The 43,197-nt window shown below is 63.7% G+C and carries 46 protein-coding genes (1 of these 46 cut by a window edge); 20 read left to right on the top strand and 26 right to left on the bottom strand.

The annotated features are described in order from the left end of the window. From dnaJ to AB6802_RS04005, 5 genes are all read left to right on the top strand, one after another. Positions 1 to 607, top strand: partial view of a molecular chaperone DnaJ gene (gene dnaJ, locus AB6802_RS03985; protein ID WP_371008707.1) — the 3' portion only. The gene continues 524 nt to the left of window position 1, outside the view; 607 of the gene's 1,131 nt are visible here — the last part of the coding sequence; its start codon lies off the left edge, out of view; the stop codon is at positions 605 to 607. Between the two features lie 142 nt (positions 608 to 749). Beyond that, complete coding sequence (gene pmtA, locus AB6802_RS03990) at positions 750 to 1,355, top strand: phospholipid N-methyltransferase PmtA (RefSeq protein ID WP_371008709.1); 606 nt, start codon at positions 750 to 752, stop codon at positions 1,353 to 1,355. Positions 1,356 to 1,542: 187 nt separating this feature from the next. Further along, positions 1,543 to 2,139 carry an NADPH-dependent FMN reductase gene (locus tag AB6802_RS03995; protein WP_371008710.1) on the top strand — a complete coding sequence of 199 codons (597 nt, stop codon included), beginning with the start codon at positions 1,543 to 1,545 and terminating at the stop codon, positions 2,137 to 2,139. Between the two features lie 14 nt (positions 2,140 to 2,153). Further along, positions 2,154 to 2,852 (top strand): orotidine-5'-phosphate decarboxylase, encoded by a 699-nt coding sequence (gene pyrF / locus AB6802_RS04000; RefSeq protein ID WP_371008782.1) that lies wholly within the window; start codon positions 2,154 to 2,156, stop codon positions 2,850 to 2,852. Positions 2,853 to 2,888: 36 nt separating this feature from the next. Further along, positions 2,889 to 3,176 carry a DUF1330 domain-containing protein gene (locus AB6802_RS04005; RefSeq protein ID WP_371008711.1) on the top strand — a complete coding sequence of 96 codons (288 nt, stop codon included), beginning with the start codon at positions 2,889 to 2,891 and terminating at the stop codon, positions 3,174 to 3,176. A 58-nt stretch (positions 3,177 to 3,234) separates the two neighbouring features. Here AB6802_RS04005 and AB6802_RS04010 read toward each other — a convergent pair whose 3' ends face one another. From AB6802_RS04010 to AB6802_RS04035, 6 genes are all read right to left on the bottom strand, one after another. Then, on the bottom strand, positions 3,235 to 4,293 hold the full coding sequence (locus AB6802_RS04010) for a D-alanine:D-lactate ligase-like protein (RefSeq protein ID WP_371008712.1): 1,059 nt from the start codon (positions 4,291 to 4,293) through the stop codon (positions 3,235 to 3,237). A gap of 92 nt (positions 4,294 to 4,385) precedes the next feature. After that, positions 4,386 to 5,258, bottom strand: coding sequence for an SMP-30/gluconolactonase/LRE family protein (locus AB6802_RS04015; RefSeq protein ID WP_371008713.1), 873 nt, complete (start codon positions 5,256 to 5,258; stop codon positions 4,386 to 4,388). Then, the gene (locus tag AB6802_RS04020) at positions 5,258 to 5,896 is read right to left on the bottom strand and encodes a 2-dehydro-3-deoxy-6-phosphogalactonate aldolase (RefSeq protein ID WP_371008714.1); all 639 of its coding nucleotides are present in this window, start codon (positions 5,894 to 5,896) and stop codon (positions 5,258 to 5,260) included. The genes AB6802_RS04015 and AB6802_RS04020 overlap by 1 nt, the downstream gene beginning before the upstream one ends. Then, a complete protein-coding gene (locus AB6802_RS04025) occupies positions 5,893 to 6,828 on the bottom strand; it encodes a 2-dehydro-3-deoxygalactonokinase (protein WP_371008715.1) in 936 nt (311 codons plus the stop codon). Before AB6802_RS04025 ends, AB6802_RS04020 begins: the two co-directional genes overlap by 4 nt. Then, entirely contained in the window at positions 6,825 to 7,592 is a 768-nt protein-coding gene (locus AB6802_RS04030) for an SDR family NAD(P)-dependent oxidoreductase (protein ID WP_371008717.1), read from the bottom strand. The genes AB6802_RS04025 and AB6802_RS04030 overlap by 4 nt, the downstream gene beginning before the upstream one ends. A gap of 254 nt (positions 7,593 to 7,846) precedes the next feature. Beyond that, positions 7,847 to 9,196, bottom strand: coding sequence for a putative bifunctional diguanylate cyclase/phosphodiesterase (locus AB6802_RS04035; RefSeq protein WP_371008783.1), 1,350 nt, complete (start codon positions 9,194 to 9,196; stop codon positions 7,847 to 7,849). A gap of 257 nt (positions 9,197 to 9,453) precedes the next feature. On the opposite strand from AB6802_RS04035, the gene AB6802_RS04040 reads away from it, so the two are divergent. Beyond that, a complete protein-coding gene (locus tag AB6802_RS04040) occupies positions 9,454 to 10,062 on the top strand; it encodes a class I SAM-dependent methyltransferase (protein WP_371008785.1) in 609 nt (202 codons plus the stop codon). A gap of 22 nt (positions 10,063 to 10,084) precedes the next feature. Here AB6802_RS04040 and AB6802_RS04045 read toward each other — a convergent pair whose 3' ends face one another. Beyond that, complete coding sequence (locus AB6802_RS04045) at positions 10,085 to 10,492, bottom strand: GtrA family protein (protein ID WP_371008718.1); 408 nt, start codon at positions 10,490 to 10,492, stop codon at positions 10,085 to 10,087. Next, complete coding sequence (locus AB6802_RS04050) at positions 10,489 to 11,733, bottom strand: glycosyltransferase family 2 protein (protein WP_371008719.1); 1,245 nt, start codon at positions 11,731 to 11,733, stop codon at positions 10,489 to 10,491. The genes AB6802_RS04045 and AB6802_RS04050 overlap by 4 nt, the downstream gene beginning before the upstream one ends. A gap of 229 nt (positions 11,734 to 11,962) precedes the next feature. Here AB6802_RS04050 and gshB point away from each other — a divergent pair, with 229 nt between their 5' ends. The 3 genes from gshB (at position 11,963) to AB6802_RS04065 (ending at position 15,648) form a co-directional block, all read left to right on the top strand. Beyond that, complete coding sequence (gene gshB, locus AB6802_RS04055; RefSeq protein WP_371008720.1) at positions 11,963 to 12,904, top strand: glutathione synthase; 942 nt, start codon at positions 11,963 to 11,965, stop codon at positions 12,902 to 12,904. A 178-nt stretch (positions 12,905 to 13,082) separates the two neighbouring features. Continuing rightward, the gene (locus tag AB6802_RS04060) at positions 13,083 to 13,919 is read left to right on the top strand and encodes a hypothetical protein (RefSeq protein ID WP_371008721.1); all 837 of its coding nucleotides are present in this window, start codon (positions 13,083 to 13,085) and stop codon (positions 13,917 to 13,919) included. Positions 13,920 to 14,118: 199 nt separating this feature from the next. Next, positions 14,119 to 15,648, top strand: a complete 1,530-nt coding sequence (locus AB6802_RS04065; RefSeq protein WP_371008722.1) for a YifB family Mg chelatase-like AAA ATPase — start codon at positions 14,119 to 14,121, stop codon at positions 15,646 to 15,648. A 54-nt stretch (positions 15,649 to 15,702) separates the two neighbouring features. Here the strand turns inward: AB6802_RS04065 and AB6802_RS04070 are convergent, their stop codons facing one another. From AB6802_RS04070 to AB6802_RS04115, 10 genes are all read right to left on the bottom strand, one after another. Then, positions 15,703 to 16,290, bottom strand: a complete 588-nt coding sequence (locus AB6802_RS04070) for a TetR/AcrR family transcriptional regulator (RefSeq protein ID WP_371008723.1) — start codon at positions 16,288 to 16,290, stop codon at positions 15,703 to 15,705. A gap of 31 nt (positions 16,291 to 16,321) precedes the next feature. Then, positions 16,322 to 16,927 carry a DUF308 domain-containing protein gene (locus AB6802_RS04075; protein ID WP_371008724.1) on the bottom strand — a complete coding sequence of 202 codons (606 nt, stop codon included), beginning with the start codon at positions 16,925 to 16,927 and terminating at the stop codon, positions 16,322 to 16,324. A 434-nt stretch (positions 16,928 to 17,361) separates the two neighbouring features. Next, positions 17,362 to 19,527: a malate synthase G gene (locus tag AB6802_RS04080; RefSeq protein WP_371008725.1), complete on the bottom strand. Its 2,166-nt coding sequence runs from the start codon at positions 19,525 to 19,527 to the stop codon at positions 17,362 to 17,364. Between the two features lie 245 nt (positions 19,528 to 19,772). After that, the gene (locus AB6802_RS04085) at positions 19,773 to 21,794 is read right to left on the bottom strand and encodes a hydantoinase/oxoprolinase N-terminal domain-containing protein (protein WP_371008726.1); all 2,022 of its coding nucleotides are present in this window, start codon (positions 21,792 to 21,794) and stop codon (positions 19,773 to 19,775) included. 300 nt (positions 21,795 to 22,094) lie between these two features. Beyond that, the gene (locus AB6802_RS04090; protein ID WP_371008727.1) at positions 22,095 to 22,721 is read right to left on the bottom strand and encodes a CDGSH iron-sulfur domain-containing protein; all 627 of its coding nucleotides are present in this window, start codon (positions 22,719 to 22,721) and stop codon (positions 22,095 to 22,097) included. Between the two features lie 429 nt (positions 22,722 to 23,150). Next, on the bottom strand, positions 23,151 to 23,525 hold the full coding sequence (locus AB6802_RS04095; RefSeq protein ID WP_371008728.1) for a hypothetical protein: 375 nt from the start codon (positions 23,523 to 23,525) through the stop codon (positions 23,151 to 23,153). Between the two features lie 425 nt (positions 23,526 to 23,950). After that, positions 23,951 to 24,298: a hypothetical protein gene (locus tag AB6802_RS04100; protein WP_371008729.1), complete on the bottom strand. Its 348-nt coding sequence runs from the start codon at positions 24,296 to 24,298 to the stop codon at positions 23,951 to 23,953. A 195-nt stretch (positions 24,299 to 24,493) separates the two neighbouring features. Beyond that, positions 24,494 to 24,997, bottom strand: coding sequence for a hypothetical protein (locus tag AB6802_RS04105; protein WP_371008731.1), 504 nt, complete (start codon positions 24,995 to 24,997; stop codon positions 24,494 to 24,496). A gap of 11 nt (positions 24,998 to 25,008) precedes the next feature. Continuing rightward, positions 25,009 to 25,371 carry a hypothetical protein gene (locus AB6802_RS04110; protein ID WP_371008732.1) on the bottom strand — a complete coding sequence of 121 codons (363 nt, stop codon included), beginning with the start codon at positions 25,369 to 25,371 and terminating at the stop codon, positions 25,009 to 25,011. After that, positions 25,343 to 25,525 (bottom strand): hypothetical protein, encoded by a 183-nt coding sequence (locus AB6802_RS04115; protein ID WP_371008733.1) that lies wholly within the window; start codon positions 25,523 to 25,525, stop codon positions 25,343 to 25,345. Before AB6802_RS04115 ends, AB6802_RS04110 begins: the two co-directional genes overlap by 29 nt. A gap of 221 nt (positions 25,526 to 25,746) precedes the next feature. Here AB6802_RS04115 and AB6802_RS04120 point away from each other — a divergent pair, with 221 nt between their 5' ends. From AB6802_RS04120 to AB6802_RS04130, 3 genes are all read left to right on the top strand, one after another. Beyond that, a complete protein-coding gene (locus AB6802_RS04120; protein WP_371008734.1) occupies positions 25,747 to 26,271 on the top strand; it encodes a hypothetical protein in 525 nt (174 codons plus the stop codon). 129 nt (positions 26,272 to 26,400) lie between these two features. Then, a complete protein-coding gene (locus tag AB6802_RS04125) occupies positions 26,401 to 27,012 on the top strand; it encodes a hypothetical protein (protein WP_371008735.1) in 612 nt (203 codons plus the stop codon). A 90-nt stretch (positions 27,013 to 27,102) separates the two neighbouring features. Further along, positions 27,103 to 28,149 carry a hypothetical protein gene (locus tag AB6802_RS04130; protein ID WP_371008736.1) on the top strand — a complete coding sequence of 349 codons (1,047 nt, stop codon included), beginning with the start codon at positions 27,103 to 27,105 and terminating at the stop codon, positions 28,147 to 28,149. Between the two features lie 109 nt (positions 28,150 to 28,258). On the opposite strand, the gene lepA is transcribed toward AB6802_RS04130, so the two are convergent. Then, positions 28,259 to 30,064, bottom strand: coding sequence for a translation elongation factor 4 (lepA, locus tag AB6802_RS04135; protein ID WP_371008737.1), 1,806 nt, complete (start codon positions 30,062 to 30,064; stop codon positions 28,259 to 28,261). A gap of 399 nt (positions 30,065 to 30,463) precedes the next feature. Between lepA and AB6802_RS04140 the strand changes: the two genes are divergently transcribed. From AB6802_RS04140 to msrA, 4 genes are all read left to right on the top strand, one after another. Further along, a complete protein-coding gene (locus AB6802_RS04140; RefSeq protein WP_371008738.1) occupies positions 30,464 to 31,645 on the top strand; it encodes a TadE/TadG family type IV pilus assembly protein in 1,182 nt (393 codons plus the stop codon). Positions 31,646 to 32,000: 355 nt separating this feature from the next. Continuing rightward, positions 32,001 to 32,708 carry a DUF1223 domain-containing protein gene (locus AB6802_RS04145; RefSeq protein WP_371008739.1) on the top strand — a complete coding sequence of 236 codons (708 nt, stop codon included), beginning with the start codon at positions 32,001 to 32,003 and terminating at the stop codon, positions 32,706 to 32,708. Positions 32,709 to 32,794: 86 nt separating this feature from the next. After that, a complete protein-coding gene (locus AB6802_RS04150; protein ID WP_371008740.1) occupies positions 32,795 to 33,079 on the top strand; it encodes a hypothetical protein in 285 nt (94 codons plus the stop codon). A gap of 224 nt (positions 33,080 to 33,303) precedes the next feature. Beyond that, positions 33,304 to 34,035 (top strand): peptide-methionine (S)-S-oxide reductase MsrA, encoded by a 732-nt coding sequence (gene msrA, locus AB6802_RS04155; RefSeq protein ID WP_371008741.1) that lies wholly within the window; start codon positions 33,304 to 33,306, stop codon positions 34,033 to 34,035. 166 nt (positions 34,036 to 34,201) lie between these two features. Here msrA and AB6802_RS04160 read toward each other — a convergent pair whose 3' ends face one another. The 3 genes from AB6802_RS04160 to AB6802_RS04170 form a co-directional block, all read right to left on the bottom strand. Continuing rightward, on the bottom strand, positions 34,202 to 35,206 hold the full coding sequence (locus AB6802_RS04160) for a cytochrome d ubiquinol oxidase subunit II (RefSeq protein ID WP_371008742.1): 1,005 nt from the start codon (positions 35,204 to 35,206) through the stop codon (positions 34,202 to 34,204). 4 nt (positions 35,207 to 35,210) lie between these two features. Further along, positions 35,211 to 36,572, bottom strand: a complete 1,362-nt coding sequence (locus tag AB6802_RS04165; protein WP_371008743.1) for a cytochrome ubiquinol oxidase subunit I — start codon at positions 36,570 to 36,572, stop codon at positions 35,211 to 35,213. A 178-nt stretch (positions 36,573 to 36,750) separates the two neighbouring features. Then, entirely contained in the window at positions 36,751 to 36,900 is a 150-nt protein-coding gene (locus tag AB6802_RS04170; protein ID WP_371008744.1) for a hypothetical protein, read from the bottom strand. 201 nt (positions 36,901 to 37,101) lie between these two features. Between AB6802_RS04170 and AB6802_RS04175 the strand changes: the two genes are divergently transcribed. Both AB6802_RS04175 and AB6802_RS04180 read left to right on the top strand, forming a co-directional pair. After that, a complete protein-coding gene (locus tag AB6802_RS04175) occupies positions 37,102 to 38,028 on the top strand; it encodes an ABC transporter ATP-binding protein (protein WP_371008745.1) in 927 nt (308 codons plus the stop codon). After that, positions 38,025 to 38,804 (top strand): ABC transporter permease, encoded by a 780-nt coding sequence (locus tag AB6802_RS04180; RefSeq protein WP_371008746.1) that lies wholly within the window; start codon positions 38,025 to 38,027, stop codon positions 38,802 to 38,804. Before AB6802_RS04175 ends, AB6802_RS04180 begins: the two co-directional genes overlap by 4 nt. Positions 38,805 to 38,828: 24 nt before the next feature. On the opposite strand, the gene AB6802_RS04185 is transcribed toward AB6802_RS04180, so the two are convergent. The 4 genes from AB6802_RS04185 to AB6802_RS04200 form a co-directional block, all read right to left on the bottom strand. Beyond that, positions 38,829 to 39,533 (bottom strand): GIN domain-containing protein, encoded by a 705-nt coding sequence (locus tag AB6802_RS04185; RefSeq protein WP_371008747.1) that lies wholly within the window; start codon positions 39,531 to 39,533, stop codon positions 38,829 to 38,831. 35 nt (positions 39,534 to 39,568) lie between these two features. Then, complete coding sequence (locus AB6802_RS04190) at positions 39,569 to 40,135, bottom strand: DUF1700 domain-containing protein (RefSeq protein ID WP_371008748.1); 567 nt, start codon at positions 40,133 to 40,135, stop codon at positions 39,569 to 39,571. After that, entirely contained in the window at positions 40,132 to 40,458 is a 327-nt protein-coding gene (locus AB6802_RS04195) for a PadR family transcriptional regulator (protein WP_371008749.1), read from the bottom strand. Before AB6802_RS04195 ends, AB6802_RS04190 begins: the two co-directional genes overlap by 4 nt. 179 nt (positions 40,459 to 40,637) lie before the next feature. Then, a complete protein-coding gene (locus AB6802_RS04200) occupies positions 40,638 to 41,675 on the bottom strand; it encodes a phosphatidylglycerol lysyltransferase domain-containing protein (protein WP_371008750.1) in 1,038 nt (345 codons plus the stop codon). A 225-nt stretch (positions 41,676 to 41,900) separates the two neighbouring features. Between AB6802_RS04200 and AB6802_RS04205 the strand changes: the two genes are divergently transcribed. Together AB6802_RS04205 and AB6802_RS04210 are read left to right on the top strand one after the other, a co-directional pair. Next, on the top strand, positions 41,901 to 42,386 hold the full coding sequence (locus tag AB6802_RS04205; RefSeq protein WP_371008751.1) for a MarR family winged helix-turn-helix transcriptional regulator: 486 nt from the start codon (positions 41,901 to 41,903) through the stop codon (positions 42,384 to 42,386). Continuing rightward, positions 42,383 to 43,063 (top strand): GNAT family N-acetyltransferase, encoded by a 681-nt coding sequence (locus AB6802_RS04210; RefSeq protein ID WP_371008752.1) that lies wholly within the window; start codon positions 42,383 to 42,385, stop codon positions 43,061 to 43,063. Before AB6802_RS04205 ends, AB6802_RS04210 begins: the two co-directional genes overlap by 4 nt. The last annotated feature ends 134 nt before the right edge of the window (positions 43,064 to 43,197 follow it).

A 43,197-nucleotide genomic window follows, 5' to 3' on the forward strand; every position in this document is an offset into this window, starting at 1 on the left:
GCAAGGCTTCTTCTCGATCGAACGCACCTGCCCGCAATGCCAGGGCCGCGGCCAGACGATCAAGGACCCCTGCCCGAAATGCGCTGGGCAGGGCCGCGTCACCGAGGAGCGCTCGCTGTCGGTCAACATCCCGGCCGGTATCGAGGATGGCACCCGCATCCGGCTTGCCAATGAGGGTGAGGCCGGCCTGCGCGGCGGTCCGTCCGGCGATCTCTACATCTTCCTGGCTGTCAAGCCGCACGAATTCTTCCAGCGCGACGGCGCCGATCTTTACTGCAAGGTGCCGATCTCGATGACAACCGCCGCCCTGGGCGGGTCGTTCGAGGTCACCACGCTTGATGGCTCGCAGACCAAGGTGAAGGTGACCGAAGGCACGCAGAACGGCCGCCAGTTCCGGCTGAAAGGCAAGGGCATGCCGGTGCTGCGCCAGCCCAATATCGGCGACCTCTACATCCAGACCGCAGTCGAGACACCGCAGAACCTGACGCGGCGCCAGCGCGAGCTGCTGGAAGAATTCGAGCAGCTGTCATCCAAGGACAATTCACCCCAGTCGAGCGGCTTTTTCGCCCGGATGAAGGACTTTTTCGAGTCGTTCGGCGAGCGCTGATCGCTGTATTTCTATCTTGCGACCGGTGTCGGAACGGGCGCTTCCCGAGCGTCATCAACATCTTATGCCAGGTCGACGCCTTGCCTTGTCCCAGGTAGCTGCTAAGTAGCAGGTCGGGGCGCAGCATTGAGGAGAGCTCGCGATGGCACGTGGTCCCGGATTGCGCAAAGCGCTGGCGGAAAAGTTCGACGACGAGCTGAAGTTCTTCAAAGGCTGGATCGACAAGCCAAAGACGGTCGGTTCGATCGTTCCGACCAGTTCCATCACCGCCCGCAAGATGGCTTCCATCGTCAACCCACGGTCGGGCCTGCCGGTGCTTGAAGTCGGGCCCGGCACCGGCGTCATCACCCGCGCTATTCTCGCCTTGGGCGTGAAGCCGGAAAATCTTTACGCGGTCGAGTATTCAACGGATTTCGTGCGCCATTTGCGCGGCCTCTATCCCGGCGTCAATGTCATCGAGGGCGACGCCTTCAATCTCAACGCCACGCTCGGCGAGAAGCGCGACATGGTGTTCGATTCGGTTGTCTCCGGCGTGCCGCTGCTCAATTTCCCGGTCGCCCAGCGCATCGCTTATATCGAAAGCCTGCTCGACCGCATCCCCGCGGGGCGGCCGATCGTGCAATTGACCTATGGGCCGCTGTCGCCGATCCCGGCCGGCCGCGGCGACTATACGGTCGAGCATTTCGATTTCATCTTCCGCAACATCCCGCCGACGCAATTGTGGATCTACCGGCGCGCAGCGCATTAGATTGAGAGGGGAGTAAGGCAGTAGGGGAGTAGGGGAGTTGGAATGGAAAAGCTCCATGCCCCTGAATACCCCTACTGCCTTATTCCCTTATTCCCTTATTCCCTTATTCCCTTATTCCCTTACTCCCTTATCCAGCCGTTGATTTGAACGCCCCTTGGCTGTACCTGTCCCGGAACAAGGGTGGCCGATGGCAGTGATCCCGAAAATCCTCATCTTCGCCGGCTCGGTGCGCAGCGGCGCCTTCAGCGGCAAGACGGCCGACGTGGCGCAGAAGGAACTCGCCATGCAGGGCGCCGAGGTGACGCGCATCTCGCTCGGTGACTATCCGCTGCCGATCATGGACGAAGACCTGGAAAAGGAAAAAGGCGTTCCGGAGAACGCCGTCAAGCTCGGTCGGATGATCGCCGCGCATGACGGAATCATGATCGCGACGCCCGAATACAATGGCTCGATCCCGCCGCTGCTCAAGAACACGATCGACTGGGCAAGCCGCGTGCGCCTGGATGGCGGACGATCGTTCAGGCCGCTCAACGGCAAGGTCGCCGGCCTCTGCTCATCTTCCAACGGACCCTTCGCCGGCATACGCTGCATCAACCATCTGCGCGCCGTGCTGGTGCGCTGCCAGATGGAGGTGGTGACGCCGGAATGCTCGGTGCCCGAAGGCGGCAATGCCTTTGACGACGGTGGAAATTTCAGGGACGAACGACTGATCAGATCGATGGAGCATCTATGCCGCACGCTAATCGAAACCTCGCGTTTGAAGTCGACCAGGATCGGCGCATGAATCAGCCGCCGGAGATGCGCGCCAAGTCGATGCGCGACAGGTTGATCGTCGGCCTCGACGTGCCGACGCTGAAGGACGCCGAGCAGGCGGTGCGCGAGCTCGAAAGCGTCGTCTCTTTCTACAAGATCGGCTACCAGCTGGCTTTCGCCGGCGGTCTCGACTTCGCCCGCGAGCTTGCCAGCGGCGGGACCAAGATTTTCCTCGACATGAAGCTGCTCGACATCGACCACACGGTGGCCAAGGGTGTCGAGAACATCGTGCGCATGGGCATGACCATGCTGACCATCCACGCCTATCCCAAGGCGATGCGGGCCGCGGTGGAGTCTGCCAAAGGCAGCGATCTCTGCCTGCTTGCGGTCAGTGTGCTGACGTCGATGGACGAGCAGGACATGATCGACGCCGGCTATGAATATGATCCGCACACGCTGGTGCTGAGGCGCGCCGAACAGGCGCTGCACGCCGGTATGGGCGGCGTTGTCTGTTCAGCCGAGGAGGCGGAAGCGGTACGCCGCATCGTCGGACCTGACATGGCGGTGGTCACGCCGGGAATACGGCCTACCGGCAGCGATCATGGCGACCAGAAGCGCGTGGTGACCCCCGGCCAGGCGATCCGTAACGGCTCCAGCCACCTCGTCGTCGGCCGCCCCGTCGTGGCGGCGCCGGACCGGCGTGCCGCCGCCGAGGCGATCCTGGCCGAAATGCAATCCGCCTGAGGACCTCGTTCGGGCGACACAAGCAGGAGAAAAAGAATGCCGAAGGGATATTGGATCGCCCGGGTCGATGTGCGCGATCCGGAAGGCTACAAGGAGTATGTCGCGGCCTCGAAGCCGGCTTTCGAGCGCTTCGGCGCGAAGTTTTTGGCGCGCGGCGGTCCGCATGAGGCCGCCGAGGGACCGGGCCGAGCCCGCAATGTCATCATCGAATTCGAATCGCTCGCCGCGGCGCATGACTGCTACCATTCGCCGGAATACCAGCGCGCCGTTGCCATCCGCCAGAAAGTGGCCGACGGCGAGATCGTGCTGGTCGAGGGCGCCTGAACGCGTTGGAGCGCTTCACCGTTTCACGGAAAACGGGAAGGCGCGTGGCGAGCCCGCTCTAACCAAAGAACCGACTGGCCGCCGTCTCGGCCATAGCATCGGCGAGTTCCATGCCCCATTGCTTTCGGCAGTAATCGCGAAAATCGAAACAGGGCAGGCCGGGGCAGACTTCGAACTCGATGAGGTGGACGGTATCGTCGGGCTCGACCCTGAAATCGACGGAAAAGACGTCCCTCAGGCCAAGGCCGGTTATCAGTTTTTGCGCGATGGCGCGGATCTTGCGGTCGGCGTTCGGCTGCCTGGCCGCGACCGGCTCAAGTTCCGGCTCGACATAGGTGCCCGCATCCTTCGCCGCCTGGCCGGTGTCGCCATAGAGCGCCATCGAGTCGGCCATGGTCTGGAAATCGCCGCCGGAATCGACAAAGAAGATGCCCAAAGCCTCGATGCCGGCTTCCGGCTTGAGCCCGAGGAAACTGGCACGCACGTTGCGGCCGGCGACATAGGGCTGGACGACGACATCGTCGCGATAATGGGCAAAGACGCGCCGGCTAAGCTCCCGCGCGTGGCCGAGATCGCTGATGCGCGAATCCGACCAGATGCCGATCTTGGCGCCGAGCCGGTTGGGCTTGACGAACCAGCCGGCCGAAGACGCCGGCGGCTCGACCAGCCATTCGCCATTGCGCGCCAGGCCGGCCTGCGGCGCCGGCAGGCCGAGCGCGCCAAGTACGGCGCCCGAGCGGAGCTTGTCCTGGCAGAGCGCAAACAGCGCATCGTCGGCGCCGATGGTGCGCAGCCCGTTCAGCCGCGCCAGCGCGGGTGCCGCGCCGCCACGGAAATAGGCAACACCATCGGTCAGCGTCCAGACCAGCGTCGTTTCGGGATCGGCTTTCGCCAGCACCGGCACGGCATCGTCGAGTTCGACAGGTTTGAAAGTGAAGCCGCGCTTTTCGCCGGCTGCGCCAAGCCGGCTGAACTCGGGCGCGAGATCGGTCGATTGCGCCAGGTAGGACGAGATTTCCAAAGCGCGATCCGTCGGATGGCCGTCGGCGATCAGCCGTTCAAAACAGGCGTTTTCCGGCTCGTAGACAAGGACCAGCGTCGGCGTGTTATGCGGCATCGAAGGCTCCAGACGACATCAGGGAGCAGCATCGCATAGCGGGCGCCATCGGCTTGCGGGAAACCGACCGGCCCGGGCGGTTGCGCGACAGCTCAGGCGATCAGCACGCGCGGCTCGAAGCGGCCCCGGACCGGGATGTCGAGCAGGAAGGTCATGCCGGCCTGGGGATCGAGCTTGCGCTGCTTGTCGTCCTTGCCTTTCCAGGCCGATGTCACCGCCAACCGATCGGCCTTTTCGCCGACAAAAGCCGGGCAGGAAGCCTGCGTCACCGGCATCGCTATCTCGCGCAGCAGCGTGCCGTCGGGCGCATAGGCTTTGATCGCCCTGCCGCCCCAGACGGCGTTCCACAGCACGCCGTCGCGATCGACGACGGAGCCGTCGACATAGCCCTTCGATGAACGGTGATCGACGAACACTTTCGGCTCACCGGTCGGCAGCCCCGTCGCCGGGTCGCAGGCCGTCCGCATCAGAAGGCCGGTCGCGGTGTCGGTGTAGTAGGCGATCGTGCCATCCTGCGAGAAACAGATCGAGTTGGAAACGGTGATGTCGGAAAACAGCCGGCGCAATTCCCCCTTGAAGAACCAGTAGATCGAGCCGGCGCCCTTCTCCTCGCCCTTGCCCATCGTGCCGGTCCAGAAGGCGCCGCACGGATGAACGCGGGAATCGTTGGAGCGCGTGAGCGGATTGTCGGCCTCGATCGGCGTGTGCAGCGTCAGCTTGCCGGTTGCGACGTCGCGGACCTGCAAGCCCTTCTCGGTGGCGATGAGCTGGCGCTTGTCGTCGATGACGGCAATGGCGCTGGCCATGACGCCGAGGTCATGCACCTTCAGCGCGCCGGCAAGCGGCTTTTCCAGGAGCTTGCCGTTGACGATGTCGAACCAGAACAGCGTGTCGATGCCGGGGTCGTAGCTCGGCCCCTCGCCGAGTTCGCAGATGTGGTCGGAAAAAACCGAAACGCCGTCCATCACTGTCCTCCGAAGGCTTCATCCCAGGCGCCGACGGCGGCGCGGGCGCGCTGGCTGACGTCCTCTACCGAAGCGCCCGGCTTGTAGAGGCTCGATCCCAGGCCGAAGACGCTGACGCCGACCGCCTTATAGCCGGCAAAGTCCTTGTCGGAGACGCCACCCACCGCGCCGATCAGCGTCGTTGCCGGCAGCACGGCGCGAATGGCCGCGATGCCGCTCGATCCGAGAACGCTTGCCGGGAAGAATTTCAACGCCGACGCGCCAAGCCGGATCGCCTGGAACGCCTCGGTGGGCGTGAACACGCCGGGCATGGTGACCATGCCGTGATGCATCGCGCGGTCCATGACGTCGGCGTCGATGTTGGGGCTGACCAGCAGGCGTCCACCGGCCTTGTGCAAAGCGTCGACATCGGCCGCCGTCAGCACCGTACCGGCGCCGACCAGCGCGGTCTTGGGGAGCGCCTCGACGATGCCGGCGATCGAGGAAAACGGTTCCGGTGAATTGAGCGGCACCTCGATCGCCTCGATGCCGGCATCGTAAAGCGCATGACCAATCGCCACCGCTTCGGTGGGCTTCAGTCCGCGCAGGATGGCGACGAGGCCGCGCTTCAATTTCGGGAAACGTGCAGTCTGCGTCATGCCGCGGCTCCAATCATGCCGTTCTCGCGCGCTGCCTCGACGAGACCGGCGCGCACCGCTTCATCGGCGTCGACGGTGCGGAAAGCAAGGCCGGCGAGGCCGAGCGCTTCGCCATAAAGGGTCGCCAACGCGCCCGAAGCGATCAGCACCAGAGGCTCATCACTTACGCCATAGCGGCGCTTCGCCGAAGCGATTTCGCCGCCGATCAGGAGCCCTGACAGGCATGCTGCTGCATCCTCGGCCTTCAGGTCCTGCAAGAGACCGGCGGCGCGGATGGCAAACAGTTTCGAGCTGATATCGCCGCCCTCGCCCAGCGCTTGGCTGCACCATTGCCGGAAGAACGGGCTGTCGGCCGTGACGGTCGCCGGATGTTCGCCGAGCGAATGTTTCAGGATCGAATGGGCGGAAAGCACCGAGAACAGCTCGCCGGTCGGCCAGGTGCCGAAACCTTCGACCGCGCCGTTCTCGACCGCGACCCATTTCGAATGCGTGCCCGGCATGCAGACGAGATGACGTCCCTTAGCCGGCAAACCGGCGCCAGCGAGCTGCGTTTCCTCGCCACGCATGACATCCGGCGCGTCGGCAAGGCGCTGGGCAAGGCCCGGCACGATGCGGATGTCGCGGCTCGAGTTCGCGATGCGGGCGGCGCCGCGCAAAATGGCGCCGATCGGCGCCGGCACGGTGACGTAAGACGCTTCGATCCAGCCCTGGCGGGAGCCGGCCATGCCGCAGATGATCACCGGCAGCGCGTCCGGCGCGCCCATGGCGGCCAAATGGCCCTCCAGCACGTTCGAAAACCCTTTTTCGCGCGCGGTGATCAGGCCGTCGTCGCCGCGGCGTTCGGCCAGCAACTTGCCGGCGCCGTCTAGCAGCCATGCCCTGAGCCGCGTCGTGCCCCAGTCGAGCGCCGCAACCGCAGGGGCGCCGCTCACAGGAAACCTCCGTCGACGATCAGCATCTGGGCGGTGAGCATGCGCGAGGCGTCCGATGCCAGGAACAGCACCGTGCCCACCATATCGTCGGCTTGCATGACCTCCTTGATGCACTGTTTGGCGACATGGGCGGCGAGGCCCTGGTCGGTCACCCAGAGCTCGCGCTGGCGGTCGGTGATGACCCAACCGGGCGCTACCGCGTTGACGCGGATACGGTCGGCGCCGAGTTTGCCGGCAAGGCCTTTCGTGAGGCCAAGGATACCGGCCTTGGCGGCGGTATAGGCCGGCATACCAGGGTGGTTGATCAGATAGGAGGTGGAGGTGAAGTTGATGATCGAGCCGCCGCCGGCGCGCTTCATGCCGGGCGCCACGGCCTGCGCGGTGAAGAAATGCGGTCGCAAATTGATCGCCAGACTGTTGTCCCAATACTCGACCGTGACGTCTTCCACGGCATGGCGGTCGTCGAGCGCGGCATTGTTGATCAGCACGGTCACATCGCTATGCGCTTGCGCCGCCTTGGCGACAGCAGCACGCAGTGCCTCGATGTCGCGAAGATCAGCCTTGAGGTAGAGCGGACGCCGGCCAAGCTCTTTTTCAAGGCGGTCGGCAAGGGCGGTGCTCGGCTGCTCGGCGATGTCGATGAAAGCGACCTTGGCGCCCTGGCGCAGAAAGCCTTCCGTCAACGCGGCGCCGATGCCGGAACCGCCACCGGTGATAAGCACCGAGGCGCCGTCGAGGTCGGCAAAACGCGCCGATGGCATCATCTTCTCTTTCTCCCTGCCTTAAGAGCATTTCACCGTTTCACAGAAACGGCGAACCGCTCTATCTCCTTGTTTTCACGCAATTCCGGACGGAAAACCGATCACACTTTTCCTGGAATTGCTCTAGTCGGCGCGCATCCTATCCAGACAAAACGCGAGGGCAAGGGGAGAAACGCGGGATTTCCGACATTATGTCCGACAAATGATCGGTGCCGCCAAAGCGGCGCCGGCAGGTCGGCCGACCCTCGACAGCGCGGTCAGATCGCCTTGGCGTGCAGCGCGCCGCGATAGGAATCGCGCAGGTAGCCGAGCGTGGCGTCGGCATCGACCGGCTTGCCGAACAGATAGCCCTGCCCGCCGGCGCAGCCGAACTGGACCAGGCGGTCGGCCTGGGCCTCATCCTCGATGCCTTCGGCGACGACATCCATGCCGAGTCCCTCGCACATGGCCAGGATGGCGCGGATGATGTGTTCCGACGGCCGGTCGTCAAGGATAGAGGAGACGAAGGCCCGATCGATCTTGAGCTTATCGAAATGGAATTCGCGAAGACGGCCGAGCGAAGACTGTCCAGTGCCGAAATCGTCGAGCGAAACGCGGATGCCGACGCGGCGCAGATCCTCGACGATCTTCTCGGCCGAGGCCGGATCGTTCATCAGGCCGGTCTCGGTGATCTCGATCTCCAGCCGGCGCGGATCGAAACCGGTGCGGTCGAGAATCGCCAATATATGCAGGCCGGTGTTCTGGTCGACGAGCTGCGAAGGCGACAGGTTGAAGGACAGGAACAGCTCCTTCGGCCAGCTGCGCGCCGCTTCGGTGGCCTTGCGCAGCACCAGCTGCGACAACGGGCCGATGATGCCGCGTTCCTCGGCGATCGGGATGAAGACGGATGGCGGCACGACGCCGAGATCGCGGTCGGTCCAGCGCGCCAGCGTCTCGAAGCCGATGGTGCGACGGCTGTTCAAATCGACGATGGGCTGGAAATGCGGCTCGACCTCGCCGGCCGAGACGGCGCGGCGCAGCGCCTGCTCGATGCGGGTGACGCGCTTGGCGGCTTCCTCCATCTCGCGGGTGTAGACGACAACGCGGCCGCGGCCCGAACGCTTGGCGTGGTAGAGCGCGGTTTCGGCCTTGTTGATGAGGATCTCGGTGGTTTCGTCGCCGGAATAAAACAGCGAGCAGCCAACCGAGGCGGAAAGCCTGGCGGTACGCTCGCCGACATCGTAAGGCGCCGACAGGATCTCGATCAGCATGCGTGATTTCTCGGCCGCCTGATCTTCGGAGAACACCATCGGGTACAGGAAGGCGAATTCGTCGGCGCCGATGCGGCAGACGGTGGAGTGGCCGTCCATCGAGGCGCGCAGCCGCATCGCCACCTGGATCAGGATGTCGTCGCCCGCCTTGTGGCCGAAGAGGTCGTTGATCGGCTTGAAGCCGTCGAGGTCGAGGATGCCGACCGTGAAGGGCGCGGGATCGTCGGCGCGATCGCTGATCAGGCGATCGACCTTGTCGTAGAAGCGACGATGGTTGCCAAGTCCGGTCAACGAATCGGTGAAGGCCAGATCCGTATTTTCCTTGCCTGGCTGCCCAGTGCCAAACGTCGTTTGCATCATGTCCCTGTCTGATGTCGGTATTTGCGGTCAGACTGGCAGCAAAGCGTTTAGGAAACGTATCGGAAAATCGATTTTTCCATGATCGGAACGGCTATGCGCCCGGTAGAAGCGGCTTCATCTTCACGCAAGATGGCAGATCGCTATTGATACTCGATTATACGCAACTTCTAATGTGCGAAACGCTTTGTTTGCCAATCACAAATATGTTCCAGACCGGAAAATGAATAACCAGTTCGGGGCCGGGTATGAGTGTGATGGCGATCGAGAAAAAGATACTGAACGCGGCGCACGACCGGGCCGTGTTTCAACGCCGCATCCGGGTTCTCTCCGAACATATCGGCGCCGTGCTGGGCGCCGAGGGCACCGTTCTCGACCTCGGCTGCGGAGATGGTTCCCTCGCGAAGGCGGTGATGGACAGGAAACCAGGGCTGAATTTTCGCGGGATCGATGTTTTTCTCCGTCCGCGCACAGCCATCCCCGTGGAGATTTTCGACGGCACGACGATACCGGCGGCTTCCGGATCGTTCGACTGGGTGACCATCGTCGACGTTCTCCACCATACCGACAATCCCGGCCATCTTGTCGCCGAGGCCGCCAGGGTCGCCCGCAAGGGCGTCGTCATCAAGGACCATCTGCGCGACGGGCCCTTGGCCTACAGCACGCTCAGGTTCATGGACTGGGTGGGAAACAGGGGCCACGACGTAAGGCTGCCCTACAACTATCTGTCCAAGCGGGAATGGAATGCGATTTTCGATCAGGTGGGGCTCAAGGCCCAGGCCTGGCGCGAGAACCTGGCGCTTTATCCGTTCCCGGCGAACCTTTTGTTCGACAGGGGCCTGCACTTCGTCGCGGCGCTTCGATGAGCGGCTGGCAGCGATCGAAGCTTCACACGGCTTTCTGATCGTCGCGAAACACCCAGACCGATGAAAGCACATAGCTCGCCGCGCCCGCGGCGAGCGTGATGACGGCTGACATGACCAGCGGCGGCGCGGAAAATACCGACACGGCGACATGGGCGGACAGACCCGCAAACAGCGCGCAGACCAGTTGGGTGGCGAGATAGCGCGGAAAGGCGCGGCCATGGCCGTGCCGTCCTTCGAAGGTCCAGCTGCGCTGTGCCGAATAGGCCATGACGAACGCCAGCAGATAGGCGATGACGCTGCCGGCAAACGGTGGCACCCCGGCCGAAACCAGGGCCCACGACAACACAAAAAACATCAGCGCCGCGCCAATGCCGACCACGGCGAACCGGACAAATCGCGCCGTGGCCAATTTTCGCGCAAGCCCGTTCATTTTTCGGCAGATAGGACCGACTCGGCCGGCCGCCCGGCCTGGGCTGCTTTCAGCCGCTTTACCGGGATCTCGAGAACACCCAGCAAGAAGGCCGAGAAGAACGATTGCAGTGAAATAACGATCAGGCTGAGTCCCAGCACGACAATGCGCGGAATTTCGGGATCCTGCAAAGGACCGAAGCCACGGCTCGCCCAACACCACAGCGCGTAGCCGAAAAACAGCGCGCCGCCGGCGAAGCAGATGCCGGCATTGCCGGCCAGACGGTCGGTGCTGAGCGTGCTGGTCAGCCAGTCCGATCGTTTGTTGCGCGGCAGGATGCCGGTTATCTCGGCGTAATAACGCGAAATGGCGCCGAACGTGATGAGCTGGACGCCAACGACGACCATGAAGCAGGCGGCGACGAATGTGTTGATGTCGAGCGACAAATTGTCGATCACCTGCAGCGGTCCCAGCAACAGCAGCGTCACCAGCGACGCGCCAAGGCTGAGCAAGACCGTGCCGGGGATGAAGAACATCCAGCGCGGGTTGTGCACCAGCAGGAATTTCAGATGACGCCAGCCGTCCCGCCAGGTCCGCAGATGCGGCGCACGGCTGCGGCCATCGGGCTTCAGCGTGGTCGGGACTTCCTCGATGCGGAGGTCGGCAAGGGCGCTGCGAACCACCATCTCGCTGGCGAATTCCATGCCGCTCGTCTGCAGGTCGAGCGCCCTGATGCGCTCGGCGTTGAAGCCGCGCAGGCCGCAGTGGAAGTCGCCCGTCTTGATGCGAAAGAACAGGCGGCCGATGAAGCTCAGCACCGGATTGCCGAGATAGCGGTGGAGGGCAGGCATGGCGCCAGGCTCGATGCCCCCCTGGAAACGGTTGCCCATGACCAGATCCGCGCCGTCGCGCAGGCGCGAGACGAAGGCCTCGAGCGCGCCGAAATCATAACTGTCGTCCGCATCGCCCATGATGATGTAGCGGCCGCCGGCGGCATTGATGCCACCGAGAAGTGCCGCGCCGTAACCTTTCTGCGGCACCGGCACGACGCGGGCGCCGTTTTCGGCCGCGATCTGCTGCGAGCCGTCCGTGCTGCCATTGTCGGCGATCAGCACCTCACCGGCGATACGCGCCCTGTCGAGGAACGCCTTGGCCTTGCGGATACAGGTCGCCAGCGTCTCGGCCTCATTGAGGCACGGCATGAGGATGGTGAGTTCGAGTTCCTCGGCCGCGGCGGTGCGGATGGCGGTGACGGCGTTCATGGTCATTGTTCCATCGATGACTTCCGTCCGGCGTCGTCCGGCGGGCGGCACTCGACGGTCACCGTTGCATGGCAAGGCTTAAGAAAACGATGACGCGCAGCATCATCTTGTCTCCAACTCATGGTTTAGGAGCTTGCGGTGGCCTGACAGCAATCTTCAAAATGTGGCGATTGGCAGGAGCCGCCGAGTTCCGTATATCGACGGCACACAGGATCGCCGGAGACCGCAAATGCCGCTCAGAATAGCCGTCCAGATGGATCACGTCTCCACCGTGTCGATCGCCGGCGACACCTCGTTTGCGCTGTCGCTGGAGGCGCAGCGGCGCGGCCACAAGCTTTTCCACTACACGCCCGACCGGTTGTCGATGCTGGGTGGCAAGGTGTTCGCGCGCGTCGAGGCGATGCAGGTGCGCGACGAGAAGGGCAACCATTTCTCGCTCGGCGAGACGGTGCGCACCGATCTCTCGGAAATGGACGTGATCCTGCTTCGTCAGGACCCGCCCTTCGACATGAATTACATCACCACCACGCATATATTGGAGCGCATCCACCCGAAGACGCTGGTGGTCAACGACCCGGCCTGGGTGCGCAACAGCCCTGAGAAGATCTTCGTCACCGAGTTTCCCGACCTGATGCCGGAGACGCTGATCACCAAGGACCCGCAGGAGGTCGCTGCGTTCCGCAAGGCGTTCGGCGATATCATCGTCAAGCCGCTCTACGGCAATGGCGGCGCCGGCATCTTCCATCTCAAGGAGGATGACCGCAACCTCGCCTCGCTGCTCGAAATGTTCGGCCAGCTGTCGCGCGAGCCCTATATCGTGCAGCGCTACCTGAAGGACGTGCGCAAGGGCGACAAGCGCATCATCCTGATCGACGGCGAGCCGGTCGGCGCCATCAACCGCGTGCCGGCCGACCACGATTCCCGCTCCAACATGCATGTCGGCGGCCGCGCCGAGAAAACAGAGCTTACCGAGCGCGAGCGCGAAATCTGCGCCCGCATCGGCCCGGCCCTGAAAGAGCGCGGCTTCATCCTGGTCGGCATCGATGTGATCGGCGACTACATGACCGAGATCAACGTCACCTCGCCGACCGGCGTGCGCGAGGTGCAGCGCTTCGGCGGCGCGGATATCGCGGCCCTGTTCTGGGACGCGGTGGAAGGGAAGCGGCGCTAGCGGGTATGGACGCACTCCCTGATGCGCAATATGGATAGGGCCTGCCGTGGCGCCCGCAGGTTCGCCGCGTTGCCGAGGCAGGCGATGACGACGTTCGTTCAATGACGCTGCACGGGCGGGTTGGCCTTTCGATTTTGCCGCCGCGCCCGTAAAAGTGTCGATATCGGGGAACCTGATTATGACCGACAACAAGCCGGCCGCAGACGTTACCAAGGATTGGCAAGCAACGCAGGGTCAGAAGTCCTCCGCAGCGCGGCTGCGCCTTTTCGCCGTGCTGTGTTGGATCGTGGCCATTGGCGGCGAGATCGCCGGGATCGTTCTGCTCTACCAGCACAAGTTCGACCATGGCAACCTGCCGCTGCTGATCGGCATTCTGGTGGGAATCGCGATTTTCGCAATCGCCGGTAACTTGCTGTGGAAAGCAGCCAACCGGCACGACCCGGCAAGCGCATCCGACACGGCAAGGTTCTTCTTCCAAAACCAGCTCGGCGCGATCATCACGCTGATCGCCTTCCTCCCGTTGGTCCTCCTTATCCTCACCGACAAGAACATGGACCCGCGGACCAAGAAGGTTGCCGGCGGCGTCGGTGCTGTGCTGGCGGTGCTGGCGACGGTGATGGGGGTCAGCTTCAAGCCCCCGTCGGTCGAGCAGTACACCCAGGACATGAATGCGTGCGCGACCCAGATCAGGGCCGGGCAGCCAACCACGGCCTGTTCGCCCGAGGTCGCCGCCCAGGCGCAGGAGATCGCCACGGACACTGCCGCGGTGACAGCGGCGACGAAGGACGCGAGCCACCCCGCCGGTCAGGATATCGTGTACTGGATCGCCCCGGAAAACGGAGCCGCGAAGTCCTCGGAGCCGCATGTTTTCCACCTCTGCGCAGCCGTGAGTCCGCTGAAGGACAAGACCGTCAACAGCGGCTCCGTGACGGAGGCCTACGCACAAAACGCCATTCGCATCACGAAGCAGATCGATATGGAACAGAAACAGTGCGGGTTCTCTGGCACGCAATGAGCCCACCCGCGTTGCATCGCGCCTGGGCCCTTCAACGATCCGGCCTGGGTGCGCAACGGCCTGGACATTCGCCTCGGGCCGTATCATTTGTTCCTGTAATGTTCTTGCCTAAGCCGTAAATCTGTGGTTGTCTGAGCCGAGCCCACTCGCGGATTGATCGTAGAACCACGCGCGGGCCGGCATCGGGGGCTTGTTAAACATGGTGGCGCGGGTTCGCACGGTGGCATTCCAGGGCATCGAGGCCGTGCCCGTCGATGTCCAGGTGATGATCGCGCCGGGCAAGGTCGGCATGCAGATCGTCGGCCTGCCGGACAAGGCGGTCGCGGAAAGCCGTGAACGCGTGCAGGCAGCGCTGCATGCGTCGGGCCTGTCGATGCCGTCGAAGAAGGTCACGGTCAACCTGGCGCCGGCGGACCTGCCGAAGGAAGGCAGCCATTACGACCTGCCGATCGCGCTCGGCCTGATGGCAGCCCTTGGCGCCATTCCGGGCGATATGCTGGCCGGCTATGTCGTGCTCGGTGAACTGTCGCTCGATGGCATGACCGCGGCGGTTGCCGGAGCTCTGCCGGCGGCGATCGGCGCCAATGCCGAAGGCAAGGGGCTGATCTGCCCCTTTGCCTGCGGGCCGGAAGCGGCCTGGGCGGGTAAGGACTTCGATATTCTGGCGCCGCGCAGCCTGATTGCCATCGCCAACCATTTCCGCGGCACGCAGGTGCTGTCGCGGCCGGAGGCCGGCATCCAGGTCGCGGCGCGCGACCTGCCGGACCTCGCCGACATCAAGGGCCAGGAGAGCGCGAAGCGGGCGCTGGAAGTGGCGGCGGCCGGCGGCCACAACCTGCTGATGGTCGGCCCGCCAGGTGCCGGTAAATCGATGCTGGCGCAGCGCCTGCCTTCAATCCTGCCGCCGCTGGCGCCGAAGGAGCTGCTCGAAGTGTCGATGATCGCTTCCGTCGCCGGCGAGCTCGGCGAGGGCAAGCTGACCGACCGGCGGCCGTTCCGCGCGCCGCACCATTCGGCCTCGATGGCGGCGATGGTCGGCGGCGGCATACGCGCACGACCAGGCGAAGTCTCGCTCGCCCATAATGGCGTTCTCTTCCTCGACGAATTCCCGGAATTCGCGCCGCAGACGCTGGACGCGCTGCGCCAGCCGCTGGAAACCGGCGACTGCATGATTGCGCGCGCCAACCACCGTGTCACCTATCCGGCGCGCATCCAGCTGGTGGCGGCGATGAACCCGTGCCGCTGCGGCATGTCGGGAGAGCCGGGCTATCGCTGCCTGCGCGGCGACCGCTGCCGCACCGATTACCAGGCGCGCATCTCCGGCCCATTGCTCGACCGCATCGACCTTCGCATCGAAGTGCCGGCGGTTTCGGCAAGCGACCTGATCCGGCCGGACAAGGCCGAAATCAGTGCGGCTGTGGCGCAGCGCGTGGCGCGGGCGCGGGCCATGCAGCGCGAACGGCTGGAGAAGCTCGGCGCCGCGGCTACCACCAACGCGCATTGCCCGCCGTCGATCATCGAGGCGATCGCCAGGCCGGATTCGGCCGGGCTGACGCTGCTCAAGGACGCCAGCGAGAAACTCGGTTTTTCGGCGCGGGCCTATCACCGCGTGCTGAAAGTGGCGCGCACGCTGGCCGACCTCGACGCCAGCGAGACGGTCGGCCGTATCCATCTGGCCGAAGCGATCTCCTACCGGATGAGCGCGGAGCGGATGGCGCAGGCGGCGTAGCTGCGAAAAGACGCCGCAAGCGCGCCGATGCTGACCGCCCTTTCCTCGCTCCCGTCAATCGGTTGCGGGGATCAGCTTCCGCAGCGTCGGCGTCAGGATCATGCCGAAGGTCAAGACATCGCCGTAAGCCCGCGCGGAAAGCATCGCGCCGTGCACGGTCGCCATGAAGGCTTCGGCCTCGATGCGCGGCGAAGCGGAGACCGTCAGTGTGCCTTGCTCGGCGCCGCGCTCGATGACGCCTGTCAGCCATCCCGAGAGAAACTGAAAATAGGCCTTCACTCCCACGGCGACTTCCGGCGGCAGGGCGGGAAGCTCGCTGGCAAGCAGCGCGCAGACGCAGAACGGCCTGCTCGCATCCTCGATGCATTGGGCCCAGAAGCCGGCGTAGATCCGAAGCAGCTCAGCCGGTTCGGATACATTGCGCTCAAGCTCTGCGAACCCTGTGACAGCGTCCTCGAGGTAGCGCTTGACCAGCGTCCGGACGAGGTCGGCCTTGCTGGGGAAATGGTGATGGATACTGGCTTTGCGGATGCCGATCACTTCAGCGATATCAGCATAGCTGAAGCCGTTGTAGCCGCCGGCGACGATGAAGGTTCGCGCGGCGGCCAGGATGTCATCGGCAGTGGTCGAAGGCTTGCTCATAACTTGCTTCCAGCAGAGAGCTGTCGCTATCTTAGCTTACGGCACGAGTCGACTTGCGACGAGCGTCGCCGACCGACAGCCATATGGCCGACACGAGGAAGTAGAAAGCGCCAAACGCGGCATAGGGCGCGATGTTGGCGATGCCAATGATCTCAGTGCCGCCGGCCATCTTCACGAAGAAGAGACCTGCCAGCGCCGATTGGGCGCCGCTCAGGATCATCGCCCATTGCGCACCGTTGGTCTTCCAGCGCCGCGCCGCGGTCACGAGCTGAAGCGCGCCGGAGACAACGGCCCAGACGCCATAGGCCGAGAGCACTGCGTTCATGCTGTGGCCAAGCGCGATGGCAATTGCAATCGCGGTAATGATGCTGACAACGAAATTCAGCAACTGCGACGTGTTACGGCCGAGCCCGCCGGTGCGCCGGGCGTCGACGTAATTCGCAAGCGCGTCCCATGCGGGGTAGGCAACCAGCATGATTGCGGCGACCGGTGGGCTGCTTTTCGCGACGGTGAAAGCCGCCGCAACCCAGGCTGCCGATACGGCGAACCGGAGATAATAGTAGGTTTTGAGCCAAGCACCTGAAGATAGGGCGTTTGATGACGGGGCGCGGCTCTGATCGTTCATTTGTTCAAGCATGATGGGGTCTCTCGTTCAACTGCCTACCAACTAGTAGGTAGCCTGCAGGTCGTCAAGACGTCCACGGCCGATTGGCGATCACCCTCTCGTTTATGTGATCGATGCTCGCTTGTGCTTGCGCATTGACCAATCGTGCCGCCGGACAAGGCGGTCGACGGCGCCGCCGGCCTGCTCGGGAAAATGTCTGCCCGGCAGAGGCTAGCGCCGCCCCTCATCTGGCTGCCGCCATCTTCTCCCCGTGAACGGGGAGAAGGACTTGTCGTCCCCGATTTCGCCAATTGGCGGCGTAGCAGAGGAAGCGCCGGCGTTGCGGCAGCCACTTTCTCCCCGTTAAACGGGGAGAAATGCCTGCAGGGCAATGAGGGGGCAGCGTCGGCCTATGAATGATCATCCCAGCCTAACGCGGCAGACTTCGATGCACTGCCCTTACTTGTTCAGTCCTGCGCCTTCAGCTCCAGGCGCCGCTTATGCAGCACCGGTTCGGTATAGCCGTTGGGCTGGCTGGTGCCTTTGAACACCAGGTCGCAGGCGGCCTGGAAGGCGATCGATTGGTCGAAGTCCAGCGCCATCGGGCGGTAGAGCGGATCGCCGACATTCTGGCGATCGACGATTGCCGCCATGCGCTGCAGCGAATCGCGGACCTGGATCTCCGAGCAGACCTGGTGGCGCAGCCAGTTGGCGATGTGCTGCGAGGAGATGCGCAGCGTGGCGCGATCCTCCATCAGGCCGACATCGTTGATATCGGGCACTTTGGAGCAGCCGACGCCCTGGTCGATCCAGCGCACGACGTAACCCAATATGCCTTGCGCATTGTTGTCGAGCTCGCGCTGGATCTCGTCCGGCGTCCAGTTCGGCCGCACGGCTACCGGCACCGACAATATGTCGTCGAGCTTGGCCTTCGGCCGGCTCTTCAACGCTGCCTGCACGGCGTGCACGTCGACCTTGTGATAATGCGTGGCATGCAGCGTCGCCGCCGTCGGCGACGGCACCCAGGCGGTGTTGGCGCCGGCCTTCGGATGGGCGATCTTCTGTTCCAGCATCGCCGCCATCAGATCCGGCATCGCCCACATGCCCTTGCCGATCTGCGCATGGCCGGCCAGCCCGCATTCCAAGCCGGTGTCGACATTCCACGCCTCATAGGCGGAAATCCAGGCGGCCTGTTTCATGTCACCCTTGCGGATCATCGGGCCGGCTTCCATCGAGGTGTGGATCTCGTCGCCTGTACGGTCGAGGAAGCCGGTGTTGATGAACACCACGCGCTCGCGTGCCGCGCGGATCGCCTCCTTGAGGTTGACGGTGGTGCGCCGCTCCTCGTCCATGATGCCCATCTTGATGGTGTTTTTCGGCATGCCAAGCAAGGTCTCGACGCGGTCGAAGATCTCGACGGCGAAGGCGACTTCTTCCGGCCCATGCATCTTGGGCTTCACCACATACATCGAACCCGCGCGGGAATTGGCGCGCCGGCCGTTTTCGCCGACGTCGTGCAGCGCGATCAGCGCGGTGAGCGCTGCATCCATGATGCCTTCCGGCACTTCATGACCGTCGCGGTCGGTGATCGCCGGATTGGTCATCAGGTGTCCGACATTGCGCACCAGCATCAGCGAGCGTCCCGGCAGCAAAAGCTGGCCGCCATTCGTTGCTGTGTAGCGGCGGTCGGGGTGGAGCGTGCGGGTGAAGGTCTTGCCGCCCTTGGTGATCTCTTCGGCGAGGTCGCCCTTCATCAGGCCGAGCCAGTTGCGGTAGACGACGACCTTGTCCTCGGCATCCACCGCGGCGACCGAATCCTCGCAGTCCTGGATGGTGGTCAAGGCCGATTCCAGGATGACGTCGGCGATGCCGGCCGGATCGGTCTTGCCGATTTGGTTGGCGCGGTCGATCACGATCTCGATATGCAGGCCGTTCTTGACCAAAAGCACAGCTTCGGGATTGGCGGCATCGCCGCGATAGCCGGCAAACTGCTTTGGATCGGCCAGCGTGGTCGTGCTGGCGCCCTCGCCGAGCTTCAGCGCGCCGTTCGCCACCGACAGCCCGTTGACGCCGGCCCATTTGCCCAGGGTCAGCGGCGCCGACTGGTCGAGGAAATCCTTCGCCCAGGCGATGACCTTGGCGCCGCGCGCCGGGTTGAAGCCCTTGCCCTTTTCGGCGCCGCCGGTCTCGGGAATGGCATCGGTGCCGTAGAGCGCGTCATAGAGCGAACCCCAGCGCGCATTGGCGGCGTTGAGCGCGTAGCGCGCATTCATCACCGGCACGACCAGCTGCGGACCGGCGACGACCGCGATCTCCGGATCGACATCAACGGTGCTGACCGAGAAGGCAGGACCTTCCGGCACGAGATAGCCGATCTCCTTCAGGAAATTCTTGTAGGTTTCCATGTCGATCGGAGCGCCGTTGGCGCGGTACCAGGCATCGAGTTTTTCCTGCATGGCGTCGCGCTTGGCGAGCAGGTCGCGGTTCTTCGGCGCCAGATCATGGACGATCGCCGAAAAGCCGGTCCAGAATTGTTCCGCGTCGATGCCGGTGCCGGCCACGGCTTCGTTGGCGACGAAGTCATGCAGCTCGCGGGCGATTTGCAACCCGGCGATCTCGATGCGGTTGGTCATCAGCGCGTCTCCAGATGGTAGGCTTTGCCGGGCCTTTGGCATGTTTGGGGTCGCGGGGTCAATTCGGCTTAGGGTGTAGGATGTCTTCTCCCCGTTCTACGGGGAGAAGATGGCGGCAGCCAGATGAGGGGCGGCGCGGCATTCCGTAAAGTAGGCGGTGCCGCGAAATCGCGCTGGCTGGCGCTGCCCCTCATTCGCCCTTCGGGCACCTTCTCCCCGTAGAACGGGGAGAAGGAAGGGGCGCCTCACACCGCAATCCTTGGCCTTCCCGACGCCACCGCGACCACATGCGCCTCGATGAACATGCGCTGGCTTTCGACCGTCGAAACCTTGAACTCGGTCGAGACATCGATCTCGGCATTGTCGGTGCCGGCATCCCTGGCGCGCTCCGCCACGATCGTCCGCACATCGGCTTCCGCCGCCGCGATCGCTTTCGCCTCGTCGGTGAAGTCGCGCACCGTTTGTCCCGACGCCAGCCGGAACAGCCCTTCCTTGGGCTGGCTGACGCGGGCCTCGGCCGAAACGCGGACCTGGCCGACGACGGCGCCGAGCGCGTTGGCGACGTCGGTGTCTTCCGGCACCACGCAGCCATTGCCGATCAGCGGCGGCAGGCCGGCATAGTGCAGCGGCGCGGAAGCGCCGAGGCCGATGACCGGCCGGTCGAGCGCCACGGTGAAGCGGGCGATGCCGGGGTGCGCGTCGACGGCGCGCTGCACCAGCGCGTGCGCCACGGTCGCCGCACCATCGAGCCCGTCCTCGGCGAAGGCGGTTTCGAGGATGTATTCGGCCGACCAGCGGGTCAGCGTCACCAGCACGCGCTCGGAAATCGCTTCCGGCGAAGCAGCGATGTTTTGGCCGCGGCCATCGCGGCGGCGCGAAAACAGCTCGGCGCCGAGGCGCGCGGTGGCGGCGTCCCAATTGGCCTGTTTTCCGACGACATGGGCGGCATCGGACGGCGTGAAACCCGAGATGTGCACGAGACCCCGCGATACCAGCCGGTTCAGCGTGGCGTTCTGGGCGTTGGAGCTGAGCAGCCTGTCGAGCGCCAGCGGCACCGCACCGATCGCCTCGTAGAGTTTTGCTTCCGGCGGGGTCAGCCCGGCGGCGAGCCTGTCGGGCACGCCGGTGCGCATGGCGAAGCGTCCGTCCATGCGGCCGGGGTTCGGCGCGCGCAATTGCCGGTCGAGCTCGGCGGTCACCGCCTCGCCATGCATCAGGCCGGCCAGCGCCAGCGGCACCAGGCGGCGCGGTCCGAGCAGGATCTGCGGGTTGAGCACGCCCTCTTCCAGCGCCACTTCGGAATCGCCGCCGAGACCGAAGGTGCGCATGGCGACGGCTTCCACCATGGTGCGAAAACCGCCGACGGTGGCGCCTTCCGGGTCGAGGCGCGGGCGGCCCCCATCCAGCACGGCGACGTCGGTGGTGGTGCCGCCGATGTCCGACACCATGGCGTCGTCGAGGCCGGTCATGTGGCGAGCGCCGACGAGGCTGGCGGCCGGGCCGGACAGGATGGTCTCGATCGGCCGCTGGCGGGCAAAGGCCGCTGAGACCAGAGCGCCGTCGCCGCGCACCACCATCAAGGGGGCGGCGATGCCGCGCGCTTCGAGAAAGCCCTCGGTTGCCGCGACCAGCCGGTCGATCATCGAGATCAGCCGGGCGTTGAGCAACGTGGTGAGCGCGCGGCGCGGGCCGCCGAGCTTGGCGGAAAGCTCATGGCTGGCGGTGACCGGCAGGCCGGTCTTGTCGCGGATGAGGTCGCGAGCGGTGAGCTCGTGCGCCGGATTGCGCGTGGCGAAATAGGCGCAGACGGCAAAGCCCGACACCGAGCCGCCGAGTTCCGGCAAGGCCGCTTCGAGGCCGGAAAGATCGAGCTTGGCCGCATTGCCGTGGACGTCATGGCCGCCGGGGCAGAACACGACCGGGTCGGTGCCGAGCGCCGTCTTCAACCCGTCGCGGGCAAGGTCGGCCTCGGAAAAGCCGATCATGACCAGCGCGACGCGCCCGCCCTGGCCCTCGACCAGCGCGTTGGTGGCAAGCGTGGTCGACATCGAGACGAGTTTTATCGCCTTCGGGTCGGTGCCGGATTTTTCCAGCACCGCATCGACCGCGCCGGAAATGCCGACGGCGAGATCGTGGCGCGTGGTCAGCGCCTTGGCCTTGGCCAGCACCTTGCCTTTGAGGCCGCCCGCCTCGGACCACAGCACGGCGTCGGTATAGGTGCCGCCGGTGTCGATACCGAGGAAGAGGGGCGTGGGCTTGGCGGTCATGGAAAGGTCCGGGCGTTTTGGTGCCTGCCCCTTAGCCGATACAAGTGGATGGATAAAGGCGGGAGGAGTGGGCCAAGGGTGAAGAGGGGTGCGTAGACGATGAGACGCCGGCGCGAGGCCCCCCTCTCTGTCCTGCCGGACATCTCCCCCTCAAGGGGGGAGATCGGATGTATCGCGGGCCTTCGCCAATCTTCAACGTTGCAGAATAGGTGCCGGCGCTGAAGTCGCCAATCTCCCCCCTTGAGGGGGAGATGCCCGGCAGGGCTGAGAGGGGGGCCTCGCGCCAACTTCTCTGATTGGCTACCCCACAAACCCCACCCTTTTATGGCTGCCATCACAGAACGGCTTGTTCGCCGAATGCCCGCAGCGGCACAAAAACACCTTCGTTGTGCGCGCAATGGTATGCCCCGTGCCGGTAACGATCTCGGCATTGCCTTCGACCTTGAGCGGGCCGTTGACCGTGGGGGTTACCGCCAGCGGGCCATTCCTCGCGTCCAGCGTCTGCGCTTCCTTCAGCGGCGGCTCGCCGGTGGCGGCGAAGCCGGCCTTGATGTGGCTGTTGTCGCAGAACGGCTTGTTCTGCGACAGGCCGCAGCGGCAGAGCGTGGCGCGCAACAACGTCTCGTCGCCGAGCACGATCTCGGCATGCACGGCCAGCGGCCCGTTCTCGCGCAGCCGCACGGTGTTGACCACCGGCGGCTTCTCCTGCGGCCCGCCATCCTTGCGATTGTAGCCGATGGCGCCGGACGGACAGTTTTCGGCCAGCGCCACGACCTGTTCGACACTCGCAGCCTCGGGGTGAATCCATTCGCCTGGTGCGTTGGGCACGAAGACATGCGGGTTGCCGAGCACGCAATTGCGCGAATGGATGCAGCGCTTGCCGTTGAAAGAAATGTCGATCTTGTCGCCTTCGACCGTGCCTGCCATGGGCTCTCCTCCAAGCAATTTCAGGAAAAGTGTGAAACGGTTTTCCGCCTAAAATTGCGTCAACACAAAAAGACAGGGCATTTCGCCGTTTCGGTGAAACGGTGAAATGCTCTAGTGGGTGAGGCAAGGCTAGGGCGCGGGCGGGAAGCGCGTCAAGCTGGCCGGATGCGCAGCCTTTCCCTTCTCCCCTTGTGGGAGTCGCTGGAGATTGGCGAAAGCCAGGGTGACAGCCAATCTCCCCCTCGTGGGGGAGATGCCCGGCAGGGCAGAGGGGGGGCGCGAAGGATCACGGCCTGGAATCTTCAGACGGAGCACAAACGTCGAAGGAAGCGCGCCGATCCACTGAGGTGCCGGCGGGACAGCGCCCCCCTCTGGCCTGCCGGCCATCTCCCCCACAAGGGGGGAGATCAGCGGCGTCAGCGCCTCGCGTCACTCCTGCAGGTCGATCTCTTCCGTCTCGCCGCCGCTGCAGGTGTAGCAGCAGTCTTCGCAGGTCTGCTTGTTGTTGGGGCCGACCCCCCAATAGGTGCTCTCGTCGCCGTCGACCCAGGCGCCGTAGCAGATCTTCTCGCCGTCGTTGCAGGAGATCGGCAGCTGCTTTGTCTCGCCGTCGTCGAGGTAGAAATCCTTGCCGCCGCCCGGCCAGACATAGTCGCGGTCCTGGCTGTAAAGCTCGAGGCGCATGGCGTTGGGGTGGTCGTTCTTGATCTGGAAGGTGACGTCGCCGGCATGGGCGACATGGCTGCTGAGAAGAACGGCAAGCGACAGCACGGCGGCAACGCGGCGCGCGACGGTGAACGACATGACAACCCCCAAGGTAGAATCGGCCCCCACGGCCGATGCGGGATGATGGCATGGCGGGAAGGGACGCAGAAGGGGTGGCCGCCGATCGCGGTGACTGAATTTGGGTGAATTGGCGGGGCGATGGCGACAGCCGATCTCCCCCCTTGTGGGGGAGATGTCCGGCAGGACAGAGGGGGGCGCCTCGCCATGACCCTCCATTCGTCGGGCTTGACCCTTGATCTTTCCCGTAGGGCGCAACGGTGCAAAATTCTGTAACCGCTGCAATGCTTTAACGCTACGGCATGGATCCTAGGGTCTGCGCGCGTCGCTTCGCTCCTTGCTTCGCCCTAGGATGACGAATTGCGAGCGTCGCGTTCCTTCGCGCCCCCTCTGCCCTGCCGGGCATCTCCCCCACAAGGGGGGAGATTGGCAGTTTCAACGCCGCTCTACTCCACCAGGTCGATCGTCTCGGTCGAGTGCTCGGTGCAGATGAAGCAGCAATTGTCGCAAGGCTGATCGTTGTCGGGGCCGACGCCGGCGGAGATATGGTCGTTGCCGTCGACCCAGGCGCCCCAGCAGATGCGCTCGCCGGGCGTGCACGAGATCGGCACCGATTTCTGCGCCTTCGGCCGGATGAAGAACACCTTGTCGCCGCCCGGCCAGACTTTTTGCCTGTCGCGGCTGAACAGCTCTACCGCCACGCCTTGCGCGCGCAAATTCTTGACGAAGAACGCCATATCGGCGGCGGCGGCCGGCGTGGCGATGAGGAGGGCGGCGAGGGTGAGGCGAATCATGGCGGGGTTCCGGGCGGGAGTAGAGCACGGGCGGCGCCCAGAAACACCCTCACCCGGATTGCCAGCCGAATTGCGAAGAGCAATTCGGGGCAATCCGACCTCTCCCCAAGGGGAGAGGAGATCGCCGGCGGCCAAGCTGCCTCTTCTCCCCTGGGGGAGAAGGTGGCCGCGAAGCGGCCGGATGAGGGGGCTTCGCTACCTTCTCACCGCCACATGCGGCGCGAACTTCCGCACCGCGTCCACCATGTCCTGGCCGCGCGCGTCGAGCGAGGAGATTTCCATATGCACGGTGTTCCGACCGAAAGGCATGATGCCGAAGGCGTTGGCGGCGGAATATTTGATTTCATCGGGCGGCTCCCCGGTGAGCTCGAAATTGAGCATCGCGCCCTTGCCCGAGACGAGCCACACGCTCTTCACCTTGCTCCACGGCACCAGCACATCGCCGGCGCGGCGGTCCCGAAAACCCTGGCTGTCGAGCACCACCTGGACCGAAGTGTCGAAAGCGCCGCGCGCGATGAAAGCGCCGAGGGCAAGACAGACCAGGCTGAGCAGCGCGATCCACAGCACATGCCCGCCATCCGTGCCCGCGGCGACGCCCTGCAGCGCGCCGAAGCCGAAAATGCCGCCGATCAGGAACGGCCCGAGCGCCGGGAAGAGTTTTCCCGAAGCGCTGTTGCGGATTTCGAGCGGGGCGGACATGGCCTCCGCACTCAATGCTCCGATTTCAACAAGGTCCAGATCCAGCCGACGAAGGTCAGCACCAGGAACGGATAGCCGAGCGCCGGCAGTGGCGCGGAGGTGGGCAAAAGCGGTGAACCCCACAAGATCATGAAGACCGAGACGGCAAAGAGCACGGCGGCGACGAAAGCCGTGAGCCGCATCCACAGCGCGAAGGTGGCTTGCGCGCTGACCATGACCAGCCCCGCCGCCCAAAGCGTGATGCCGCCGACATAGGAGGGCACGCTGGCCTCCAGCCCCGCCGCGTTGCCGGCCAGAAGCAGGCTTTCGCCGGCGAGGAAGGTGAGGAAGCCCGCGGCGACGCAGTCATCGCCCAGCCGCCGCTGGTATTTCATGGTTGAGCAGCGCGGCGGCGACCACGAGTGCGGCGCCGTCGATCGTCCAGAGCGTTTCGCGCAGCGGAGCGCTGGCGACGAAGGTGCCGGCCAGGCCGAAGGTGCCGCCGATGGCGAGGCCGACAGAGGCGATGGTGTCCAGAGTGGAGCGCATGTGAGAGGCCCCCTAGTCGGGCGGAGGATACTCCAGGGCAAGACGCCCTCAAAGGGTAATGCGCTGGCAGCGCGAAATGGAACGCGGAGAGGTGTTGAAGGGCGCCAATGGCGGTTACGGACCGAACCTCGCCTCGGCATCGGAAAGCGTCGAGCCCTTCTTAGCACCTGACTGGAACGGCAACCGTTTCGAAAGCCAGCATTTCGAGGTAGACATCTGGAATGAAACCAGCCGCGCGATTGGCAGATGTTGAGGCAGTTGACCGCTTTCTGGCGGACAAGAAATATCTGAGCGGCGATCCTCCAGAATTTGGCCCGTCAAACTTTCAACGTCGCGGCCAATATGAGCGCAGAGCAGTGTGGCCCATTGCCGATGAACTTGGTGTGGTTACATCCGGTCAATTAAGGATCGTGACGCGCACGGGCACTGAGTACCGTGTGACGATAAACGTCATATTCAGGGGCCAAAATGTCAGTCGATTGGACTTCGTACCGATGACGGAATGTGAGGTCAACCCGCATTGGGCATCCCCGCTCCCAGCGCGGGTTTGCGGTCCGCACTTTCACAGTTGGCCAGACAATCGAGAGCATGTTTTGCGCAGTGATACATGGGAACTCGAATGTCGCGAGCCACTGCCGGCGCAGGTGCGGAAGTTCAGCCAGGCGTTTCCATGGCTGGCGGAGCGCATAAACTTGGTATTAACTCCTCAACAGCGAACATTTGATGTTCCTTTGAGCTTCGCGTGAAAGGCCGCCATGTCGTGTGATGACGTTCGCGCAGCGCTATCCGAGTTTGACACATGCGAAGAGACGCCGGACGGCGCACGCGTGACGACCCACTGTCTGTATCCTTCATTTGAGCCAGTGCGGATATTCGTGGCCAAGGTCGGCGAGGGCTTCAAGGTGCATGACGGTGGTGGCGCGTTTATGTCAGCGTGGTCGCATGGGCGCGACGATGCGCTGATAAATCGGGCACTGCAAAGCGAATGCAGTCGGTTCCATCTGTCGATGGACAATGAACGGCTGGTCGCCGACGTATCATCGAGGGACTGGCTTCTCAGCGCCATCTTGGGCGTCGCAAATGCTTCGTCGTTGGCGGCGAATGCAGCCGTGGCACGCATTGTGGCCGTGGCGGAAGCCGCGCTTGTGGACCGGATCCAAAAGGCGCTGGTCGAAACGGTTGGCGCGGATGGTTTTGAGACCGGTGTTGACGTAACGGGCAAGAGCGGCGGGCGCCGTCATTTTGATTTTGCGGTAAAGGGCAAAGGCGACGCTCAGCCCATTCTAATCAATGGAGTTTCGCCGCATCACGGGTCGATTTCCGCGAAGTATGTGGCGTTCGCGGACGCCGAAGGCGACCAAGATCACAAGCTGGCGGTATTTGACCGTCATCTGGAAACCGATGACGTGGCATTGTTGCAGCAGGTCGCAAGTATCCTGCCGATCGCCGCGCTTCCGCAAAATACGAAAAGGGTCATGACCCGATAACGCCAAAACGTGGCGATCAAGAGCTTGACGACGCGGAGACTGCCTACCGCGCGACGACAAAGATCAAGCTATTTCCGGTCAGGAGTGACTGTGCAATTCGAATTTACCGATCCCCAGACCGAATTCGAAAGGGCCATTGGCGGATCGTTTTCGATTAACGCCCTTGGGACAATTCGAGCGGGAGATGGGATCAAGTTCCGCGAATTCGTGGATCGATCTGCACCTCCGCCCCGAACGACTGTTTACATCGATTCGAGCGGCGGCAATGTCGAAGAAGCGATGATCATCGGGCGAATAATCCGAGATTGTTGGTTCTCGACCTCGATCGGCAAGTGCCTCCTCAACACCAATGAAATCTCTGATATTTCACATCTTTTGGTGCCTCGCGTGAGGCTGTCAGGTAGATGTATGAGTGCTGCAACCCTGGTTTTCCTCGGCGGTCGGCTAAGGTACTTTCCGCAAGGGTCTGAGTTTGGAGTTCATCAATTCTCGTTCAAAAACCCCTCACCAGGCGACGTTGGTCAGTCACAAGTGCTCTCGGCAAAAATTGCCCGTTTTTTAGTTGATATGGGAGTATCCCCTGACTTCCTTGAGTTCTCTTCTTCGGTTCGCAATGATTCGATACTCATCGCAGACGAAGACAATCTAAAGACGCTTGGCGTAGTGACTGGCGGTGAAACCGATACTATTTGGACAGTTCAGGCACAGGCCGATATGATCTATGTGCGCGGAGAAAGAGATTCGCTCCATGGTCACCACAAGGTTATGCTTGGCCACACCAAGGGAGCGGGTTTCTTTTTCTGGGCTGTGATCGAAGCTCAAGGCAGAGAGGACGAGCTGACTTCACTAGGCCTTGTTGAGATCGTATTGAACGGTGAGGAAAAAAGGATCGATATTTCAACTAGATGCGAGCGGATAGTGAGTGGCATCTATGTGAACGTTTTTGCTAAGGTCACACAAGAGGAGGCCAGGGCAATTGCATATTCGACTAGTTTCGGGGTCCACATTCGATTTTGGTTGGACTCCCCGATGTTTCTTGGCATAGCCCCGGTGCCGACAGCAGGCGGCACCGAGCAGTTGCAAACGATCTATAACGTATTCTTCAAAGACGAAGAGACGCTTCCAAAATCGTTATGAGATTTTGCCGCAACCGCCGGGGAGTGGCCCGCTGCCTCCAGCAGCTCCCACCCCGATTGCGCTCGCCTCGACCCACCGAGTCGAGACGTCCGGCCGAAGGCTAGACCGCTCAATCCCCCATCTTCAGCGCCTGGATAAACGCTTCCTGCGGGATATCCACCTTGCCGAACTGGCGCATCCGCTTCTTGCCCTCTTTCTGCTTGTCGAGCAGCTTGCGCTTGCGGGTCACGTCGCCGCCGTAGCATTTGGCGGTGACGTCTTTCCTCAGCGCCGAGATGGTTTCGCGGGCGATGACCTTGCCGCCGATCGCGGCCTGGATCGGGATCTTGAAGAGGTGGTGCGGGATCAGCTCCTTCAGCTTCTCGCACATCTGGCGGCCGCGCTTTTCCGCCGCTGTCCGGTGGACCAGCATGGATAGAGCGTCGACCGGCTCCTCATTGACCAGGATCGACATCTTGACCAGGTCGCCCTCGCGATAGTCGGTCAGGTGATAGTCGAACGAGGCGTAGCCTTTTGAGATCGACTTCAGGCGGTCGTAGAAATCGAAGACGACTTCGTTGAGCGGCAAATCGTAGGTCAGCATGGCGCGCTTGCCGACATAGGAGAGGTCGGCCTGGATGCCGCGCCGGTCCTGGCAGAGCTTCAGGATGCCGCCGAGATACTCGTCGGGGGTCAGGATGGTGGCGCGGATCCACGGCTCCTCGATGGCCGCGATCTTGACCACGTCGGGCATGTCGGCCGGGTTGTGCAGTTCCTTGACCGTGCCGTCATTCAACAGCAGCCGGTAGACGACGGAAGGCGCGGTGGCGATCAGGTCGAGGTTGAACTCGCGCTCCAGCCGCTCCTGGATGATTTCCAGATGCAACAGGCCGAGGAAGCCGCAGCGATAGCCGAAGCCGAGCGCGGCGGAGGTTTCCATTTCATAGGAGAAGGACGCGTCGTTGAGGCGCAATTTGCCGACGGCGGCGCGCAGGTCCTCGAAATCGGCGGCGTCGACCGGAAACAGGCCGCAGAACACCACCGGCTGCGCCGGCTTGAAGCCGGGCAGCGCATGCGCGGTCTGGCGCTTGTCCTCGGTGATGGTGTCGCCGACGCGGGTGTCGGCCACTTCCTTGATCGAGCCGGTGAAGAAGCCGAACTCGCCGGGGCCGAGCTCGTCGACATTGATGCGGGCCGGCGTGAACACGCCGGTCCGCTCGACGAGATACTTCGCGCCGGTGCCCATCATGCGGATGGTCTGGCCCTTCTTCAGGACGCCGTCGATGATACGCACCAGGACGATGACGCCGAGATAGGCGTCGTACCAAGAGTCAACCAGCATCGCCTTCAGCGGCGCCTTGATGTCGCCCTCGCGCGGCGGGGGCAGGTCGTTGACGATCGCCTCCAGCACGTCGGGAATGCCAAGGCCGGTCTTGGCCGAGATCAGCACGGCGTTGGAGGCGTCGATGCCGATCACCTCCTCGACCTGCTCGCGGATGCGCTCGGGCTCGGCGGCCGGCAGGTCGACCTTGTTCAGCACCACGACGATCTCGTGGTTGTTGTCGATGGCCTGGTAGACATTGGCCAATGTCTGCGCCTCGACGCCTTGGCTCGCGTCGACCACCAGCAGCGAGCCCTCGCAGGCGGCCAGCGACCGCGACACTTCATAGGCGAAGTCGACATGTCCGGGCGTGTCGATCAGGTTGAGGATATAGTCCTCGCCATTGTTGGCGCGGTATTTCAGCCGCACCGTCTGCGCCTTGATGGTGATGCCGCGCTCGCGCTCGATATCCATCGAGTCCAGCACCTGCTCCTTCATATCGCGCGCCTCCAGCCCGCCGGTGGACTGGATCAGCCGGTCGGCAAGCGTGGATTTGCCATGGTCGATATGGGCGACGATGGAGAAATTGCGGATGTGGTCGAGCGGGGTGGTCATGCGGCGCGCTTTAGCAGGGGCGGGGTTGAGGGGCAAGCGGCGGGGCTTTTTCCCTTCGCCCCGTTCACGGGGGTGAGGAGTGGTCCGCGAAGCGGACGGGAAGCCAATTGCTTGGCTTTCCGAACGACGAACGCCCGAAGCGCTAGCGTAGGGCCGCGGTGCCCGGAGGGCGGATGAGGGGTGAGTCCATCGTCGACGAGTGCGCGCCTCCGATAGCGAAGATCGGCGCCGAGCTGACTCACCCCTCATCCGTCTCGGCGCTGCGCGCCGATCCACCTTCTCCCCGTAAACGGGGCGAAGGGAACATTCAAAACTGCTTAAACTTTCATCCACCCCTTTAGGGCATCCTTCGCCACCGGATGGTAACCCGGCGCACTGCCGTGAGAACGAAGGCCTGAAATGAGCACTGCTGGAAAGTCGAGCCCGGTTGGGGTGGCCAGGCTAGCGAAACTTTTCGTTGCGAGCCGCAACGGCTCGATGATGCCGATGATGGTGCTGTTGACGATCCCGCTCCTGGTCGCCGTCGGGTTTTCCATCGACTACACCTCGGCGGTGACGACCCGCTCCGACATGCAGAACGCGCTCGACGCCGCGATCCTGTCGATCACCACAATGCCCACCACGACAAGCCTTGGCGACCGCCAGACGGCGCTGCAGCAGGCCTATGATGCGAACATCGACCCAGGCAAGGGCGGAACGGCGACGCTGACCAGCGTCAACGTCGCCGCCGACGGCACGGCGACCTTCACCGCCACCGCCACCTATTCGATGCCGACCAATTTCATGCAGATCGCCAGGATCGACACGGTGCCGATCGGTGTCGGCTCATCGGTGCGCAAGACGCCGGCGCTGGTGCAAGCCAATTTCAAGGTCACGAAGGTGTCAGGCTACTGGGACAAGACCATGACGCTCTACGGCACCCAGTTCGGCCAGACGAATCCGCAAAGCCTGATGAAGATCACTTACACCTACAGCAACTACCAATATACCTATACCGACAGGGGAAAGAGCTACACGGTGGGCGAGCCGAAGGGCTACGGAACCGCCACCGCATACACGGTGAACGGAACCACACAGACCATGGTCCAGAAGCAGGTTTGCACGACAGCCGGCTCGACCAGTGCTTTCACCAATCCGCCGGCCGGGTCGATCCCCGGCACCACCAAGGACGGCAATAACAACAACAAAACGATCTACTTCAACACGACCTGCGCCACCGCCACATACCCGGCCAATGGTTCCGGCGCCGACATCGATGTCAGCCAGATGGACAAGCTCTATCTGCAGATGGATGTGCCCTCGGCATCGTCGCGCGGACAACCGACCACGCTCAAGTCCAACGACGCCAAAACATCCGACCGGCTTTATGTCGGAACGACCGCGGCCAACATGCCCGAAGTGGCGGCCGGGCAGATCGTCGATATCTTTAGCGTGGTGCCTTGCGGCCAGCCCGGCTACCAGGCCTGGGAAGACGGCGGCAACGACGTGCCCGCCGATGTCTCCAACGCCGACTTCTTCTACACCGTCACCGGCAAGTGCGACTACAACCGGCGACCTTCGGAGACGGTGCTGACGCAGTAGCGGGACTCCCTTCTCCCCCTGTGGGAGAAGCGCGGCGCCGCCGCTGCCGATCTCCCCCCTCGTGGGGGAGATGGCCGGCAGGCCAGAGAGGGGCGATGTCCCGCCGACCTTACGGAAGTGAGCCCTTAAAATACCCTGGAAGCGTTTCTGCCCGCTCAGATTTTTGAGGACCCTTGAGGAGCTGGGGCTCTACGGCGCCCCCCTCTGTCCCTGCCGGACATCTCCCCCACGAGGGGGGAGATTGGACGTCACGACCGCCTTCGCCAATCTCCAACATCACAAACCGGTGAAGCTGTAACGAACCCCTCCGCGACGGCGAAATGGGAGCATGACCCGCCAACGGAGACTGCTTCCCATGACCGGAACCACGACAATGCTCGGCAAGGCTCTGCTTGCCGGCGCCACGTTTCTCGCGCTGGCCGCCGGCGCAGGCGCGGCATCCGCCCAGCCGCTCACCGTGGTCGAGCTGTTCACCAGCCAGGGCTGCTCGTCCTGCCCGCCGGCCAACGCCAACCTGATCAAGGTCAAGGACCAGCCCGGCGTGCTGGCGCTGTCGTTCAACGTCACCTACTGGGACTATCTCGGCTGGAAGGACACGTTCGGGCGCAAGGAGTTCACCCAGCGCCAGGTGACCTATGAGCCGCCGCTCGGCCATGACGGGCCGTTCACGCCGCAGGTGGTGGTCAACGGCCATGCCGACGCCGTCGGCGCGGCGCCCGGCGAGATCCAGTCGCTGATCGCCAAGAGCGGCGCCGCGCAAGGGCCGGATGTCGCGCTTGCCAGCGGCAAGGTCAGCATCGGCGCCGGCAAGGCGCCGGGCGGGAAGGCCGATGTCTGGCTGGTGCGCTATAACAAAGGCGTTGTCGAAGTGCCGGTGGCGCGCGGCGAAAACACCGGGCGCACGCTGCCGCACGCCAATGTCGTCCATTCGCTCACCAGGCTCGGCAGCTGGAACGGCCAAGCCACGACGCTGCCGCTGCCGGCGGCCGGCGGCGGCTTCAGCACCGCGGTGCTGGTGCAAAGCCCGGGCGGCGGGCCGATCCTGGCCGCCGCCGCCAACTGATCTTCTTATCGCTTCGCGCGGGGCCGCATCGAGCGGCAACGCATCACCAGGCCCGCATGCGCGCGCCAAACCCCAAGGAGACTATCATGACCAAGTACCTGACCCTGCCGGCGCTCGCCTTCGCGCTTTCGGCCACCGTCCTCGTCGCCGGCGCCCGCGCCGACGACACGACCAATGCGATGAAGCCCGCCAATGCGATGGCTACCGACGCCATGAAACCGGCCACGGATGCGATGAAGCCGGCGGATGCCATGAAGCCCGCCGATGCGATGAAACCCGACGCGATGAGCACCCAGGCAATGAAGCCGGCAGCCGATGCCATGAAGCCGGCAACGGATGCGATGAAGCCGGCGGACGGCACCGCGCAGTAAGGCGGAGCCAGACACTGCCCCTCACCCGGCCTCCGCTTCGCTCGGCCGACCTCTCCCCGGCGGGGAGAGGAGACTGTCGAAGCCGGCGCCAATCTCTTCTCCCCTCGGGGAGAAGGTGGCCGCGAAGCGGCCGGATGAGGGGGAGCGCCGCCGCCGCACGGCAAAGTGAGAACCGCTTGGCGGCTTCGTTCGTATATAATGGAACAACAACAGGAGATCGGAACATGACCGGTATCGAAAAGACACGGCCGTTCTTTACCCGCGGCGCGCTGGCCGTGCTCGGCCTGGCGGCGGTGACGGCGGCCGCCTTGTGGCAGACCCCGGCCCGCTCGGCCGAGGACGCGGTGGTGATCCCGCCGCCGGCAATGGATGAAAAAGCGGCGAGCGGCACGGAAAAGGCCATCTTCGCCGGCGGCTGCTTCTGGGGCGTGCAGGGCGTGTTCCAGCACGTCAAGGGCGTCAGCAAGGCGGTCTCGGGTTATACCGGCGGCAGCGCCGAAAACGCCGTCTATGAAGTGGTCGGCACCGGGCGCACCGGCCATGCCGAATCCGTCGAGATCACCTACGATCCGTCCAAGGTGACCTACGGCCAGCTGCTGCAGGTCTATTTCTCGGTCGCCCACAATCCGACGCAGCTCAACTACCAGGGGCCGGACTCCGGCACGCAATACCGCTCGACGGTGTTTGCCGAGAACGACACGCAGAAAAAGATCGCCGAGAGCTACATCGCCCAGCTCGACAAGGCCAAGGTGTTTGCCAAGCCGATCGTCACCACGCTCGAAACCGGCAAGACCTTTTATCCGGCCGAGGACTATCATCAGGATTTCCTGACGCTGAACCCGACCTATCCCTATATCGTCTACAACGACCTGCCGAAGGTCGAGAATCTGAAGGCGCTGTTCCCGCAGCTTTTCAGCGAAAAGCCGGTATTGGTGCTGGCCTCCAGCAAGAGCTGAGCTAATTTCCTTCTCCCCGTTCACGGGGAGAAGGTGCCCGAAGGGCGGATGAGGGGCGTCGCCGGCATTTGCGATTGGAGCGCCGGGCAGCTTTGCCTGACAGGTTTGCGCCGCCCCTCATTGCCCTGCCGGGCATTTCTCCCCGTAAACGGGGAGAAAGACGATCTCAATCGTATGTCAGATCCGTCGCTTTGCCGCCAAACACGCGGTAGGCATAAAACGAATAGAAGATGATGATCGGCAGCACGACGACGACGCCGACCAATATCACCGCCAGGCTTTCCGTCGCCGAGGCGGCCTGCCAGATCGTCAATTTATCCGGCACGACATAAGGATAGAACGACCAGGCAAGCCCGGCAAAGCCGAGCGTGAAGATGGCGGCGAGCGTCAGGAACGGCCGGATGGCGTGGCGGTCGTCGGGCTTCGGCAGATGGAAGGTCTGCCGCCACAGCCACAGGAACAACAGCGCCGACAGGATCGGCAGCGGCGAGAGATAGAGCATCTGCGGCCAGACGAACCATTTGGCAAAGATGCGCGGGCTGGCGAAGGGCGTGGCCAGCGACACGGCGCCCATGCCGAGCGCCGTCAGCACCAGCGCTGTGCGCAGCCAGAGCACGGCCTTCTTCTGCAGCTCGCCCTCGGTCTTGTAGATCAGCCAGGCGGCGCCCATCGCGGCATAGGCGGCCGACAGACAAAGCGCGACCAGCGCACCGAAGGCCATGCCGCCGAGGCCGACATCGAGGCCGAGCACATAGACGCCGAGCATATAGCCTTGGGCCAGCGAGGCGATGGTGGAGCCGAGGAAGAAGATGCGGTTCCAGCGGTGTTTCCTGCCGGCCGGCACCTTGGCGCGGAAGTCGAAGGCGACGCCGCGCAGGATGAGCCCGACCAAAAGCACGAAAACCGGCAGATAAAGCGCGGTGAGGATGACGCCGTGCGCCATCGGAAAGGCGACCAGCAACAGCCCGACCGCCAGCACCAGCCAGGTTTCGTTGGCGTCCCAGAACGGACCGATCGCCGCGATCATGGTGTCCTGCTCGGCATCCCCGGCGGCCGAGAACAGGATGCCGATGCCGAGATCGAAACCGTCAAGCACGACATAGATCAGGATGGCGAGGCCCATCAGGCCGGCGAAGATCAGGGGAAGTGAGGTTGGCCAGTCGAAGCTCATCGTCTCACTCCCCAGCGGCCGGTTGCGACAGCGCCGCGTTCATGACGCCGGGCAGCGGCGAGGCATCGCCATCCTTGGCCGCTTTCAGCGCCAGATGCACCAGAACACCGAGATAGGCGATCAAAAGCAGCACATAGAGGATAAGATAGACGGCGAATGTCAGCGCGACATGGCTGCCGGCGACCGGCCCGACGGCGTCGGCCGTTTTCAGGACGCCGGTGACCAGCCAGGGCTGGCGGCCGATCTCGGTGGTGTACCAGCCGGCTAAAGTCGCCAGCCAGCCCGACAGCGCCATCGGCACCATGATCAGCGCCAGCGGTTTCGGCAGGCTGTGGCGACGCTTGAGAAACCAGGCGGCCGACCACGAAACGATCAGCATCAGGATGCCGGTGCCGACCATGACGCGGAAGCCCCAGAACACCGGAAAGACCGGCGGATGGAGGCCGGGATAGTCGTTCAAGCCCGGCACGACGCCGCTGGTCGAGTGACGCAGCACCAGGCTGGCGCCGTCGGGAATGGCGACCTCGAACCGGTTTTCCTTGGCCGCCTCGTCGGGCAGCGCGAACAGAACCAGCGGCACGTTGGGGCCGGTGTTCCAGTTTGCTTCCATGGCCGCGATCTTCTGCGGCTGGTGCTCCAGCGTGTTCAGGCCATGCTGGTCGCCGGCAAAGATCTGGATCGGGATCAGGATGGCGGCGGTGAAGACGCCGGTGCGCAACGCCTTCCACATCGATTCCGAGCGGTCGCCGTTGAGGTAGCGCAGCGCCGACAGGCCGGCGATCAGGAACGAGACCGTCAGCCCCGAGGCCAGAAGCATGTGCACCAGACGGTAAGGCATGGACGGGTTGAAGACGATCGCCCACCAGTCGACCGCATGGGCCTTGCCGTCGATCATCTGGAAACCGGCCGGCGTCTGCATCCACGAGTTCAGCGCGATGATCCAGAAGGCCGAGACCGTCGTGCCGCCCGCCACCAGCACGGTCGCCAAAGTGTGGATGCGGTTGGAGACGCGGCGAAAGCCGAACAGCATGATGCCGAGGAAGGCCGCCTCGAGGAAGAAGGCGGTGAGCACCTCATAGGCAAGCAGCGGGCCGGCGATGTTGCCGACGGTTTCCATATAGCCCGGCCAGTTGGTGCCGAACTGGAAGCTCATGGTGACGCCCGACACCACGCCCATGGCGAAGGAGAGCGCGAAAATCTTCACCCAGGTGAAATAGGCGCGCATCCAGGCGGAATCGCCGGTGGCGTTGTAGCGGAGCTTGAAGAACAGCAGCACCCAGCCGAGTGCAATGGTGATTGCCGGAAACAATATGTGGAACGAAATATTCGCGCCGAACTGGATACGCGACAGGATGAGCGGGTCCATGATCGACTCCGGCTGCTGTTATTCTTTGACGGTATACCTCAGGCATGCATCGGTCAAAGCGGCGCAGCGCCACGCGAGGCGCGTTGTCACATTGGACAGCTTGTCACTCTGGCCCGCCAGCGTGACAAGCACCAAGAAACGAAGCCGGCAAACAATATCAGCGACAGCGATCTTCCGGTCAGGCGCTATTGCCGGCAGCCGGCAGGTCGGCAGACGCATCCGCGAATTTGCCCATCAGCCTGACCGGTTCCTCGAACTCATGCTTGTCCCAGCCTTCGAAGACGGAGCGGCCCAGCCTTTCACGCGCCTGATCGACGAGATCGGTCATCGCTTGCCCTTCGGGCCGATCACCGCACACGCCGGCGGAACGCATTTTTTGCCTGCCTGCGGGTGAGCGAAACACCGGCCGCCCGACCTGGCCGGCCTCACTCCCTGTCGAGAGCTGTCAGGAGGCGCATCGATTTCCGGTTTGCATGGGGCGACATCCGACCTATATCAGGTCACCTTTTCCAGCCGGCCATATTTCAGCATGTCATCCATCATCTCGATCTCCGGTGTCACGAAAACCTATGCCACCGGTTTCAAGGCGCTGAAGGAAATCAATCTCGACATCGAGCGCGGCGAGATCTTCGCGCTGCTCGGGCCGAACGGCGCCGGCAAGACGACGCTGATCTCGATCGTCTGCGGCATCGTCAACCGCTCCTCGGGCAGCGTCACCGTCGATGGCCACGACATCGGCAAGGATTACCGCGCCGCCCGCGCCTTGATCGGGCTGGTGCCGCAGGAGCTGACCATCGACGCCTTCGAAAGCGTCTGGCGCACCGTCAACTACAGCCGCGGGCTGTTCGGCAAGCCGGCCAATCCCGATTTTGTCGAAAAGGTGCTGCGCGATCTGTCGCTGTGGGACAAGAAGGAATCCAAGGCGATTACGCTGTCCGGCGGCATGAAGCGCCGGCTGATGATCGCCAAGGCGCTGGCGCACGAGCCGCGCGTGCTGTTCCTCGACGAGCCGACCGCCGGCGTCGACGTCGAATTGCGCCAGGACATGTGGGCGATGGTGCGGCGGCTGCGCGAGGACGGCGTCACCATCATCCTCACCACCCATTATATCGAAGAGGCCGAGGCGATGGCCGACCGCGTCGGCGTCATCAACAAGGGTGAGATCATCCTGGTCGAGGGCAAGGCCGAGCTGATGCGCAAGCTTGGCCGCAAGCAGATGAAGCTGGAACTGCGCGCGCCGCTCAGCACGATTCCCGACGGGCTGTCGCGCTATGCGCTGGAGCTTTCGCCAGACGGCAACCAGCTCACCTACACCTATGACAACCAGAGCGATCGGCCGGGGGTCGCCTCGCTGATCCGCGACCTCGAGGCAGCCGGCATCCAGTTCCGCGACCTCGACACCAAGAACAGCTCGCTCGAAGAGATCTTCGTCAGTCTTCTGAGGCAAGAGCCATGAACCTGCGCGCTGCCCCTAATTTTCGTGCGGTATGGGCGATCTACCGGGTGGAGATGGCGCGTGCCTTCCGCACGGTGCTGCAAAGCATCATCTCGCCGGTCATCTCGACATCGCTCTATTTCGTGGTTTTCGGCTCGGCCATCGGCTCGCGCATCAACGAGATCGACGGCATCCCCTACGGCGCCTTCATCGTGCCCGGGCTGATCATGCTGTCGCTGTTGACGCAGTCGATCTCGAATGCGTCCTTCGCCATCTATTTCCCGAAATTCGTCGGTTCGATCTACGAGCTGTTGTCGGCGCCTGTCTCTTATCTCGAAATCATCATCGCCTATGTCGGGGGCGCCGCGACCAAGTCGATCATGCTCGGCCTGATCATCCTGGGCACGGCAGCGCTGTTCGTGCCGCTGAGGATCGAGCATCCGTTGTGGATGGTCGCCTTCCTGGTGCTGACGGCGGTGACCTTCAGCCTGTTCGGCTTCATCATCGGCATCTGGGCAAAGACCTTCGAGCAATTGCAGCTGGTGCCGCTGTTGATCGTCACGCCGTTGACCTTCCTCGGCGGCAGCTTCTACTCGATCCATATGCTGCCCGGCATCTGGAAGACGATCACGCTGTTCAACCCCGTCGTCTACCTGATCAGCGGGTTCCGCTGGAGCTTTTACGGCAAGGCCGACGTTTCGGTCGGCGTCAGCCTCGCCATGACGCTGGTGTTCCTGGCCATCTGCATTGCAATCGTCGCCTGGATTTTCAAGACCGGCTACCGGCTGAGGAACTGATCGCGCAAGCCTGGCGCTGCGAGCCTAGTGCTGCGAGATACTACCGCTGCCGCGCACTTCGGATCGCCGCATCGTCGGATGTCCGTAGATATCGACGTCGCCACTGCCGGAAATCAGCACATCGGCATCCGCCTGCGCCGTGATCTCGGCATCGCCGCTGCCGCGGATATCGACCTTCGCGGATTGGGCGGTCAGATCCTTGAGGCGTCCGCTGCCTGAGCCGGAGATCCTGAGATCGACGGTCTTGGCGGTACCCGTTGCGGTAACCCCGCCACTGCCGCGAATATCCAGCCGCAGGTCGGGCTGATTGATCTGGTTCAGGTCAAGGTCGCCGCTACCCAGTATTTTCCAGTCCGTTATGGCCGGCGCCGACAGGACGACATCGAGCTTGGAGTCGAACCAACCCGGATCGCAGTCCAGGCTGAGCTTGCTGCCTGTCATCTGGACATGGTCGACCAGGACCGAATCGCCGCTGACCACGGCCTCAGCCTTGTCTCCCGGCTGGTAGCGCACCGAAGCCGGCACGGCGACGGTGAAACTGTCGGCGGCGGTGAAGGGCAGCGTGACCTCCTTTGTCGTGGCGGTGGGCTTTCCACAGGTGGATTCCGCGCCGATCCATGAGCCGCCGGCGTAGACCCAGTTCGGTCCGGACAGGCCGATGCCCAAAGCCAGAAAGACGGCGGCGGCCGCCAGTCCAGCCGTTGCTGCGAATGCCAGTTTTCCACTCATGATCTGGTTCTCCGTCAACGTGATGATGATTGGGCTCAGACGCGGTTGCGGTCCGACTGCGTCAATCGCGAATGCATCCGGGCGTAGCGACCGAGGACCCGGATGCCGGCGCCTTGGCCCAGCAATAGAAAGGCGCCGCCGCCGATGAAAAAGCTGACCAGCCCGGCGCCGATGAAGATACGGCCGAGCGTCGCCGTGAGCGTGCCACCTTGATCGAACAACAGGGTGGTGATGATGATTTTGATGCCCAGCGCGCCGACGGCGACAAGCGTGATGCCAAGGCCAATGCCAAGGATGACTGCGGTCAAGAGCAGCGGCAGCAGGAAGACGAGATCGACGAAGGCAAGGCCGGCAAGCGCCAGCGTCGCGGACAACATGTTGGAGACGCTGCCATGGGATTCGAAGCGGCGCAGGCCGGCTTCGGCGCGCAGCTCGCGGGCAAGCCTGGCCGGGTCGCCCAAGGCGGTGGCGACCTCCGCTTCGCCGCGGCCCGATGCGTCGGCGAAATGGGCGGCGTAGTCGCCGACAATGTCGTCGATCTCGTGCGCCGGCAGGCCGGCCAGGCCCTGCCGCAGCGTCTGCAGGAAGGCGTCCTTGTTCATGGCAGATCCTCGAGAAGTTTGTCGATTGCACCCACAAGGGAGCGCCAGTCGCGGCGATGCGCTTCGAAAGCCCTCTCGCCCAGCGGCGTGAGCCGGTAATATTTGCGGGGCGGTCCGTTGCTCGATTCCACGATGCGCGTGGCGACCAGGCCGTCATTCTGCATGCGGCGCATCAAGGGATAGATCGTGCCTTCCCCCATGCCGACCGCGGCGACCAGCTGGCTGGCGATCTCGTAGCCATAGCTTTCGCCGCGCGACAGCACGGCCAGGACACACAGATCGAGCGCGCCCTTTCGCAATTGCACCTGGATCGAGTCGGTCATGCCAGCTTCCGGTTCACCGGATAGCGTGGCTCCCGGTTTATAAAACAGATATAGCAAGCTACCTGTTTATGCAAGGTACCAGTTGATGCAGTTTACCGAGAAGAGTCGGCGGGCGCTGCCAGCCTGGTCATTCGATCAGCGGAAAGCGGATTTGCGACGCGCCGCAGGCACCTGCTGGTTCAGATCGCTTTCATCAGCCGCAGCAGCCCGAGCATCTCCACAAAAGTCCCTTTGCGGAAGGCGATGTAGGTCGGCTCCTCGACGCCGTGGAAGCGGCGTTTGAAGGCGGCCTGGCCCTGCAGGTTGAAGCGCGAGCGGTTGACCCAGGGCGAGTTGTAAGCGCGCTGGAAGGCGCCGCGCCAGAAACCCGATTCGGCAAAGCCGCTGGGTTCGATGTCGAGCAGCGGCGACAGGCCGAGCGTGACCAGGGGAATGCCTTCCTCGCGGAAGCGGTCGACGGCGAATTTGGTCAGGCCGATTTCGGCATGCGGCGTCGCATCGACCTGCTTGCGCTTGAAGGAGGTGGTGTAGCCGACGACCTTGCCGTCGCGAAACATCGGGTCGAAATCGAGGATGGCCAGCAGCCGTGCCTCAGGGCTGTGCAGGAGGAAACGGCGCATGTCGGCGCCGAGCTGGTCGGCAAAGCGACGGTTGAGGAAATCCATCTCCCAGCGCTTGACTATACGCTCGCTGCGCCAGTCGGCGGAAAGCTGCTTGATCTCGTCGAGCAGCGTGTCGCCCCTGTCCTCCGAAAGGATAAAACCCTTCTTCATCAGCCAGCGTTCGGAATAGCGCACGGTCTCGTTGCGCTTGCCGGAAAAATCATGCGCCGGCAGATGCAGTCTGGTGTCGACCCCAAGGCGATTGACCTGATAGCCGAGCCCGGCCAGCACCTGGGCCGTGTCGGCGCCGACCTGGACGAACCAGGGGCTGCCGGCGGCCTCGACGAAGCGTTTGATATAGGCCGGGCGGGCGGTCGGATCGGCCACAGGGTCGCCCAGCGCGAAATGGTGGCTCATCTTGGTGCCGAAGGCGATGTAGCCGTCGCCATCGCTGAAATAGGACAGCTTCTGCTGCGCGGCCGTGGAATAAGCGAGCGAGAAATCGCCGTAACGGCGCACCAGCTCCAGGCGTTCGGCATCGCTCAATGCGCGCCGCGGAACCTTTGCCGCCGCGGCCTCGAGAAGCCTGTCGAAATAGATGCGCAGGGGCGCCATGAGTTCCGCGTGTCGAGAAGTGAAAGACCTGCGGCCAAAAAGGCCACGAATCGCCGACGCGACCGACGCCGGTCGCGTCGCGCCAGCGCGATATAGGATGCAATCGGTGGCGATTGAAGGGCAAATGTCCGAAGCGCCGCCATCTCAGGACGAGTGTTCCGACGGGGCCGCCTTGATTTTCCATATGGTGTTATATATCAAGTTATGCACTTGAGAGAATAGGCCATGGAAGATGTCATTCGGTCCTTCGGTTATCTCAGCCTTGGCAGCAGGTTGAAACGCCTGGGCGAACAATTGCAGGCGGATGCGCAGCGCGTACTCGACCGCCTGGACGTGCCTATCCAGTCAAGCCAGTATCCCTTGCTTGCCGCGCTCGACAGGCTGGGCCCATTGCCGGTCGGCGAACTGGCGCTGTCGCTCGGCATCGCCCAGCCCGGGGTGACGCGAAGCGTCGCGCTGCTTGGCGAGTTGGGACTGGTCGAGGTCAGCCCTTCGGACGACGACCAGCGGCGCCGGATCGTCTCGCTTTCCCGGAACGGCCGGCGGCTGGTCGATGCCGCGAAACGCGACGTCTGGCCACAGATCGAGAACGCCGTCGCGCAATTGTGCGCGAACCTTTCCGGGCCGCTTCTCAGTCAGCTCGCCACCATCGAGGACCGGCTGGCCGCAACGTCGCTCGACCGCCGCGCCGAAAAAGTGGCAACGCCGTGAGCCACATCCTCAATCGTCCCGTTTGGAGCGCGCTGGCGACACGCCATCAGGCCTTCGCCGAGGGCAGGACGCTGGCGCGTCGCTACCGGCCCACGATTATTCCGTTCGCCGCCACGGCAACGGATGACGCGGAGAGCCTGCAGGCGCTGGCAAAGCTTGTCTCCGTGGGCGAGACTGTCGTCCTGGCCCAGGCCGATCCAATCGCCCTGCCGCGGGAGCTTGTCGCGGTGTCGACCGCCGATGCCGTGCAGATGGTTGCCGAGCAGCCCTTGCAGGCTGTCTCCGACCCGCGCGTCGAACAGCTGACACGGCGGGATGCGGCCGAGATGCTCGCTCTCGCCTCGCTCACCCGGCCGGGCCCGTTCACGCTCGAAGCCTTGAGTCTCGGTGACTTCTGGGGTGTGAAGATCGATGGCAGGCTGGCCGCGATGGCCGGCGAGCGCATGAAACAGCCTGGCTATTCGGAACTGAGCGGCGTCTGCTCGCATCCCGATTTTCGCGGTGGCGGCCTCGGCCGGCTTTTGTCGCTGTTCGTGGCGAACCGCATCATGGCGCGTGGCGAGACCCCTTATTTGCACGCCTTTGCCAGCAATGTCGCGGCGACAGGCTTGTACGAGTCGATAGGCTTCCGGTTGCGCAGCGCGATGAACATCGCCGTGGTCCAGCGGGCCGGGTGAGTGCTCGGCAGCGGCGCCTCGTCATCCACGGGCGGAGCAAGGAGCGATAGCGACGCAGCGCAGACCCGAGGATCCTGTGTGTTGGTCCCATGCTATGTTTGAAGTGGGAAGGAGACCGAGAGGATCCTGGTCGT

Origin of the sequence: Mesorhizobium sp. RCC_202 (assembly GCF_041355295.1) — a bacterium.
Classification (GTDB): Bacteria; Pseudomonadota; Alphaproteobacteria; order Rhizobiales; family Rhizobiaceae; genus Mesorhizobium.

Bases quoted from the DNA above. Each gene is read 5' to 3' on its own strand.
- pmtA (WP_371008709.1), top strand. From the start codon at position 750: ATGGCACGTGGTCCCGGATTGCGCAAAGCGCTGGCGGAAAAGTTCGAC.
- AB6802_RS03995 (WP_371008710.1), top strand. From the start codon at position 1,543: ATGGCAGTGATCCCGAAAATCCTCATCTTCGCCGGCTCGGTGCGCAGC.
- pyrF (WP_371008782.1), top strand. From the start codon at position 2,154: ATGCGCGCCAAGTCGATGCGCGACAGGTTGATCGTCGGCCTCGACGTG.
- AB6802_RS04005 (WP_371008711.1), top strand. From the start codon at position 2,889: ATGCCGAAGGGATATTGGATCGCCCGGGTCGATGTGCGCGATCCGGAA.
- AB6802_RS04010 (WP_371008712.1), bottom strand. From the start codon at position 4,293: ATGCCGCATAACACGCCGACGCTGGTCCTTGTCTACGAGCCGGAAAAC.
- AB6802_RS04015 (WP_371008713.1), bottom strand. From the start codon at position 5,258: ATGGACGGCGTTTCGGTTTTTTCCGACCACATCTGCGAACTCGGCGAG.
- AB6802_RS04020 (WP_371008714.1), bottom strand. From the start codon at position 5,896: ATGACGCAGACTGCACGTTTCCCGAAATTGAAGCGCGGCCTCGTCGCC.
- AB6802_RS04030 (WP_371008717.1), bottom strand. From the start codon at position 7,592: ATGATGCCATCGGCGCGTTTTGCCGACCTCGACGGCGCCTCGGTGCTT.
- AB6802_RS04035 (WP_371008783.1), bottom strand. From the start codon at position 9,196: ATGCAAACGACGTTTGGCACTGGGCAGCCAGGCAAGGAAAATACGGAT.
- AB6802_RS04040 (WP_371008785.1), top strand. From the start codon at position 9,454: ATGGCGATCGAGAAAAAGATACTGAACGCGGCGCACGACCGGGCCGTG.
- AB6802_RS04045 (WP_371008718.1), bottom strand. From the start codon at position 10,492: ATGAACGGGCTTGCGCGAAAATTGGCCACGGCGCGATTTGTCCGGTTC.
- AB6802_RS04050 (WP_371008719.1), bottom strand. From the start codon at position 11,733: ATGAACGCCGTCACCGCCATCCGCACCGCCGCGGCCGAGGAACTCGAA.
- gshB (WP_371008720.1), top strand. From the start codon at position 11,963: ATGCCGCTCAGAATAGCCGTCCAGATGGATCACGTCTCCACCGTGTCG.
- AB6802_RS04060 (WP_371008721.1), top strand. From the start codon at position 13,083: ATGACCGACAACAAGCCGGCCGCAGACGTTACCAAGGATTGGCAAGCA.
- AB6802_RS04065 (WP_371008722.1), top strand. From the start codon at position 14,119: ATGGTGGCGCGGGTTCGCACGGTGGCATTCCAGGGCATCGAGGCCGTG.
- AB6802_RS04070 (WP_371008723.1), bottom strand. From the start codon at position 16,290: ATGAGCAAGCCTTCGACCACTGCCGATGACATCCTGGCCGCCGCGCGA.
- AB6802_RS04075 (WP_371008724.1), bottom strand. From the start codon at position 16,927: ATGCTTGAACAAATGAACGATCAGAGCCGCGCCCCGTCATCAAACGCC.
- AB6802_RS04080 (WP_371008725.1), bottom strand. From the start codon at position 19,527: ATGACCAACCGCATCGAGATCGCCGGGTTGCAAATCGCCCGCGAGCTG.
- AB6802_RS04085 (WP_371008726.1), bottom strand. From the start codon at position 21,794: ATGACCGCCAAGCCCACGCCCCTCTTCCTCGGTATCGACACCGGCGGC.
- AB6802_RS04090 (WP_371008727.1), bottom strand. From the start codon at position 22,721: ATGGCAGGCACGGTCGAAGGCGACAAGATCGACATTTCTTTCAACGGC.
- AB6802_RS04095 (WP_371008728.1), bottom strand. From the start codon at position 23,525: ATGTCGTTCACCGTCGCGCGCCGCGTTGCCGCCGTGCTGTCGCTTGCC.
- AB6802_RS04100 (WP_371008729.1), bottom strand. From the start codon at position 24,298: ATGATTCGCCTCACCCTCGCCGCCCTCCTCATCGCCACGCCGGCCGCC.
- AB6802_RS04105 (WP_371008731.1), bottom strand. From the start codon at position 24,997: ATGTCCGCCCCGCTCGAAATCCGCAACAGCGCTTCGGGAAAACTCTTC.
- AB6802_RS04110 (WP_371008732.1), bottom strand. From the start codon at position 25,371: ATGAAATACCAGCGGCGGCTGGGCGATGACTGCGTCGCCGCGGGCTTC.
- AB6802_RS04115 (WP_371008733.1), bottom strand. From the start codon at position 25,525: ATGCGCTCCACTCTGGACACCATCGCCTCTGTCGGCCTCGCCATCGGC.
- AB6802_RS04120 (WP_371008734.1), top strand. From the start codon at position 25,747: ATGAAACCAGCCGCGCGATTGGCAGATGTTGAGGCAGTTGACCGCTTT.
- lepA (WP_371008737.1), bottom strand. From the start codon at position 30,064: ATGACCACCCCGCTCGACCACATCCGCAATTTCTCCATCGTCGCCCAT.
- AB6802_RS04140 (WP_371008738.1), top strand. From the start codon at position 30,464: ATGAGCACTGCTGGAAAGTCGAGCCCGGTTGGGGTGGCCAGGCTAGCG.
- AB6802_RS04145 (WP_371008739.1), top strand. From the start codon at position 32,001: ATGACCGGAACCACGACAATGCTCGGCAAGGCTCTGCTTGCCGGCGCC.
- AB6802_RS04150 (WP_371008740.1), top strand. From the start codon at position 32,795: ATGACCAAGTACCTGACCCTGCCGGCGCTCGCCTTCGCGCTTTCGGCC.
- msrA (WP_371008741.1), top strand. From the start codon at position 33,304: ATGACCGGTATCGAAAAGACACGGCCGTTCTTTACCCGCGGCGCGCTG.
- AB6802_RS04160 (WP_371008742.1), bottom strand. From the start codon at position 35,206: ATGAGCTTCGACTGGCCAACCTCACTTCCCCTGATCTTCGCCGGCCTG.
- AB6802_RS04165 (WP_371008743.1), bottom strand. From the start codon at position 36,572: ATGGACCCGCTCATCCTGTCGCGTATCCAGTTCGGCGCGAATATTTCG.
- AB6802_RS04170 (WP_371008744.1), bottom strand. From the start codon at position 36,900: ATGACCGATCTCGTCGATCAGGCGCGTGAAAGGCTGGGCCGCTCCGTC.
- AB6802_RS04175 (WP_371008745.1), top strand. From the start codon at position 37,102: ATGTCATCCATCATCTCGATCTCCGGTGTCACGAAAACCTATGCCACC.
- AB6802_RS04180 (WP_371008746.1), top strand. From the start codon at position 38,025: ATGAACCTGCGCGCTGCCCCTAATTTTCGTGCGGTATGGGCGATCTAC.
- AB6802_RS04185 (WP_371008747.1), bottom strand. From the start codon at position 39,533: ATGAGTGGAAAACTGGCATTCGCAGCAACGGCTGGACTGGCGGCCGCC.
- AB6802_RS04190 (WP_371008748.1), bottom strand. From the start codon at position 40,135: ATGAACAAGGACGCCTTCCTGCAGACGCTGCGGCAGGGCCTGGCCGGC.
- AB6802_RS04195 (WP_371008749.1), bottom strand. From the start codon at position 40,458: ATGACCGACTCGATCCAGGTGCAATTGCGAAAGGGCGCGCTCGATCTG.
- AB6802_RS04200 (WP_371008750.1), bottom strand. From the start codon at position 41,675: ATGGCGCCCCTGCGCATCTATTTCGACAGGCTTCTCGAGGCCGCGGCG.
- AB6802_RS04205 (WP_371008751.1), top strand. From the start codon at position 41,901: ATGGAAGATGTCATTCGGTCCTTCGGTTATCTCAGCCTTGGCAGCAGG.